56 protein-coding genes, 1 tRNA gene and 1 pseudogene (1 of these 58 running past the window's edge) are annotated in these 57,671 nt (G+C 44.3%); 19 read left to right on the top strand and 39 right to left on the bottom strand.

From position 1 onward, the window contains the following. The 3 genes from G493_RS31150 to kdsB form a co-directional block, all read right to left on the bottom strand. Positions 1 to 1,552: the 5' portion of a hybrid sensor histidine kinase/response regulator gene (locus G493_RS31150; RefSeq protein ID WP_051309895.1), read on the bottom strand. It extends 164 nt beyond the left edge of the window; 1,552 of the gene's 1,716 nt are visible here — the first part of the coding sequence; its start codon is at positions 1,550 to 1,552; the stop codon falls past the left edge of the window. A 2-nt stretch (positions 1,553 to 1,554) separates the two neighbouring features. After that, complete coding sequence (locus G493_RS31145; protein ID WP_035275862.1) at positions 1,555 to 3,906, bottom strand: gluconeogenesis factor YvcK family protein; 2,352 nt, start codon at positions 3,904 to 3,906, stop codon at positions 1,555 to 1,557. A 130-nt stretch (positions 3,907 to 4,036) separates the two neighbouring features. Next, the gene (kdsB, locus tag G493_RS0124335; RefSeq protein ID WP_028582433.1) at positions 4,037 to 4,795 is read right to left on the bottom strand and encodes a 3-deoxy-manno-octulosonate cytidylyltransferase; all 759 of its coding nucleotides are present in this window, start codon (positions 4,793 to 4,795) and stop codon (positions 4,037 to 4,039) included. 341 nt (positions 4,796 to 5,136) lie between these two features. On the opposite strand from kdsB, the gene G493_RS31140 reads away from it, so the two are divergent. Continuing rightward, complete coding sequence (locus G493_RS31140; RefSeq protein WP_051309893.1) at positions 5,137 to 5,910, top strand: class I SAM-dependent methyltransferase; 774 nt, start codon at positions 5,137 to 5,139, stop codon at positions 5,908 to 5,910. A 150-nt stretch (positions 5,911 to 6,060) separates the two neighbouring features. On the opposite strand, the gene G493_RS0124325 is transcribed toward G493_RS31140, so the two are convergent. The 3 genes from G493_RS0124325 to G493_RS0124315 all read right to left on the bottom strand — a co-directional run bounded on the left by G493_RS0124325 (position 6,061) and on the right by G493_RS0124315 (position 9,148). Beyond that, positions 6,061 to 7,260 carry a DegT/DnrJ/EryC1/StrS family aminotransferase gene (locus G493_RS0124325; RefSeq protein ID WP_028582432.1) on the bottom strand — a complete coding sequence of 400 codons (1,200 nt, stop codon included), beginning with the start codon at positions 7,258 to 7,260 and terminating at the stop codon, positions 6,061 to 6,063. A gap of 338 nt (positions 7,261 to 7,598) precedes the next feature. Continuing rightward, a complete protein-coding gene (gene panC, locus G493_RS0124320) occupies positions 7,599 to 8,453 on the bottom strand; it encodes a pantoate--beta-alanine ligase (protein WP_028582431.1) in 855 nt (284 codons plus the stop codon). After that, entirely contained in the window at positions 8,450 to 9,148 is a 699-nt protein-coding gene (locus tag G493_RS0124315; RefSeq protein WP_028582430.1) for a YfgM family protein, read from the bottom strand. Before G493_RS0124315 ends, panC begins: the two co-directional genes overlap by 4 nt. A gap of 198 nt (positions 9,149 to 9,346) precedes the next feature. On the opposite strand from G493_RS0124315, the gene xseA reads away from it, so the two are divergent. Beyond that, complete coding sequence (gene xseA, locus G493_RS0124310; RefSeq protein ID WP_084813756.1) at positions 9,347 to 10,867, top strand: exodeoxyribonuclease VII large subunit; 1,521 nt, start codon at positions 9,347 to 9,349, stop codon at positions 10,865 to 10,867. Between the two features lie 274 nt (positions 10,868 to 11,141). Here xseA and G493_RS0124305 read toward each other — a convergent pair whose 3' ends face one another. The 5 genes from G493_RS0124305 to G493_RS0124285 form a co-directional block, all read right to left on the bottom strand. Beyond that, the gene (locus G493_RS0124305; protein ID WP_028582428.1) at positions 11,142 to 11,603 is read right to left on the bottom strand and encodes a hypothetical protein; all 462 of its coding nucleotides are present in this window, start codon (positions 11,601 to 11,603) and stop codon (positions 11,142 to 11,144) included. A 98-nt stretch (positions 11,604 to 11,701) separates the two neighbouring features. After that, positions 11,702 to 12,784 (bottom strand): nicotinate-nucleotide--dimethylbenzimidazole phosphoribosyltransferase, encoded by a 1,083-nt coding sequence (gene cobT / locus G493_RS0124300; RefSeq protein ID WP_028582427.1) that lies wholly within the window; start codon positions 12,782 to 12,784, stop codon positions 11,702 to 11,704. A gap of 87 nt (positions 12,785 to 12,871) precedes the next feature. Next, a complete protein-coding gene (locus tag G493_RS0124295; protein ID WP_028582426.1) occupies positions 12,872 to 14,620 on the bottom strand; it encodes an ARMT1-like domain-containing protein in 1,749 nt (582 codons plus the stop codon). Continuing rightward, positions 14,620 to 15,156: a shikimate kinase gene (locus tag G493_RS0124290; RefSeq protein ID WP_028582425.1), complete on the bottom strand. Its 537-nt coding sequence runs from the start codon at positions 15,154 to 15,156 to the stop codon at positions 14,620 to 14,622. Before G493_RS0124290 ends, G493_RS0124295 begins: the two co-directional genes overlap by 1 nt. A 179-nt stretch (positions 15,157 to 15,335) precedes the next feature. Continuing rightward, the gene (locus G493_RS0124285; RefSeq protein WP_028582424.1) at positions 15,336 to 16,448 is read right to left on the bottom strand and encodes a tRNA-queuosine alpha-mannosyltransferase domain-containing protein; all 1,113 of its coding nucleotides are present in this window, start codon (positions 16,446 to 16,448) and stop codon (positions 15,336 to 15,338) included. A gap of 160 nt (positions 16,449 to 16,608) precedes the next feature. Here G493_RS0124285 and G493_RS0124280 point away from each other — a divergent pair, with 160 nt between their 5' ends. Next, positions 16,609 to 17,607: an AIM24 family protein gene (locus tag G493_RS0124280; RefSeq protein ID WP_028582423.1), complete on the top strand. Its 999-nt coding sequence runs from the start codon at positions 16,609 to 16,611 to the stop codon at positions 17,605 to 17,607. Between the two features lie 174 nt (positions 17,608 to 17,781). On the opposite strand, the gene G493_RS0124275 is transcribed toward G493_RS0124280, so the two are convergent. After that, entirely contained in the window at positions 17,782 to 18,510 is a 729-nt protein-coding gene (locus G493_RS0124275) for a DUF533 domain-containing protein (RefSeq protein ID WP_028582422.1), read from the bottom strand. A gap of 348 nt (positions 18,511 to 18,858) precedes the next feature. On the opposite strand from G493_RS0124275, the gene G493_RS31135 reads away from it, so the two are divergent. Further along, positions 18,859 to 19,527, top strand: a complete 669-nt coding sequence (locus G493_RS31135; RefSeq protein WP_084813765.1) for a putative metalloprotease CJM1_0395 family protein — start codon at positions 18,859 to 18,861, stop codon at positions 19,525 to 19,527. Between the two features lie 11 nt (positions 19,528 to 19,538). On the opposite strand, the gene G493_RS0124265 is transcribed toward G493_RS31135, so the two are convergent. Further along, positions 19,539 to 20,378 (bottom strand): cytidylate kinase-like family protein, encoded by an 840-nt coding sequence (locus G493_RS0124265; RefSeq protein ID WP_028582421.1) that lies wholly within the window; start codon positions 20,376 to 20,378, stop codon positions 19,539 to 19,541. Positions 20,379 to 20,637: 259 nt separating this feature from the next. On the opposite strand from G493_RS0124265, the gene G493_RS0124260 reads away from it, so the two are divergent. Then, positions 20,638 to 22,596: an SLC13 family permease gene (locus G493_RS0124260; RefSeq protein WP_232363828.1), complete on the top strand. Its 1,959-nt coding sequence runs from the start codon at positions 20,638 to 20,640 to the stop codon at positions 22,594 to 22,596. A 71-nt stretch (positions 22,597 to 22,667) separates the two neighbouring features. Here the strand turns inward: G493_RS0124260 and G493_RS0124255 are convergent, their stop codons facing one another. Both G493_RS0124255 and pepN read right to left on the bottom strand, forming a co-directional pair. Next, positions 22,668 to 23,330, bottom strand: a complete 663-nt coding sequence (locus G493_RS0124255) for an alpha/beta hydrolase (RefSeq protein WP_028582419.1) — start codon at positions 23,328 to 23,330, stop codon at positions 22,668 to 22,670. Between the two features lie 452 nt (positions 23,331 to 23,782). Beyond that, complete coding sequence (gene pepN, locus G493_RS0124250) at positions 23,783 to 26,446, bottom strand: aminopeptidase N (RefSeq protein WP_028582418.1); 2,664 nt, start codon at positions 26,444 to 26,446, stop codon at positions 23,783 to 23,785. Between the two features lie 822 nt (positions 26,447 to 27,268). On the opposite strand from pepN, the gene G493_RS0124245 reads away from it, so the two are divergent. From G493_RS0124245 to G493_RS0124210, 6 genes are all read left to right on the top strand, one after another. Further along, positions 27,269 to 28,312 (top strand): NAD(P)/FAD-dependent oxidoreductase, encoded by a 1,044-nt coding sequence (locus G493_RS0124245; RefSeq protein ID WP_028582417.1) that lies wholly within the window; start codon positions 27,269 to 27,271, stop codon positions 28,310 to 28,312. 450 nt (positions 28,313 to 28,762) lie between these two features. Next, on the top strand, positions 28,763 to 29,599 hold the full coding sequence (locus G493_RS0124230) for a pyruvate, water dikinase regulatory protein (RefSeq protein WP_028582415.1): 837 nt from the start codon (positions 28,763 to 28,765) through the stop codon (positions 29,597 to 29,599). A gap of 30 nt (positions 29,600 to 29,629) precedes the next feature. Further along, a complete protein-coding gene (locus tag G493_RS0124225; protein ID WP_028582414.1) occupies positions 29,630 to 30,376 on the top strand; it encodes a TerC family protein in 747 nt (248 codons plus the stop codon). A 571-nt stretch (positions 30,377 to 30,947) separates the two neighbouring features. Next, positions 30,948 to 31,799, top strand: coding sequence for an alpha/beta hydrolase (locus G493_RS31130; RefSeq protein WP_035275860.1), 852 nt, complete (start codon positions 30,948 to 30,950; stop codon positions 31,797 to 31,799). Beyond that, a complete protein-coding gene (locus G493_RS0124215; RefSeq protein ID WP_028582413.1) occupies positions 31,796 to 32,290 on the top strand; it encodes a deoxycytidylate deaminase in 495 nt (164 codons plus the stop codon). The genes G493_RS31130 and G493_RS0124215 overlap by 4 nt, the downstream gene beginning before the upstream one ends. Positions 32,291 to 32,317: 27 nt before the next feature. Next, positions 32,318 to 32,548 carry an RNA-binding S4 domain-containing protein gene (locus G493_RS0124210; RefSeq protein ID WP_028582412.1) on the top strand — a complete coding sequence of 77 codons (231 nt, stop codon included), beginning with the start codon at positions 32,318 to 32,320 and terminating at the stop codon, positions 32,546 to 32,548. 59 nt (positions 32,549 to 32,607) lie between these two features. Here the strand turns inward: G493_RS0124210 and G493_RS0124205 are convergent, their stop codons facing one another. After that, on the bottom strand, positions 32,608 to 33,501 hold the full coding sequence (locus G493_RS0124205; RefSeq protein ID WP_028582411.1) for a phosphoribosylaminoimidazolesuccinocarboxamide synthase: 894 nt from the start codon (positions 33,499 to 33,501) through the stop codon (positions 32,608 to 32,610). A 220-nt stretch (positions 33,502 to 33,721) separates the two neighbouring features. Here G493_RS0124205 and G493_RS0124200 point away from each other — a divergent pair, with 220 nt between their 5' ends. Both G493_RS0124200 and G493_RS0124195 read left to right on the top strand, forming a co-directional pair. Then, a complete protein-coding gene (locus G493_RS0124200) occupies positions 33,722 to 34,180 on the top strand; it encodes an Hsp20/alpha crystallin family protein (protein ID WP_028582410.1) in 459 nt (152 codons plus the stop codon). Positions 34,181 to 34,205: 25 nt separating this feature from the next. Beyond that, positions 34,206 to 34,583 carry an Hsp20/alpha crystallin family protein gene (locus tag G493_RS0124195; RefSeq protein ID WP_028582409.1) on the top strand — a complete coding sequence of 126 codons (378 nt, stop codon included), beginning with the start codon at positions 34,206 to 34,208 and terminating at the stop codon, positions 34,581 to 34,583. Positions 34,584 to 34,652: 69 nt separating this feature from the next. On the opposite strand, the gene G493_RS31125 is transcribed toward G493_RS0124195, so the two are convergent. The 9 genes from G493_RS31125 to G493_RS0124150 all read right to left on the bottom strand — a co-directional run bounded on the left by G493_RS31125 (position 34,653) and on the right by G493_RS0124150 (position 43,405). Further along, entirely contained in the window at positions 34,653 to 35,492 is an 840-nt protein-coding gene (locus tag G493_RS31125) for a DUF3108 domain-containing protein (protein WP_161629887.1), read from the bottom strand. A gap of 53 nt (positions 35,493 to 35,545) precedes the next feature. Then, positions 35,546 to 36,403, bottom strand: coding sequence for a UbiA-like polyprenyltransferase (locus G493_RS0124185; RefSeq protein WP_028582408.1), 858 nt, complete (start codon positions 36,401 to 36,403; stop codon positions 35,546 to 35,548). Continuing rightward, a complete protein-coding gene (locus G493_RS0124180; RefSeq protein WP_232363827.1) occupies positions 36,403 to 36,975 on the bottom strand; it encodes a UbiX family flavin prenyltransferase in 573 nt (190 codons plus the stop codon). Before G493_RS0124180 ends, G493_RS0124185 begins: the two co-directional genes overlap by 1 nt. Beyond that, a complete protein-coding gene (locus tag G493_RS0124175; RefSeq protein WP_028582406.1) occupies positions 36,972 to 37,694 on the bottom strand; it encodes a class I SAM-dependent methyltransferase in 723 nt (240 codons plus the stop codon). The genes G493_RS0124180 and G493_RS0124175 overlap by 4 nt, the downstream gene beginning before the upstream one ends. Positions 37,695 to 37,722: 28 nt before the next feature. Further along, entirely contained in the window at positions 37,723 to 38,547 is an 825-nt protein-coding gene (locus tag G493_RS0124170) for a menaquinone biosynthetic enzyme MqnA/MqnD family protein (RefSeq protein ID WP_035275886.1), read from the bottom strand. A gap of 2 nt (positions 38,548 to 38,549) precedes the next feature. Next, complete coding sequence (locus G493_RS0124165) at positions 38,550 to 39,788, bottom strand: amidohydrolase family protein (RefSeq protein ID WP_028582404.1); 1,239 nt, start codon at positions 39,786 to 39,788, stop codon at positions 38,550 to 38,552. A 4-nt stretch (positions 39,789 to 39,792) separates the two neighbouring features. Beyond that, positions 39,793 to 40,857, bottom strand: coding sequence for a cyclic dehypoxanthinyl futalosine synthase (gene mqnC, locus G493_RS0124160; RefSeq protein WP_028582403.1), 1,065 nt, complete (start codon positions 40,855 to 40,857; stop codon positions 39,793 to 39,795). Position 40,858: 1 nt separating this feature from the next. Further along, complete coding sequence (gene mqnE, locus G493_RS0124155; RefSeq protein ID WP_028582402.1) at positions 40,859 to 41,953, bottom strand: aminofutalosine synthase MqnE; 1,095 nt, start codon at positions 41,951 to 41,953, stop codon at positions 40,859 to 40,861. A gap of 132 nt (positions 41,954 to 42,085) precedes the next feature. Continuing rightward, positions 42,086 to 43,405 carry a sigma-70 family RNA polymerase sigma factor gene (locus tag G493_RS0124150; protein WP_028582401.1) on the bottom strand — a complete coding sequence of 440 codons (1,320 nt, stop codon included), beginning with the start codon at positions 43,403 to 43,405 and terminating at the stop codon, positions 42,086 to 42,088. 513 nt (positions 43,406 to 43,918) lie between these two features. Here G493_RS0124150 and malQ point away from each other — a divergent pair. The 3 genes from malQ (at position 43,919) to G493_RS0124130 (ending at position 46,294) form a co-directional block, all read left to right on the top strand. Further along, positions 43,919 to 45,523 (top strand): 4-alpha-glucanotransferase, encoded by a 1,605-nt coding sequence (gene malQ / locus G493_RS31120; protein WP_084813753.1) that lies wholly within the window; start codon positions 43,919 to 43,921, stop codon positions 45,521 to 45,523. Between the two features lie 5 nt (positions 45,524 to 45,528). Beyond that, positions 45,529 to 46,101, top strand: coding sequence for a flavodoxin family protein (locus G493_RS0124135; RefSeq protein WP_028582399.1), 573 nt, complete (start codon positions 45,529 to 45,531; stop codon positions 46,099 to 46,101). A 117-nt stretch (positions 46,102 to 46,218) separates the two neighbouring features. Beyond that, a tRNA-Glu gene (locus G493_RS0124130) sits at positions 46,219 to 46,294 on the top strand. 22 nt (positions 46,295 to 46,316) lie between these two features. On the opposite strand, the gene G493_RS0124125 is transcribed toward G493_RS0124130, so the two are convergent. The 6 genes from G493_RS0124125 to G493_RS0124100 all read right to left on the bottom strand — a co-directional run bounded on the left by G493_RS0124125 (position 46,317) and on the right by G493_RS0124100 (position 50,241). After that, on the bottom strand, positions 46,317 to 47,423 hold the full coding sequence (locus G493_RS0124125) for a tyrosine-type recombinase/integrase (protein ID WP_028582398.1): 1,107 nt from the start codon (positions 47,421 to 47,423) through the stop codon (positions 46,317 to 46,319). A 162-nt stretch (positions 47,424 to 47,585) separates the two neighbouring features. Beyond that, complete coding sequence (locus G493_RS0124120; RefSeq protein WP_028582397.1) at positions 47,586 to 48,167, bottom strand: DUF4417 domain-containing protein; 582 nt, start codon at positions 48,165 to 48,167, stop codon at positions 47,586 to 47,588. Next, positions 48,151 to 48,408 carry a hypothetical protein gene (locus G493_RS0124115; RefSeq protein WP_028582396.1) on the bottom strand — a complete coding sequence of 86 codons (258 nt, stop codon included), beginning with the start codon at positions 48,406 to 48,408 and terminating at the stop codon, positions 48,151 to 48,153. The genes G493_RS0124120 and G493_RS0124115 overlap by 17 nt, the downstream gene beginning before the upstream one ends. A 42-nt stretch (positions 48,409 to 48,450) precedes the next feature. Next, entirely contained in the window at positions 48,451 to 48,714 is a 264-nt protein-coding gene (locus G493_RS0124110; RefSeq protein ID WP_028582395.1) for a hypothetical protein, read from the bottom strand. A 14-nt stretch (positions 48,715 to 48,728) separates the two neighbouring features. Further along, positions 48,729 to 49,949 (bottom strand): hypothetical protein, encoded by a 1,221-nt coding sequence (locus tag G493_RS0124105; RefSeq protein ID WP_028582394.1) that lies wholly within the window; start codon positions 49,947 to 49,949, stop codon positions 48,729 to 48,731. A gap of 88 nt (positions 49,950 to 50,037) precedes the next feature. Continuing rightward, the gene (locus tag G493_RS0124100) at positions 50,038 to 50,241 is read right to left on the bottom strand and encodes a helix-turn-helix domain-containing protein (RefSeq protein WP_028582393.1); all 204 of its coding nucleotides are present in this window, start codon (positions 50,239 to 50,241) and stop codon (positions 50,038 to 50,040) included. Between the two features lie 399 nt (positions 50,242 to 50,640). Between G493_RS0124100 and G493_RS0124095 the strand changes: the two genes are divergently transcribed. Then, positions 50,641 to 50,886, top strand: coding sequence for a hypothetical protein (locus tag G493_RS0124095; RefSeq protein ID WP_028582392.1), 246 nt, complete (start codon positions 50,641 to 50,643; stop codon positions 50,884 to 50,886). On the opposite strand, the gene G493_RS0124090 is transcribed toward G493_RS0124095, so the two are convergent. The 5 genes from G493_RS0124090 to G493_RS0124050 form a co-directional block, all read right to left on the bottom strand. After that, the gene (locus tag G493_RS0124090) at positions 50,887 to 51,915 is read right to left on the bottom strand and encodes a zonular occludens toxin domain-containing protein (protein WP_028582391.1); all 1,029 of its coding nucleotides are present in this window, start codon (positions 51,913 to 51,915) and stop codon (positions 50,887 to 50,889) included. 155 nt (positions 51,916 to 52,070) lie between these two features. Next, positions 52,071 to 52,415, bottom strand: a complete 345-nt coding sequence (locus G493_RS0124080) for a hypothetical protein (protein WP_028582390.1) — start codon at positions 52,413 to 52,415, stop codon at positions 52,071 to 52,073. Positions 52,416 to 52,419: 4 nt separating this feature from the next. Then, positions 52,420 to 53,826 (bottom strand): hypothetical protein, encoded by a 1,407-nt coding sequence (locus tag G493_RS0124075; protein WP_153306665.1) that lies wholly within the window; start codon positions 53,824 to 53,826, stop codon positions 52,420 to 52,422. A 615-nt stretch (positions 53,827 to 54,441) separates the two neighbouring features. After that, positions 54,442 to 54,690: a hypothetical protein gene (locus tag G493_RS0124055; RefSeq protein WP_028582388.1), complete on the bottom strand. Its 249-nt coding sequence runs from the start codon at positions 54,688 to 54,690 to the stop codon at positions 54,442 to 54,444. 1 nt (position 54,691) lies between these two features. Next, a complete protein-coding gene (locus G493_RS0124050) occupies positions 54,692 to 54,940 on the bottom strand; it encodes a hypothetical protein (protein ID WP_028582387.1) in 249 nt (82 codons plus the stop codon). A gap of 279 nt (positions 54,941 to 55,219) precedes the next feature. Between G493_RS0124050 and G493_RS32755 the strand changes: the two genes are divergently transcribed. After that, on the top strand, positions 55,220 to 55,648 hold the full coding sequence (locus G493_RS32755; RefSeq protein WP_051309882.1) for a helix-turn-helix domain-containing protein: 429 nt from the start codon (positions 55,220 to 55,222) through the stop codon (positions 55,646 to 55,648). Between the two features lie 85 nt (positions 55,649 to 55,733). Beyond that, positions 55,734 to 56,000, top strand: coding sequence for a hypothetical protein (locus G493_RS0124040; RefSeq protein ID WP_153306664.1), 267 nt, complete (start codon positions 55,734 to 55,736; stop codon positions 55,998 to 56,000). A 415-nt stretch (positions 56,001 to 56,415) separates the two neighbouring features. Here G493_RS0124040 and G493_RS33650 read toward each other — a convergent pair whose 3' ends face one another. The 3 genes and pseudogenes from G493_RS33650 to G493_RS32745 form a co-directional block, all read right to left on the bottom strand. Further along, positions 56,416 to 56,718, bottom strand: coding sequence for a hypothetical protein (locus G493_RS33650; protein WP_153306663.1), 303 nt, complete (start codon positions 56,716 to 56,718; stop codon positions 56,416 to 56,418). Between the two features lie 311 nt (positions 56,719 to 57,029). Then, positions 57,030 to 57,308, bottom strand: a complete 279-nt coding sequence (locus G493_RS32750) for a hypothetical protein (RefSeq protein WP_153306662.1) — start codon at positions 57,306 to 57,308, stop codon at positions 57,030 to 57,032. A 57-nt stretch (positions 57,309 to 57,365) separates the two neighbouring features. Continuing rightward, positions 57,366 to 57,671 (bottom strand): annotated as a pseudogene (locus G493_RS32745) (IS701 family transposase); the annotation flags it as partial.

The following is a 57,671-nucleotide window of genomic DNA, read 5'->3' as shown; positions in this document are numbered from 1 at the left end:
GTAAACGCTTACGCACTTTTTCTGCCAGTTGCAGACCTGTCATTCTTGGCATGGTTTGATCCGTGATCAACACATTAATTTCTTCTTCGCCACGCTCAAAACAACTTATCGCTTCGTCACCACTATGTGCGGCAATTACCTTATACCCCAGATATTCCAGCATTCTGGTTCTCATAACCACAATCTCTTCTTCATCGTCTACAAAGAGAATTGTTTCTCTACCAGTAGGAAGCGAGGTCAGTACATCCTCAGCCTGACGTTCTTCATCCATGACCATGGGAAAAAATACAGTGAAAACAGAGCCGGTTCCCTGGTTGGATTGCACATCAATGCTGGCATCATGAGCAACGACAATGCCATGTATTACAGCCAACCCCATCCCACTTCCATAGCCGACTTCCTTGGTTGTAAAAAAAGGGTCAAAAATTCTGGAGACAACATCTTCAGGTATCCCCTTACCTGTATCGCGTACAGCCAACGTGATATATTTGCCAATATGCAGGTCGGGATAACGTTTCAATTCCGCTTCGCCGATATCTGTCTGGCGGAGAGAAACCTCGATGGTTCCCATGCCGTTATCCATCGCTTGCGCTGAATTATTACATAGATTCATGAGCATTTGTTGAATCTGAGTCGGGTCGGCAAGAATATTGCCGGTCTGGCTTGGGATACTACTCTTCAGCTCTATGGTAGATGGTAACGAGGCCCGCAGCAGTTTACAACATTCCTTGATGAGAGGTGCAATATCGATCAGTTTACGACGATTTGACGTCTGTCGACTGAAAGCCAGTATCTGCGTGACAAGCTCCTTGGCTCTATTACCGGCACGTTTGATGGAGAGGAGATGCTCTGTAATTTCTTCAAAAGTGATAGGCGGCAATTCAGAAGCGATATTTCTATTTCCGTCAGGCATTCTGTACAGTAACAAGTCAGCATTACCTAAAATCGCTCCAAGAATATTATTGAAATCATGTGCTATTCCACCGGCCAAGGTAGCAATGGCATCCATCTTATGCGCTTGAATGAGTTGTTTTTCAAGCTGCCGCTGATGACTGATATCCTTTGCCGAATGAATATACCCAACAACTCTTCCCTGCTGATGAATAGGAGCGCAGGATACATTGAAGACCTTCCCCAAATACTGATGTCTGATATCCTGTTGGCTGATCACGTTGTTCCTGGCTTGAGCCTTCACCGGACAAATGGAACAAGGACTGTCTTTTCCGGAAAACAGATTATAACAGTGTTTCCCCTCAAGAGATTCACCGTTATGACCGAGTAAAAGTTTTGCAGCTTTATTTCCTTTAACAATAACTAAATCCGTATCAAGAACCAGTACTGGATCAATGATGGCGTCAAAGGTCTGCTGCCAGTCAGTCAATGCCTGCTGAAGCCCTTCTGTCCCCACGAGATCGGCATCCTGGGAAAACACACTGTGTTGCACGGGCTCCATCTCGGTGTTTCTGGTAAGTTGGAGCCGACGTAAAAAATAAAGCACAGTTATTAGCGTATACAAACCCAACAACGCTGTCATAACCTGCCAGATACCCATAATCAATTCTCCTCAGGTTGGAAAAGCTGATACGGCAACTGTTGTCTGAATACCCTCTCTCTGAAAAATGTGATGATATTCTGTCTGTGTTCCTTAAGTCTTATCTGTTCAGGAATGAGATCAGAAATATCATGCTTCATTATCGACATATTATAATCAATATTCGGAGCAAACCTGTTATCCAGATACCACGCATAAAAGAGGCCAAAAAACAATCCCGGCGGGGTGAATCCTTCCTGACCATGAATCACTCTGTAATACTCTCTTTCATTATCTGGCATGGGTGTCATTTTTGAAAGCTCCAGGTAGCTGTGCAGATCTGCAGGAGACAGGAAAGCACGCAAACGCTGTGATTCACAGATTGTCAGTTGATACATACGACCAATTTCCAAACCGTTTTGTACCACCGGCAGCATGATCTTTTGATCCGCATAATTACCAAGTAAGGATTGTCCCAGTGCAATCAAAAACACGATTTCGAATCGGTTGAGATTTTCGACCTGATCCTGGCGTATTTTAATTTTTGCATCCTGTGGGTCATAGAAGGAAAAGACATTGTCCCATTCCTGGCATCTCTTCCAACATTGCGGAGCAATAAGCGTGATTCCACGAACATACTGCAAATGTTCAACGAGGATGTCCGGATGCAACCACAGGATTTCAGCCATGCGTTTAACCAGCCAGGATTGCTGAGTATTAGGCATAACCTGTGGAGAACTTGATGAAGTATTAATCAGTTCGACACTGAGATATTTTAAACGTGACCGTATTTTCTCAAAACGCAGACACGGAATGATTTTCTCAGCATGTTGATTATTTACAGAGAATGAGTTTGTGGTGAGGTCACAATTTTGCTTTGATTTTTCCAGTAGGTTGCTCTGTTGTAGGATCCACAGTGTTTTTATCGCCATTGCCAGGGCATCTGAATCATGTTGAATTATGCCACGTCTCAATAACAGTTGTTCAGAATAAAGCCGAGCTTCTACGGTGCGTAGCCCGAGCTGCCGTATTTTCTTACGATCCAGGTAAATCGGCTGTTTTTCCTCAAGGGCATACCTTTGCAATGTCGAACCGGGAATCTCCTTCATTTTCATTCCAAGAATATGGGAGAACAGTCCCTTGATACCATCAGGAATATTACGCTGATAGGCGTGAATCAAATCCGAAACATGGAATTTTCTATCCGGGGTGTCTTTAGATAAATCAGTCTCTCCTCTCTGAACCCAGATATTCGCGACAAGAAGCTTGAGGGCATTGGTATTTCTCCGTATAGCCTCTGCCATTCCAGGAATCTGCAAGATAGGAATAATTGATGTATAGAGACTGCCTGGTGCAAAAACAATGATATCAGCTTTGTTGATTAACTGGACGACTTCAGGCAGCAGATAGGGTTTATTGCTGAAATCTACCAAGACCCTGTCCACGGCATAGCCCCGTTGTGCCTTGCTCGACTTATCTTCGCTGGTTACCAATACTCCATTATCGTAAAGCATTTGAATCTGCGATAGTGTCGTGGTGCATGGAAGCACGCTATCCCTGCCAGCTCCAATTGCCAGGGAAAAGGCTTGTAAACCTCGAATAGTGGCTGTACGAACAAGCTGATGGGAAGCTATTAATTCGGTATTGGAGATGTGCGGCTGAAATTCATCATAAATTGCAGCTGCAAGAAGCAAATTGCCCAAACACTGAGTTCTATACAATGTTGGTTGCAGGCGAATATCAGTAAAAAGTCTCTTGGTCAGGTGCTCTATATACTTCCTCAGAGCAGGTGGCAGATCAGCAAGTATAGCACAGGTATCTACAAGTAACTGATCTGAAGAAACAGGATGTGAAATGAAACGATAGTTCATCACGGCAAAAAGAGCTTCAACAGCCCTGCTCACCACATGTTCATCTATTCCGTAACGTTTAATAAGGTTCTCTTTACGAACAGACGAAAGCAAAACATGACGGAGGTCCCCTAGTGCAATAAGGGGAAGATCCTTTAACAACTCGCCGGTTGAGCCACCATCATCTGTTACACAGACTACAGCATGGAGATGTGGGAAGACTTCCTTCATCCCTGAAAAAGGATGTTGCCTCCAATATTGCTGGCGAGAGTCACCACCGACGAGATTGGACAACCCGGTTCCACCGCCAAGAACCACAACACAGAGCTCGCTCACATCTGCGTCTCGAATTTGCTCTACAAACGCTGCATAATGAGAGAGAAGCGCCTCATTTCCAAGAGAGTTTCCGTTTTCGAGGAGCAGGGATGTCACCTTCTCAGCGCAGTTATTTCCTGGCAGAAAATCGAGTGCAGAAAACAACGGGGAGGTCAGTTCTTGCATCTGCAAATTGATATGATTCTCCATGCTCTGAAAGTATCCCTATTTCTTAAAACCGCCTGAAATCCGATTTGCCCAAGTTGCTGGTTACAGGGTTGCAAGTATTCAGAATACGATGTGATCAATTTTCAGGCATTTATACACATTCCCTCAATGGTTAATGCCGGGTGAGGAATTCCTCAACACGCATGATATCCTCTGGTGTGTCGACTTCTATAGAATCATGCTTTGTAAGAACAACCCTGATGGTATAGCCGAATTCAAGGGCACGAAGCTGTTCCAGTTTTTCAAACCGTTCCCATTCACCCTCAGGCAACCCCACAAAGGTAACAAGGAATCCTTTGCGATAGGCATAAAAACCAAGGTGTTTATAATATGTCGGTTTCTGCAATTCGTCAGGATTTCGCTGAAAAGGGATCGGAGACCTAGAAAAATACAGTGCGTTCATATGACAGTCAAAAACCGTTTTCACGTGATTGGGATCGTGTATTTCTTCAGGACGGACTATTTTGTAGATTAGAGTGGACATAGGCAAAGCAGGGTCCTCCACCAGGGGACGCGCTACCTGATCAACAATTTCTTCAGGAAACAGAGGTTGATCACCCTGAATATTAACAATAACATCATGTTCTTCTATATCCAGGAGTTCAGCAGCTTCAGCAAGTCTATCCGTACCTGTGGAATGATCCTTTCTGGTCATGACAACTTCACTACCAAAATCCCGCGCAACGGAGGCAATACGTTCGTCGTCGGTTGCAACAACAACCCTGTCAAGCATTTCAACCTGACTGGCACGTTCGACTACATGCTGGATCATTGGTTTACCTGCAATCAAAGCAAGGGGTTTTCCCTGAAACCGGTTGGAATCATATCGGGCAGGTATTATGGCAATTACTTTAGGATTTTTTTCACTCATTACATGACCTTTTGACTGCTGAATCTGACTAACTTATTCTTAAATTATGATACATTGCGCCTCTGGAAAAGGCAATTAACATTCCCAATCAGGATTTATCACAAGTGCAATTTGTTACATCGCCAAGGTGTTCTCGCACCTGTGCACGATAAAACTTCTCTGAAAACGTGCGGTGACAATGCAAGAAACAAAATCCGTCTAACGCTGTCATGGCTTCGGGCTGTACAACCAGTGAAATTTCTTCTCTATCTCTTACACAGTATGCTATATACACACTGTTCATAGGTTTGGTAAAGATATCATAGAAGACATACTCAGCCCCCAAGGAGAGACGACGAAAAGTGCCCAAACCGGTTTTTTTTTACAACCCATCTGCTGATACCGAGACCCAGCGTAAAATCGTACATTCCCTGGGCCTACTTGAGGTGGAAGACTGTAGCCATCATCGACTGTTTATGCATCTGGCCGATAACATGCTGACATTGTCATACAATGACCTGCCATCGCAAGCAGAGCTCTCAATAGCCGTTGACTTCAGTCATTCAAGACGTGACCTAAAAGCAAAAAAACAGGGTCAGGAGTTATTGCTGCGAGCAATTAAAACAAGGGGGGGTCAGCCTTTAACCATATTGGATGCTACCGGAGGATTGGGTAGAGATGCGTTTCTTATTGCACAGGCAGGTTATAACGTCACTGTCCTGGAACGTGATGACATCGTCTCAGCCCTACTGGCCGATGGCATGAAAAGAGGATTGCAGAATACCGATACACGTGAAACGTGTCAGCGTATGACCCTCCACCACACAGAGGCAGTGAAATACATGCTGGAGCTACATCAGCAGTTCGAAGTCATCTACCTTGATCCTATGTTTCCGGACCGTGGCAAGACAGGAAAAGCAAAACAGGAACTTCAGGTTCTGCAGCACCTTCTTCCTGATCACGATGATCCATGCACTCTACTCCCTGCCGCCTGGAACACACTGCCCAAAAAAATAGTAGTAAAACGACCGGTTAAAGGTCCTCAATTATGTGATCTTGCCCCGGAGTATTCCTTACGGGGCAAGACCATTCGCTATGATGTTTATTTACCAGGCTCAACAAAAAACCCATTTTAACCCACATTTCTCGAACTTCTTCAAACAACCCTGCTAACCATATGAAATGATTTTTCTTTAAAATACCTAAAATAGGTTATTTTATAAAAAAATCAATAAGATTGCCCTGCGACGCAATCAGAATCCCGGGCAACAAAACATCTCTACCTGTTACAGTTGAGCAGCCTTATGAAGAGCCTCAGCCATGGTATTTCTGTTTTCATCGGATAATTTTACGGGAACCTGGTAACAAAGGGTCCGTTCCATGAGTGCTGCAGAGATTGGAAACGCATCAGGATCATAGATATATCGTCGTTTACCATGTGCAGAAAAAGGCCAACCGTTCTGAGCCGGTGTTTTTCCTCCGAGTAAATGTTCCCACTGGGGGTAGAAATGCCAGCTGTTTTCACTCCAGTTAATCGCGCCCGCACCGTTTTCTCGCAGCACACTGTTCACTGCTGCCGCTTTTTCCTTACTGGGCAACATGAATGCAAGAAAGGTGGCGGAATCCCCTGAAGGATCGAGGATATCTCTGAAGGTGACGCCTGGAATTGTTGCTACAGCTTCCCTGATTACAGCCTTGTTCTTTCGCTGAGACTCCACCATGTTGTCCAGTTTTGCCAACTGTGCCAGCCCAATAGCCCCCTGAAGCTCCATCATCCGATAGTTAAATCCGATAAAAGAGCGCCCCTCTCCTCCGCGACCACCGGGATTAACTGCATGATCATGCCCGTGATCATGATATTCGGACATCGCCCGCCAAAGTGCTTCGTTATTGGTTATACACATCCCACCTTCACCGGTGGTCATGGTTTTAACCGAATCAAAAGAAAAGGTGCCAATGTCTCCAAAGGTACCCATATGCTTTCCATTAAGGCGACATCCCGCAGATTGAGCTGTATCTTCGATAAGTGGGAGATTGTGAGCATCAGCGATGGCCTTGATCTGCTCAATGCGAGCCGGCGCACCCAACATATGTACTGCAATGATGGCTTTAGTTTTATCAGTGATCTTCTTTTCGAGATCTGAAGGATCCATATTCAGAGTGGTGTCGATTTCTGTAAAAACAGGAATTGCCCCCACATCCAAGATTGCCTCCCAAGTGGCAACAAAAGTAAAAGATTGGGTTATTACCTCATCGCCGGCACCAACACCAAGAGCAGCAAGCGCAACTTTGACGGCAGCTGTTCCAGAACTGACAGCCTGGGCATGGTCGGCCCCGGTATATGCTGCAAATGCCTGTTCAAATTCACGAACTTTATAGACATCGTTCCTTTGTGCTCCAAACTCATAACGAAAGAGCACCCCTGTGTCGAAAACATCCATCACCTGCTGTTTTTCTTCTTCACCAAAGACTTCAAAGCCAGGCATGATAACTCCTTTCAGTATATAGTTGACTCGTAGTTGTCCAGAAATATGTAATATTGATCAGCGTCAGGACCATGGACAATTTTTTTTGAGGATACGTTGAAATTTTGACCAAAAGACTATTTCCAGAACACACTTATTACAGGGCATCCTGTGAGGATTGTCTATTTGCAAGGAATCTATCGGAGAAGTTTCTTTTTCACCGTAGTTGTGTTATTTTCAGAAAATCAATGCTCGCAATATCAATTATGTCTGCAGTAAAATGCATTGTGTGCCTCAGAGACTACGTTTGCCAAAACTTGAGCAAAAATCTGCAGTCATGGACAGACACTTGCCAGCTTCTAATTGGAAAGCTCAAGTCGACCGTTATCTATGAGACGGACTTTGTCTCCTATGTGAACGGCCAGGGCAAGAACAGTCTGTGCATCGGCCTCTGTGACATCTTGCAAAGTATCACAATGAACAAAGCTGATATAATCAATTCTGGTTTCCTTCTGCGCAAGAACATGTTCCTGAACCTGTTGCTTGAGGGCAGCAGTGCTGCGCACTCCCTGTGCGTACAACTGCCTAGCAAGATTCAGTCCGCTGGACAGGCTCAAGGCAGCCTTTCTATGTTCAGGGAGCAAATTGGCATTACGGCTGCTCATGGCTAAACCGTCTTGTTCTCTAACAATTGGATGCCCGATAATACGAACAGGGATGTTCAGATCCTTTACCATCTGACGAATGACAGCCAGCTGCTGAAAATCTTTTTCTCCAAATACCGCTAATTCCGGCTGTACGATATTGAAAAGTTTTGTCACTACAGTTGTAACCCCGGCAAAATGACCCGGCCTGTGCGCTCCACAAAGGTTTTCAGTAAGTGAGTGAACACTCACTTCTGTCAGGTTGTCACCAGGATACATCCTTTCGGAATTCGGTGTAAATAAAATATCCACCCCTGCGGCCTCTGCCTTAGCCACATCGCCAGCCAAATCTCGGGGATAGTGATCCAGGTCTTCGTTGGGACCAAATTGAATAGGGTTAACAAACAGGCTGGTCACTACCTTATCAGAATGTTGCTTTGCAGTACGCATCAGGCTCAAATGCCCTTCATGAAAAAAACCCATGGTTGGGACCAGGCCTATAACCTTGCCCTGTCCGATCATTTTCCGGGACCAGTCATACATCTCCCGGGGTGTTTCAATAATTTTCATGATTGCCGTAATTGCCTCAATTTGGACTCAACCACCATTCTCGTAGGATCCTGTTGACCATTCATTCCGCTCAGCTGCGATAATTGCAGGTACTCAGCATACTGGCCTATGGCCTTGTCTTTGTTGCCCATGGACTCGTTAATTCTAGCCATGGCTAAATGCGCCTCCGGCTCAAAACCCTTAATTTCTGAAAGTAAGGTGTACATGCCAAGAGCCTTTTCGTTTTGATCTGTCATTTCATAAACAGCAGCAATCTTGGAAATAATCAAAGGTTTGAATACTGAATCATCATCAAATTGTTCATTCATACCTGAAAGAAGCTCTAATTCCTTATCAAATTCACCTTTTTCATTATATCGCCTGATAAGTTCCACCTTTGCCCAGGTACCTGCCGGAAGAGAGCCATAGTCTTTTATAACAGCTCTCAACAGCTCTTCGCTGCCATCGGTAGCCTGTATGGCCACATCCAATGCTGAAGCCGATTTATTCAGACGATGAGCGCGATAGGAGTCATACAGGGAAACAGTAACAACAACGAGGATAACGGCTATCGATACACCCCAAAACATGGTCTTATGTGCCCGGATGAAGTGTATTGTTTTAGGTGGCAAACCTAGCTGTTCAAGCAGCCCGTCGGCTTTGTCCACATTATGCAATAATTCAGCATCTTTATAAGATTTAGTAGGTTCAGACATGAAAATCTCTGTGTGTTGGTTGGAAAATATCTTCTCCCTCTCTTCGCCCCCTGTGTTAGCCCCAAAAAAACACAATAACTCAGAATATCAAAGAGATGAAGGCTGAAAGTCATAATAACCGAAACTGGAATCAATGATGAATCAAAACCTGGGTCTGATGATCTTCTGGCAATCTCCCAAGTAAAAGTTCAATCAGTTATGGTTCCAACTAATTCGGCAAGAGTATCGAAACGTAATCGCAACAGGTATGCACAGCTTGATAATGCGCACAACTCCAGATGCGATTATACCGCAGGAGTAGAAAAATGCATCACTCAATCCATCCTTTACAGGATAAAGTTGCTCCTTGATGAGAATATGCGTATATTCCCGGTCATGGAAACCACATCTCACATTTTCACAGTCTCAGAACTAAACGCCACCATACGTCAAATGCTGGAAGGAACATTTCCTTTCATCAGCGTCCAGGGTGAAATATCCAACCTGCGCACTCCCTATTCAGGGCATTCTTATTTTACCCTCAAGGATGACAAGGCTCAGATAAAATCTGTGCTTTTCAAGCTCCAGAAAAGATATCTCAGCGAGCCACTTTCAGATGGCAAGCAGGTTCTATGCAGGGGGCGGCTCTCGGTATATGAGCCTCGGGGGGACTACCAACTGATAGTTGACAGTCTTACCTTTCAGGGTGAAGGAAATCTTCAACTCACCTTTGAACGATTGAAAAAAAGACTCTCAGAGGAAGGGCTTTTTGCTGCCTCCTGTAAAAAACCTATCCCAAAATCACCAGAACATATCACTCTGATTACATCTCCAAAAGGAGCAGCGGTGCACGATTTTATCAACATCGCAACGAGAAGGTCACCAGCAATACACCTGCTGGTGTTTCCAGTGAGCGTTCAGGGAACCCAGGCCCCGGGTGAAATCATTGAGGCTATCCGCACTGTTAACAAAGAGATCACTACAGATGTCATTGTACTCTGCAGAGGAGGAGGATCCATTGAAGATTTATGGGCATTCAACAACGAACAGCTTGCCAGGGCAATACGGGAATCCAACATACCGGTTGTTAATGCGGTAGGCCATGAAATTGACTTTACCATTGCTGATTTCGCTGCTGACATGAGAGCCCCTACCCCAAGTGGAGCAGCAGAATTATTGATTCCTGATGGGAACGCACAAAAACGTCAATTAGATGATATCAGGAAAAGAATTGAGCAAAACATGCTCAGCAGGTTGAGTGAATACAGCTACAGGCTCCGTCATTGTGAACAGCAATTGGGAAAAATGACCTACCCTCTTGAAAGCCACCTCCTGCGCCTCGGCCATATCACCATGCAGCTGGAAAGGGGACTGGCAAACCTGATACAGAACAAAGAACAGCTACTCAGCCGTATACTAGGACGCATCAACGCCCGCAATCCACAGACACTGCTTGCGTTGCATCAACAGCAGATTTTAAACAACAGACAACGACTGCAACAAGCGATACAGACAATTCTGCAGCAGAAAGAACAGGCAATGGCACGAACAACCAGCCTGCTTGATGGCGTGAGCCCCCTTGCGACCCTTGCTCGGGGTTATGCGATAGTACGAAAGCATGATCCCCCACACTCAATAATAACTGATGCACAACACGTTTCATACGGTGAAGACCTTGATATTCACCTGCACAAGGGAGTCATTCGGGCAAGCGTACTTTCCCAAACTGAAAAGGATTAAACTGACTATTTTCGGAAAATCAATGCGAGGTTACACCGCCAGTAAGCTGTACTTGATCTCCCGAAAACGACACAGCAATGGAGAAAAAAGCTGAACACTGCTGGCCTGCCAGTTCGCGCCTTTCCATAAATGAGAATCTTCGTTCGAGGGCAGGCAAACAAAAACTCCGAGGCATCTTCAAAATTTTACCACAGGTATACGGCTGACATTCCGAGGATAAAATCTTAAAAAGAATACAGCTATCGGGGAAAAAAGAGTTATCTCTGACAGACTCTTAGTTCAATAATGAATCCAGTTCGCTATTGATATCCAAAAGAACAACATCCAAATTTTCAGGATTTTTTTTTGCTGTATCTTTAAGTTTATTCCCCCACTCTTTCAACATGGAGGTGTCAACTTTACGGATCTCGTTGTCCTTGCACCACTCCAGGCCTATTTTATATCCTAAGGCCTGCAACAACTCCTCTTGGGCAGCTTTTTCCGTTACTGGAGTCTTTTCTATAATTCCGGCAGCTATATCCTGCCAGCCGTCAACGAGCAGGCCTCCTTCCTGGAACTTCACATACCATTTCAACTCCTCTGGGGTCAATTCCGGAGGTATGCTGTAACTTTTCTCCTGCATTTCGTGCTGTTCGGTGGGTCTCTGGTCTATCTGATCTGCTACCGACTGCAACGGAGCATATACCGTAACAAGACCCATTAACACCAAGGCGGAAAGATATCTGGCATAAGGCATAACTTTTCCATCGTACATAATAATAGATATTCTTGCTCAAGAATAGCATTGCCAGTGAACAGTGTCAACGATTAGTACAATTTTTTATACTCTCCGTGCTACTTTTCCTTTGTACTCACCCCTGCTTCACTAAAAGTAGACACTTCTGTCAATAACCGCACAGCAGCATCCACTGCATTCATAGCAAAAGCGGCACCAGTACCCTCTCCCAGACGCATATTCAAAGAAAACAGAGGCTCCAGTTGAAGTTTTTCAAGCATATAGCGATGACCCGGCTCAACGCTTTTATGGGCACAAATCAGGTAATCTCGAACAAAAGGTTCTATGGTATAAGCTATCAAAGCGCCTGCTGTTGAAATAAAGCCATCAACAACCACAGCCTTCTGATTAGCCGCAGCACCGAGTATCAAACCTGCAATCCCACCTATTTCAAACCCTCCAACCTTTGCCAACACATCTATCCCATCTTTTGGATCAGGCTTATTCGCCGACAAAGCCCTCTCAATCACAGCAATTTTCGCCTTCTTCTGCTCTTCATCAAGTCCTGTTCCATTACCGGTCAATTCTGCCACAGGTTTCCCTGTCAATACTGCGGCAATGGCAGTTGAAGGGGTGGTATTGCCGATACCCATATCTCCTGTTCCAAAAAGATCAACCTGCTCACTGAACTTGTTGGCAAGCTCTACGCCAGCCTGAATGGCCATGACTGCGTGAGATCTGGACATTGCAGGTCCACGTGCAATATTTGCCGTACCTGTCGAAATTTTGCGGCTTATGAAACCACTTTTATCTTGCAAGGAGGTGAAAGCATCACAGGCCCCCATATCGACCACGCACACATCCGCACCAGCTTGCCTGGACATTGCATTGATGGCAGCTCCACCATCTATAATATTGTGCACCATCTGTGTGGTAACGTCAGGTGGGTAACATGAAACGCCTTCTTCTGTAACACCATGATCGCCGACCATGACAACTATGCGTTTCCTGCTTATCGAGGGGGTAATGGTACGATATACGCCTGCCAGATTGACGGCAAGATCCATAAAATCGCCCATGGCCCAATAAGGCATGGTCAACTGTTCCAGACGCTCTATCGCACGATCGCGCCAACTGAGATCCTGCGGATAAATCTTGCGAAGAGTTGCCTGGAGAAAACTGTCTGCTTGTTCACTAATCATAACTTTCCATATCGAAACAATATCTAATTTAACGAGGTGTAATCTTCAGCATATGGTCAGAAGAGCTGAATCAGCATCAATCCTTCCTTATTTTACCTCTGAAAGGGTCCTGTCATACAACTGACCTACACCATACTCCCGTCGGCGTTGAAACTTTTCCAGTGGAGGGCCTATCAACTGCATTTCAGGATACAGGTTCACCATCTCCCTTGCAATATCCATCTCTTTGGTGCAGCCTGTAGAATATGTTGAATCCTTGCCGATCCATTCCGGTGGAACTTTCTTATTCATCAGGCTGAACGTCATTTCGATATCTGAAACGCTTTGAAAACGCCAGATATCTATCTGCCCTGATCGTTGAAAAATTTCCCACATATACATTACGTCATCAGCGTCCATCCCTTCCTCAAAATGTTCAGCAGGATTGATTACAACCACATCATGCAGCGAAGAACGCAGATAATTGACGAAAACGTCCAGTATTTCTTTGGCTGTCTGTAATTGACCGGGAATAGAGCCAACTATGGCGGAATAGAACATTATGCGTTTTCCATTCTCCTTTTCTTCCCGCATTGTATCAACCAACTGTTCTGCTTTTTTGCGCAAGACCGATTTGGGAAACCTGATTACGGCAGGATGATGCTCCTTGACCACAAAATCCAATACCCCGTCGTCTTTGGGGATAATTGAAATCATATCCCGGGTAAATTGGAAATGATTAGTTATAGTTTCCCGGCACCCTGGACTTCTACTGACGACCAGGTCGGCTTCTTTAAAAGACCTTGCAAAGGTAACCGAAGATAGCAAGGGATTAAACGGTTCCCTGGTTCCATCGGATATCACTAATAACTGATCATCTCTCCCAAGGCGTCGCAGCAACTCATTTTTGGAAATTTGAGCATCACCGACAAGATCAGCGCCGGAAAGAAGCGTATCAAGTGTCGTATCTTCCAGTAAATCAATAAAAGAAATCCGATGGTAATAAAAGCTTTGCTTTACAGCCAAAATCACTTTAATTCCCAGCTTCATCAACAAGTTGATGATTGCAAGATCAAAAACGATTTCACCCGACCTGCCGGCTAGCCAGAGAATGGTAGGCTTCCGTTTTCCCGCCACCACATCACGCAACCAGGAGCATAACCAAAGCCACTCATCGCTATGCAATTCCTGATTCATTATTTCTCGCAGATAGGCTTGATCCGGCAGATGGTCATCTTTCCATATGGTACGGACGGATGACAGGATCAATAAACGACGGAGCCGGAGAATCTGTAGTTGAAAATCAATCTCTGTTAAAGTGGAATTCTCTCCTATTTCAAGCCCTTCCAGGGAATCAAAGCATTCCTTAAACAGCTCTGACCTAAGAAAATCTGCGACCCGTTTGTTTTCGCTTTCCTTAACTCGGGCAAGAGGGCGATCAATTTCACTGATGGTTGTAAATATACCCAGCAATCGCTTTTCAAGACGCCCTGGAAGATGTACTTTATGTGTTATATCATGGTTATACTTAATGGAAAGCAGACTCATCAGGTACTGTCTTTTATATGGATCAGTTACCACCTCTGCCACCAGACGTTCAAGCCTGCTCCAGATATGAATGTAGGCAGAAGTCAGCAAGGTATCTGCCCGTTTTTCAATAACGGCGTGAAAAAGAGCATCTGAGCAGGGATAATAGATCTGATCAGGTTGAAGATAAACCATGAAATTCAACTGTTCAGGGGATGCAACCATATCCGGAAAAGCTTCATAAGCCAGATGATTTTCCGTAAAAAAATTCGTAACCCAGGCGTCTTTGTCTGGATCAAGGCCTCGTTGATAATTCATCAGTTCAGTCATTAGTCTCGTTTCTGAATTCCCAATTGTAAACAAATTTCCTCAGCTACTGCCTCAGCACTTTTTCCCTGAACATCAATCTCAAGATGAGCACAACTTCGATATAAGGGGAGTCTTTTGGCAAAAAGCTCTTTTGCTTTTTCCAAATCAGCGAGCAATGGTCGTTTTTTAATTTTTTTCGCTCCATCAGGGTGTTGCTGAATGGTTGCAAGAATAGACTCAACTTCAGCGTGCAAATAAACGACCTTCCCTATTTTTCTGATTTTTGGAACAGCAAAAAAACCACCCCCTGTGGAGATGACTGTTTCCTGGACATTTTCGACCAACCACCCTGCCACAGTTCTTTCCAGTTTACGAAAAGCAGGTTCTCCCTGCTCAGCGAAAAGGCTGCGTATCTTCATTTTTATGCGAGATTCAATCAGGTCATCGGTATCTATGGCAAATCGTCCTGTCAACTCCGCAAGTGCCCGTGCTGTACGGCCCTTACCAACTCCCATAAAACCTATGAGAACAATATTCTGTTTCTTTTTTTTCTGCATGAAAGTAATGCCTTGTGCGTATCAATGTAGTTACTCAAATGAATAAACAGCTTACTCCTGTGCCGGTAATTGTTTTCTTGATTTGCGTGCCCTACCATTACCCTGCATATAAAAAAATGAAAATCAAATTCGGGCCTTTCATTCATATCCATGGATGCATGAGTAGTGAAAAGTTTTTTTCAAGGAACTGGCTGTTTGCTTGCAATCCACTCCTGAAACCATTGCCGATATTCACCGGCAACATTATTCCATAAATACGGTTCAGTGAGAGCCCGTGAACATTCCTGGCTCAGCCTTATATTACGGCGTAGTACATGCTCAAGTTCATTTTCAAAACGACCTGATCCATATCGAAATTCGCCAGGGAATAATTCAGGATAAGCCAGCCTGTCGGGGACGAGTGGACGGCAACCGGCACGAACCGCTTCTAGAACCGAATAACCAAAGAATTCATGGCGCGCTGTTGAAACGACAACACTCCCCTGCTGCAGTAAAGCCAGGTACTGCTGCCTGGAAGAAACAAAACCAAAGTGCAGCATCCTGCTTCCCAAGACTTCTCTGGCCTGATCAAAGATAGCTGGTATATTGCGAAAGGATTGCCCCAACACTATAAGATGAAATGGTACTTGACGTTCTGCGAGGGAAAAAAGGGCCGTAAAAAATTGTTCAGGATTTTTGTCGTGCTCCCAACGATGATTCCAGACAATTACTGGCGTCCTGTTACATTTTTTCTCTGAACCGTGACTGGGCTCAAAAGCCATCCCCGGATGAAGTATGACGCTCGAAGCATATAGTTGCTCGACCCGTTGAGCCAGATTAAACTCTTTGTTTTTCCGCAGATAGCCTTTTACACCTTGAAAAAAAGTATCTCTATTGTGCTTGCTGTTGAAAGCAATGGCATCGGCACACAAGGCGGAAAGAAAATTAATTGCAGCGTAGCTGTACTGAGCGCCAGCATCTCTCTGGGACGGGTAAGCGAATTGATTTTCATGAAAATACAAGCCAATAGGAAGCAATATTCCTGCCTGCGCAAGCAACGAACGTAGCACTGCCACATCAAGAAAGCTGGAAGTAAACAGGCCTGCATATCGTTTACCTCCTGCATAGAGGTCTATAATCTGGCCAGCCATATGTGGCGCTGCAAGGTGCATCCGTGTTTTCCATTTTTTTGCAGGCAAAGTCAACAGCGTGCAAGGCCTATCCAGAACAAACTGTAACCCGGCAAGAAAACTTTTGTGTGACCCTCCGTAATATGGTTCGATAATGAGAATACTCTCAGCTTTATGAGTCATGCTTTTTTGAAAAAAGTAATGAGATACAAACTTGAGTTGCACCCTGTAACGTATTTTGGTGTAATATAAGCACTATGGAAATTTTGACACACTGCGCAAAACAATTCTGTAATATTTGTAACAACTTTTATCTGTACTTTATTTACCCACGAGGTCTTCAATGACAAACTGGTATATCGCGATTAATGGTAAATCTCAAGGCCCCTTCAGCAGAGAACAGGTTATCGGTGAACTCTCTTCCGGTCGCTATGATGCCAACACCCTCGTATGGAGGGATGGTTTTTCAGACTGGGTGCCAGCGACAAGTGTTCAGGAATTACAGCAAAACGCCAGCCCTGCGACTGCTCCACCTCCACCGGCTGCCATGCTTACCCATGAAATTGATTACGAAATCTTTGGTCAGGAAATGCAATTTGTTGAAATCGAACTCGATACCAATGAAAGTGTCGTTTCCGAGGCTGGGGCTATGATGTACATGCACGACCAAATCCAAATGGAAACCGTGTTTGGAGACGGGTCTCAATCATCCCAATCCGGCAGTTTTTTTGATAAAATGCTGGGTGCTGGCAAGCGCCTGATAACTGGCGAAGGCCTGTTTATCACCATGTTTACCTATACAGGCCCAGGCAAAGGAAAGGTTGCCTTTGCAGCGCCCTATCCCGGAAAAATCATCCCCTTGGATCTCTCTTCGTACGGTAACCGCATAATCTGCCAAAAAGATGCTTTTCTCTGTGCAGCCAAGGGAGTGGCCATAGGAATCGCTTTTCAAAAGAAAATCGGCACTGCACTTTTTGGTGGCGAGGGTTTTATCATGCAACAGCTGGATGGCGATGGCCTGGCATTTGTCCATGCAGGGGGAACCATCGTGGAAAAAGAACTTGCCGCTGGTGAAACAATGCGTGTGGATACCGGCTGCCTGGTAGCTTTAACTCAAAACGTGCATTACGACATTGAATTTGTAGGCAATGTCAAATCAGCAGTTTTCGGCGGGGAAGGATTCTTTTTTGCAACACTCCAGGGACCTGGTCATGTCTGGCTGCAGTCGCTGCCTTTCTCACGTCTCGCAGGACGCATATGGGATGCTGCTCCTCAAACACCGGGAGGCTCCCAGGGTGAGGGGTCTGTCCTTGGCGGATTGGCAAACATGTTTGAACGATAACCAACAGCCATCACAACAACAGGACTCCATTCCTTCTTTTTTTGGGGCCCTGTTGTTGTTCTATCTACATGCTGCAGTAAAACTCTTTCTGAACAAAGTATTCGCGGGCGCTCAACGTCGTCTGCCGACTCAGCGGCCGCATACACGCCTTAAAGGGAAAACAGGCAAATAAATCTATACCTGCTGTTCTAGGAAAGACTGCATTCCTTTGCTGAGCCCCAAGGCTTCTGCCAGCTGATCAAGCCAGGCCCGTTCTTCCTCTGTATCGATTTCAATGGCAGCAGCAGCGAGCATATACATGCTCTTTCCCATTCTCGGAACATCTATTCCCGAAATCAGCTGAGCAATGCTTTTTGGGTTATGCAACTCTTCCAGCAAAAATATGGTTTCCTCACTTGTCAGGTCTGCCCCCTGTAATTTATCCAATATTTTCTGTTCTTCTGCTTCATCCAGAGTCCCGTCAGCGTGTGCCGCCGCAACCATAACCTGGATCATGCGCAGGGAAAGCTCCTGTTTATGCTGCTCCGAAACTTCGTTATCGATCGAGCCATGAGGAGGAGTGACGTTTGAGGAAGAAGGCCCTGACACCTGAGGTGAAGACGGAATCGGTGGAGGGGGAGGTGGAACGTTACCGGATGAAGGCAGTGCAGGAGGCACCTGGTAGCCTGGAGACGGGTTTCCACCGGGAATTGCAGGCTGTTGCTGCCCTTGTTGTTGACGATAAATCTCATATGCCCCTACTCCAAGGCCAATAATCGTCATCAGCCCTTTACCGGAAGTCAACTGGTCAGCTACTGCGTCAAATCCTGATTTCTGTTTCTTACCCTTTTTACTTTTTTTTCCATATCCGGAGCCTGTAATCTCACCAAGTACTTTGCCAAGCAGTTTTTCTGTATTTATCATATGCGAATGTTGGGTTACAGCCCATGGTATTTTTTGATACATCATGGCCTTTTTAACAAATCATTTCTCCTGTTGCGACAGTCAGAAATATTCAATTCAATAGCCTTACACTATGGATTTCTCTTCCACAACTGTCAAGCACGCAGCTGTCCTCAATCATTATTATTTCACTGGATTCACCCCTTAGACAGAAATGAAAAAATTATCCCAAAATCAGCAGTATGACTTGCATTGAAAACCAATGATCGTGTATGATTATACTGATACCAAATCAATAAAATGCAAACAATGCAGATCAGCCAAAATATACCATCACATATTGCTGTTTCAATGGGCATGCAGGCCTATATGCAGCAATCGCTCAGCTCCGAACCGGTCCGACAGGTATATATCCCTGTATCGGTTTCCCAGGATAATGATGATCCCACGGAACAAAACCCAATAGCTGACAAAGTTACTTTATCTCCAGAGGCGCAGGAAGCTTCCCGAAGAACCGACGAACAACCACCTCAAGCAGACTCGAAAAATTCAACCAGCCAGGCTGAAGAATACGGCCTAAGCCCTGAAGAACAGCAAGCTGTAGAGAAACTAAAAACGAGAGACAGAGAAGTTCGGGCTCATGAGCAGGCCCATCTTTCCCAGGCTGGAAAATACGCCGCTGGCGGGATGAGTTTCACATATCAAAAAGGTCCTGACGGTAAACGCTATGCTGTAGGGGGAGAAGTCCCAATCAGTCTGAGCGAAGAGTCCACACCTGAAGAAACCATCACAAAAATGGAAACCGTTCGAAATGCAGCCATGGCACCTGCCAATCCGTCGGCAGCTGATAGACAAATCGCGGCTCAAGCTTCTGCAAAAGCTAACCAGGCCAGGAGCGAATTGCAACAGGAGAGAGCCGAAGCTCTACCCCCCTCAAATGATGATAATACCGGTAATGTCAGCGAAGAGACGTCTCCCTCTGAATCCCCCCCTTCATCCAGACAGGACTCTTACCAACCTCTTGATATTGTCGCCTAAAAGAGGACAATTTATCGACCTATATTATAAAACGGATTAACATGATCGTATTTTTCAGTGATTTCGTCCAAAAATTTAACCTGCTCGATACCATCAATAGCTAAAATGATCTTTTCTATGCGAGACCTGATAACCTCATCATATTTAAGCACTTCGCCGATATTTGAAAGACAGGCTGTTTTATTCTCGACCTTGACTTCAACCATCAACGAATAGTCTATTAATAAAGCATGAATTTTCGCTGCCAAGGTAAGATCTTCTATTTTACGCTGAGATTCAGGAGTAGCTTGAAAAGCTGGAGTATCCACCACAGAAGAAATAAGGTTAACAGCGTCATCTACTGTGATTTTGTGAATATTAATTACAAGATCGTATAAACTGCTATCTTTTGTGTCTATCCCATACAGCTGCAAACTCCACTTTCGTCGCTCCTTATCATCTTTTTTAATGATAGATATAGCTTTATTCCGTGAAACATGGTCATGCTTCATAACTTGTTCAATACGATCTTCAAAATCTGCCTGAACTCGTATTTTAAAAACATGAGGTATATCTTTAAGTATATATTGACCAGCTAAACCATGATAAACGATATTATTATTCACTACATGGTTTAAGAGAGCATACTTATAATAGCTTATATATCTTAATTTACCATGGCTGAATCTTTCAAGAACGGATGCAGAATCATGCATAGCGCTCTTAAGACGAATCTCAGGAATATTGAATTCTTCAGAAGCCTCCAGTAATATTTCTCTGGATACACATTCATAACCAAGCTTTTCTGCCAGTTTCTCAGCAACTTCTTTGCCCCTACTAAAAGATCCCCTAGAAATAGTTATAATTGACATTCCTCACCTCGCATGTCTGAATCAATATATATACTCATTACTTTTATCATAATTAAGTAGTTCATTTCAGTCAAATCAATTATGTGCAACTATGACCTGAGTTACCACGTCAATACAATGAATAGGTATTCACCTTTCAAGTAATTTGATAAATTTAATTTATAAAACTGCATAGAATTGGTGGGAAACCCATGATATTTTTTAGTACAATATAGGCAGGACGGTTACTATTTCTTCAAATTAGCCAAATGGAGTTTACATGTCACAATCCCAGGTATTCAGAATGATATTCTATACTTTAGGTATATTTTTTCTTGGATTCGAGGCATTACAGGCAGCTGAGTTGCCAAACCAGGGAGCACCAACCTTTACCTTTGAAATGGGTATTGTATTTTCGGTTCTGATCCTAGTCATACTCCTGTTCGTCTTTGAATGGGTAAGAGTCGATGTTGTTGGCATACTCATGATGGTCGCACTTCCAATGCTTAACCTTGTGACACCCCAGGAAGCAATCAGCGGTCTATCAAGTAATGCCGTGGTTGCTATCATAGGTGTAATTATTATCGGTGCAGGATTGGATAAAACAGGGTGCATGAACTTACTTGCACGTTACATATTGAAAATATCCGGTAAATCTGAAAAAAGTATTGTTGTATCTATATCTGTAACTGTGGCATTTATATCGAGTTTTATGCAAAATATTGGAGCTGCAGCGTTATTTCTTCCTGCAGTTCGAAGGATTGGCAGGCAGACTGGTATTTCTCCTTCAAAAATACTTCTTCCCATGGCGTATTGTGCAATCATTGGAGGAACAATAACTCTTGTGGGAGCAAGTCCCACCATTCTTCTTAACGACCTTATCTACCAGGCAAATGAACTCAATACATTGGGAACAAAAGTTGAACCGTTGGGCATGTTTACGCAAACCCCCATTGGCATAGCACTGGTTCTTGCGGCGATTTGCTATTTTATGTTTTTGGGTCGAATGGTAATGCCCAATAAAAAAGATAACCAGGAAGACAGTGCGCTCATGCCAGCCTCTCTGGCTGACACCTACCAGGAGATAGCAGGCGTTTTTGAGGTCGATATACCTGATGACTTTGGTTCCTTTACCCTGGAAGAACTCCATGTCCGTGACAAGTACCACGTAAGTATTGCCGGTGTCTATTCCCATGATACCAAACAAAAAAACTATGCACCCACCCGTTATGAACTCATCCATTCCGGCGAAACCCTGGCCATGGTTGGCAATGAAGAACACGTCAGGCAATGTGCAGAGGACCTCGGCTGGATTTTTAAAGGTGACCTCGATACATTTGCAGAGGACTTCTCGCCCAATAACGCTGGGATGGTTGAGGGGATCATAACTCCTCGCTCAGAGTTAGTCGGAACCAACATGAGAGAACGTCGCTTTCGTAAACGAAACGGTATAGTTCCCGTTGTTTTATGCCGAGATGGCATATGCCAATTTAATCAGATTACCAAAGAAACATTCAAAACCGGCGATGCCCTGCTGATGTTTGGCAGGTGGGAAAAATTTCGTGAGCTCAGCAAAAAAGAATGTTTTGCGTTTACCACTGAAATTAAAGGAGAGGTTGTCAGAGAAGAAAAAGCAAAAGTTGCATTTGGATGGCTCCTGATCACCTTGGCCATGATACTCTGGCTGAAACCAGTTGCTGCATTCTTGGGGTTTCAGATGAACATATCACTCTCTATATGCCTGTTGACAGGGGCACTGGGTATGGTCTTATTCAAGGTGCTTTCAATAGACGAAGCCTACCGCTCAATTGACTGGATGACTATATTTCTTCTGGCTGGTCTTATACCACTGGGACTCGCTTTTCAAAAATCCGGAGCTGCTGAATGGATGGCAACAACCATCATGGGAGTCTTGGGAGTTGTCCCCGAAGGACTATTTTTACTGATCATTGGTGTCCTCACCTCCTTTTTCACCCTTGTTGTCTCAAACGTAGGTGCCACTGTACTACTGGTACCACTTGCCATGGATATGGCCACAGAAACAGGAGTTGATCCAAGGCTTGCAGCAATGGTTGTTGCACTGGCAGCCTCTAACACCTTTGTCTTACCTACACATCAGGTAAATGCCTTGGTGATGAGACCTGGAGGATATCAAACCATGGACTATATCAAAACCGGTACAGGCATGACGCTGCTTTTCCTCATTGTCTTGACGACAATGCTCATGCTATTTTACTAAAAAATATGTATTAAGGAGTACATGGAAAAAACCCATGTACTCCAGCTAAACTAAACCATATAAATGACGGTTTACATACCCAACCTTTCAACAAACCATTCACTTATATGATCTATCTGCTGCGGGCAGACACTATGCTCCATGGGATAGTTCTGGTATCTCACAACATATCCCCACTCACTAAGCGTTGCAGCAGCTTTTTGGCCAAGATTTTCTGGAACCACAGGGTCAAAGGTACCATGCTGGATAGCTATTGGTAATGCCTTGTTTGCATCAGAAACTTCTATAATATCACTGGTCGCAAAATAGGTAGACATGGCAAGTAATCCTCCCAGTGGTTTATCATAAGTGAGGCTCAGGTGATATGCTACGGCGCCTCCTTGGGAAAACCCTGCAAGAAGTATCCGCTTGCTGTTTATGCCTCGCTCAATCTCTCTATCGATAAACAGGCGAATTTTCTCCGCCGAACTGACTAATTGCCGGGAGTCAACTTTACGGTCAATCTCCATTTCCAAAATGTCAAACCAGGCCGGCATGACATAACCGCCGTTCACCGTGACAGGAATAGACGGGGCGTGTGGGAAGAGAAAACGAACCTGTGCATTCTTTGGAAGCTGCAATTCAGGAACAATTGGGGCAAAATCATTTCCATCAGCACCAAGACCATGCAACCAGATAACAGTTGCATCGGGGATGGATCCTGTAGTCAATTCAACTGCTGGCAGTAACGTCATGGTACTCCTCCAGATTTTACTCTGAATATTCCGTAACTGATCACGGAGTTAACAACACTGATATTTCAATTGGGTCTAAGTCGTAACGGGTCACAGGCGCTTCAAATTTGTGCAAGCGCGGTTTTTCGCAGGTATGTGAAGACTCCTGTAGGTCTATGCGGGACACCGCGATCGTGCAAAGAGGTAAGCGATCATCGGGAGACTCCGTGGAGTACCTGTGGTCAGTTACGAATATCCCTTTTCCATAATAACAAACATCAAGACAAGGACGAAACATTGACTGTTCCGCCCTTCTCATGGTCTTGCATATATATATGCGACCGACAATGAGTAACTACTCATAGGGAAAGTAACTACGCTTGACAACTCCCTTCTAGCTGGGGTTACAGTACACCTGAGGTCTTCGCAAGCAGGATGGGCGCGAAATGATCAGGTGCACTGTGCAGTTACACTCATTCAAGACTGCGCTCAACGATCTCCCTCACATCGCTACTGAGTCCTCCGTGATTTTTCAGGCGAACCAACTGTTGCTCCATCAGGTTTTTACGCTTGCTTTCATAGCGTCTCCATTGAGTCAACGGTGTCAGCATCCGAGCTGCTATTTGTGGATTCATGTCATCAAGGATAAATATGGTGTCAACCAAAAAAGTATATCCTGCTCCGTTCGCAGCATGAAACTGGGCATGGTTTGTACTACAAAACGCGCCGATGAGAGAACGTACTTTGTTTGGATTTTTCAATGAAAAATCAGGATGTTCAGTTAAGCTCTTTACTCGTTCAAGTGTGCCGGGCAAAGGATTGGAAGCCTGCAGCATAAGCCATTTATCAATGAGCAACGGGTCATGTCCCCAGGTCGCATGAAACTCTTTCAGCAAACGGTCTCCCAGGTCCAGATCTCCATGCACAACACCGTTTAAGGCAGCCATACGGTCAGTCATGTTATCAGCAGTCCGATACTGCTGTTCGCCAAGTTGCAACTGTTTTTCTGCTACTCCTTCTTTAAGATCTGCCACAAGCAGATAACCCAAACAACAGTTACGAAGCGCCCTTCTTCCTGTTTCCTCTGGAGAGTAGATATATGCTTTATCAGAGGCCAGTTCCTGATACCTGGCCAAAAAGAGGTCGCGAAGACGTTCACTGATACTATGACGCAGCTGATGACGAACACGGAAAAGTTTCACAGGATCAATGGCTTGCAACTGCTGCCCAAGCCAATTTTCCGAAGGCAATATCAAGGCATTGGCAATCAGGGCAGGATCACTCTCCCGATCTTCGAGTAATGTCTCTATTCCCTTGAGCAGAACCGGAGGAGCCTGCACAGAAGCTTGATCACTCTCTATTTCCAACTGTTCCAGAATAGCATTGGCCATGAGTTGTTGGCTGGCGTCCCAACGATTAAATGAATCCGGGTCATGGGCCATGAGTAACCCGAGTTCTTCACTGCTTCGTTCAATTTTTACTTTTACAGGAGCGGAAAAATTCCTCAAAAAAGACAACACAGGCTCTTCTTTAACGCCATTAAAGACAAAGCTCTGCTCTGCATCCTGCATGATATGAACCACAGTTCCGGATTTTTTATCAGCCAGGATACCATCCAAGGTCGAAGGAAACAGCACCTCTCCGTGCCGATCAAGTATACCCATTGCCAATGGCATGTAAAAAGGATCTTTTTGATCCATTTCCCTGGTTGGGGGACACGATTGTTTCACATGAACGGTATATTCCTGTTTATCTGGATCAAAACTGGTTGAAACTTGTAACTCAGGAGTACCTGCTTGACTGTACCACCGTCTGAATTTACGCAGATCCACGCCACATGCGTCTTCCATTGACTGGACAAAATCATCGCAGGTTACTGCCTGCCCATCATGGCGCTGGAAATAGAGATCCATCCCCTTACGGAACTGTTCTGCGCCAAGCAAGGTGTATATCATCCGGATAACCTCTGCCCCTTTATTATAGACTGTCAACGTGTAAAAATTGTTGATTTCTACAAAAGAAGGTGGCCTGACTGGATGCGCCATGGGACCAGAATCTTCCCTAAACTGAAATGATCGAATTATATTCGCGTCCTGAATACGTTTAACAGCATGGGAAGTCATATCCGCTGAGAACTGCTGATCCCTGAACACCGTCAACCCTTCTTTCAGACTCAGTTGGAACCAGTCCCTGCAAGTTATCCGGTTACCCGTCCAATTGTGGAAATACTCATGGCCGATGACCCCTTCTATTCCAGCGAAATCAGCATCAGTAGCAGTTTCGGGCAAGGCCAGCACATATTTGGAATTAAAGACATTCAGTCCTTTGTTTTCCATGGCACCCATATTGAAATCATCAACAGCTACAATCATAAAGAGGTCCAGATCATATTCTCGACCAAAAACCTCTTCATCCCAGCGCATGGACTTCTTTAAAGAGGTCATGGCATGTCCGCACTTCTCTTTATTACGCTCTTCAACATATATATGCAGATCAACTGTTCGCCCGGTCATGGTCGTAAAAGTATCTTGTATACAGACCAGTTTTCCTGCTACCAGCGCAAAAAGATAGCTTGGTTTTTTAAAGGGATCCTGCCACAGGGTAAATTTTCTTCCATCCGCCAACATTCCCTCTTCAATCAAGTTACCATTCGACAGGAGAACTGGACATTGTTCGGGATCTGCAATAATGCGGGTTGTAAACACCGCCATCACATCAGGCCTGTCAGGATAATAGGTAATTCGACGGAATCCTTCTGCTTCGCACTGCGTGCAGTAATTACCTGAACTAAGATACAACCCCTCAAGGGCTGTATTATTTTCAGGATTAATCACCGTCACGATTTCAAGTGCAAAAGGGGAATCCGGAACATTTTCAAGGCAAAGAGTTTCATCGGTTTGGATGTATTGCCCTGGGGCAAGTACCGTGTCGTTGATCTTAACAGATTTGAGCTGGAGCTTTTCCCCATCGAGTTCCAGGGGAAGAGATTCAGAAACCAGATTGTTTTTTCTCACCATTAACCGAGAGGTAACCACGGTTGCCTGTTGATCCAATTCAAAGGTCAAATCAACCGTATCAATACAATAGGCTGGTGGGGAATAATCTTTGAGAAAAATCTCTTTCTTCGTTGAGGTCATGGATATGCTTCCTTTATATGGTATGCAATGTCGCGTTAAAGAAGAGAAAACGAGGAAAACTGCTGTCTGATAAAATCCGTACCCATCTACGGATGTTAAGAATTCCAAGATAGTACCACAGTCGTGACTGAATACCCTGTTTTTTTTCATTTACACCTGAAATCCTTTGGAAAGACAATATCTACAACACTTGACTATATATCCATCAGTTATCTGTTTACGCAACCTCAAGGCAACCGTTTTTCCAATACTTCAGGTTCAGTCAAGCAAGTTTGCCAGGAGTTAGCCCTAGAATAGGATTTATAGAAAAATACAGTCCTTTATATCATGTTACGACTATATTTTCTCAGATTAAACAGAGCTGATGGGACAAGAACGTAAATGGTGTCTGTTCATGAATGATGGGTGCTGAATAACGGATACAGAACATGGATATAGCGGGCAGACATGATATTTTTACCTTAAAAAAACGAGACGATTATTTGCTCTGGACTTGCTCTTCTCAAGCAGCTGACGTATCTTAGGAGTCTGTCGGCGAAGGCTCTTTTTTCCCATATTTATGTTATTTTCAGAAAAACAATACTCGAAATATCAACTATATGGATGTGCTGAATTTCCTGAAATTGCCTTAATCTGAGAAAAATAGCAATTCTCCGACAAACTCCCTAGGCCCGTAGAAATTTACCAGAAAACTGGAACGGTCTGTTTACCGTCGACCAAAGGCGTCTGCATAAACCTGCCTCCCATATCAATACCGTTGTAATGGGTGCGATTGCATCAGTGACAAACCATTTGAAAACTCGCGAAAATATTTTCCCGTTTATGTCTCCCATACAAGAACATGTAGATATACTCATCATTGGAGGCGGGCCAGCAGGCCTTTCCTGCGCCTATGAGCTTGCCCTCCAAAACAAACAGGTACTGCTTCTTGAAAGAAAAGAAACCATTGGAGAAAAAGTGTGCGCCGGTGGAATCACCTGGAGTGGTCTATTACAGCACGTTCCGGAAAATCTTGTAGAGCAATCTTTTCCTGAGCAAACAATTGTCACAACTCTTCAGCAGTGCAAGATCCGCGAAACGAATCCAATTATTGCCACCGTGAATCGAGTCCGTTTAGGCCAGTGGATGGCTAAAAAGGCTCTCAACTCAGGGGCTCATATTGCTTCAGGAGTCAAGGTACTCTCTATTTCTGATAAACACGTAACACTGTTGAACAGGGAGCAACAGGTCAAGACCATCCGATTTAACCATTTGATTGGTGCAGATGGCGCGAATTCACTTGTAAGGCGCTTTCTCAAGCTTCCAAATGAAAAAATGGGCCTTGGGCTCAACGCCGACCTCGCCATTCATCGCCAGCAGATGCAATGGCATTTCAATCCCAGACTGTTTGCCAATGGGTATGCCTGGATCTTTCCACACAAGGAAACCTGCTCTGTTGGAGCCTATGTACAGTCAGGTAGTATCCCGGCCAGAGAACTGAAGAAACATCTGATAAAATGGACCGGTGCACAGCAACTCCATATCCCATCCAACATGATCAAGGCAGGATTGGTCAATTATGATTACCGGGGGCATTGTTTTGGTCGATTCTGGCTTATTGGTGAAGCAGCTGGCCTGGCATCAGGATTAACAGGCGAAGGTATTTATCCTGCAATTGTCTCTGGCTGTGAAGTTGCCAGGGCCATTGCAGACCCAACATATAAAACAGCACGTATAGATCTGATGGTCAACAAGCAAAGACGCCATAATAAGATGCTGAAATATAGCAGTAAATACCCTTGGAGTTGCCAACTCATGATAAACTTTATTGTTTTGTGTATGCGTATGAAACTTATCCCATTTCAAGAATTGGAAATGGCTGACTGATGCTTACCTATACATAATGGCCGCAGAAATATTGGATGGTTATCATATGCAGCGCCCCTTGGGATTTTTGCTCAAATTCAGGAAAGTGCAGGCCCTGAAAAAAACATTTACAGGCAGGATCCCTCTAATTTTCAATATGCTATTAAACAGTTAGACGCACGACACCCACCTTACTCAATGAAAAATAAAAAAAAGCAATACCTTTTTAACAGTCTTTTCCTTCTCGTATGCCTTGGAATCTTTCTCTTTCTTTACAAGGCCCCTGCTGAAACAACGCCCCATTATCCACGGGATGATACCCATGTCCAATATTGGAATATGAAAAAAAAGGAAGCTGAAAGACATTGCGCCCAATGCCACAGTGAACAAGGAACAGCTCCCCTGGCAAAAGACCACCCACCACCAAATCGCTGTTTATTTTGCCACAAACGAGAATAGACAGGTGCTTTTATGCAAATGAAAAATGTGTATTATATATCTGGTTCGACAGCCATACTTGCCGAAGATATGGGCAGGGCATTACTTGCTCAATTCAGCGGCTTTCGTTTTAAAGAAGAAAAAATTCCGTTTATTCATACAGTTGCAGAAGCTGAAGAAGCTCTTAATCGTATCCTTGACCAGTGTAAAGAAGAAAAGCCTCTTCTTTTTTGCACCATCATGGATCAGCACACCAGGGATGTTTTCAATCACCCGGATGTCCTCTTTTTCGATATCTTTCTAGAAACCCTGGAAAAAGTAGAAACCAGTCTTGGTGTATGTGCCCTCCGTGAACCGGGATATTCGCGCCATTTTACCATGTCTAAAATGACTAAACGGGTTGATGCCATTCATTATTCCCTTGAGCATGACGATGGTACCAAACCCAAGGATTACGATATCGCAGATCTCATCCTGGTTGGCGTTTCCAGGACCGGCAAAACTCCAGTATCCATTTATTTGGCAACACATATGGAACTCAAAGCGGCAAATTTCCCTCTTACAGCAGATCATCTAGGCAAACATGAATTGCCAAAGGAAATTGTGAAAAACAAATCAAGGGCTATCGGACTGACCGCCAGCCCTCGCTATCTCCATGAAATACGAGAAAAAAGATACCACGGATCAACCTATGCCAGCCTGGATACCTGCACGCGAGAGCTACAGCAGGCGCGTCAACTCTACCGGCGTTATGATCTGAAAACCCTTAATGTGGAAGGGCGCTCCATTGAAGAACTGGCTGTCCAGGCTGTGCAACTCGTGGGAAAAGGTAAAACAAGAAGGGGTAAATATCTGGCCAAACTCAGATGATATCGATTTTTAGAACTTGGAGCATCCTCTATGACACCTTGGATTTCCAGTCCCGAAACCTGGATAGCCCTGCTCACATTAGCAGCTCTGGAAATTGTTCTGGGTATTGACAATATCATTTTCATTTCTATTCTGGTTAACAAGCTACCCAAAAGTCAACGATCAATTGGTCGTAAGGTTGGACTGGGGCTAGCCATGCTGGTCCGATTACTGCTACTGTTTTCCATTGCCTGGGTTATGGGGTTAACAGAACCATGGTTTTCAATACTTGGCCAGGAAATATCAGGCAGAGACATAATTCTTGTGGGCGGAGGTCTTTTCCTTCTTGCAAAATCCACCCATGAAATTCACGGAAACCTGGAAGGAGAGTCTGAAGCTCTGCGTACTCCACCAGTTGCCGGTCTGGGTGGCGTGCTGATCCAGATAGCTCTTCTGGACGTAGTGTTTAGCCTTGATTCAGTAATAACTGCAGTGGGCCTTGTGGATCATATTTCCATCATGGCCATAGCTATTATCATTGCTGTGACCGTGATGCTGTTTGCGGCTAAAGCCATAGGTGATTTTGTAGAACAACATCCCACGATAAAAATGCTTGCTCTCTCTTTTCTAATATTGGTCGGTGTCACCCTGATTGTAGAGGGATTTGATGTCCACGTCCCCAAAGGCTATATTTACTTTGCCATGACCTTTTCCATAGGGGTGGAAATGCTCAACATCAAAGTTCGTAAGCGTCAGACCCGACCTGTAAAATTACGAAGAAAATTACAGGAAAAATAGAAATGTGAATGTGCCAACAGTCGTTGCACAAAAATCATTTAAGGGGCGCCGATAATAACAACTATAAACAAATTACACCGGATTATATGTGGAGAGACCAACAGAGCAGAGTAATATTTTACTGCGATCTTTCCACCCCTTCTCAGGTTTAAACATAGACCTAGTCCAGGATACGGTTTAACAGGGGGCAACCAACAAAACCTATATTTCAGCCAATGAAACGTTTATCCAACTACGTGGTGAGAAAAGTGGGCTAGACCTCCAGCACGTTATCCTGTATGATGCCGGACAAAATACAACTTACTTCATGCCACACTGATCACTCGATGGTTTATGCTTTTCATGCGGGCATCTTCGAACATCGGTATGGTATAAATTGTCTGGCTATGATCAAATAATGAAAGGCTGATTTTTTACCCATGGATCTTTTCCAGTGATAACGTCCTTTCAAATATACAACAAACACCACTCACAACCTTTGGTATACCACCACAGGACGGAGTATCATCTATCTGTTTCCTGCATCTGAAATATTCAGTGCAGGAAACATTCTGTAACAACGGAGAACACCGTGGTCAACACAACTGAAATTGCTGACAACCCTCAGATATTACAAGTTATCTTTAGTCCAAGAAAGGCTGTGCAAACTTCCCCTCCGCCCCATGCACAGGATCTCGATATTACACTGGAGGATGGTATAAAAACTGCCTGCCGCATTTTCACCGCAGAGAAACAGGCACCAACCATCATATTTTTCCATGGCAATGGTGAAATCATAGAAGATTACGACGATATTGCACCCATGTACCTGGAACAGGGCCTCAATTTTGCTGTTGTTGAATATCGGGGGTATGGTTGGAGTGGTGGAACCCCCCTGCTCAGCAGCTTTCTGGCTGACAGCAATACCTCTTTTTGTACGGTAAAAAAATGGCTTCAGGAAAAGGAATATAGTGATGCTATCTTTGTAATGGGTCGCTCACTTGGCAGCGCCTGTGCTATAGATGTGGCTATTCAGCAGAAAGAAAATATTCAGGGCCTGATTATTGAATCAGGATTTGCAGAGACCCTGCCTCTAGCTAAAGTTCTCGGCCTCGATCTAGAATCTATGGGACTCAAGGAAGGCGAGACATTTAACAATGGTGGGAAAATCGAACAGTTCGACAAGCCAACTTTTATTCTTCACGGCCAATATGACCAGCTCATCCCCATGTGGCAGGCAGAACGGCTGCACGCTGCCTGCGGTGCACGAGCCAAAGAATTACAAATAGTCCCTGGCGCTGATCATAATTCTCTTATTTTAAATGGAGGAGTTATTTACTTCCAGGTAATCAAACAGTTCATAGATAAAACCATAGGTGCCACCCTGGACTGGCGAGCAAAACGTAAAGCATATAAACAAGCTCAGAAAACATCAGGACAATGACAGGTAAACGAACAGACTATCTCTCTTGGGATGAATATTTCATGGCTGTAGCCCTGCTTTCAGGGCTGCGGTCTAAAGACCCTTCAACCCAGGTGGGAGCCTGCGTTGCCAATCCGCAAAACAAAATTGTTGGCGTTGGTTACAACGGATTTCCCTGGGGCTGCTCAGATGATGATCTCCCTTGGGAACGTGAGGGGGCCTTTCTGGACACCAAGTATCCCTACGTATGCCATGCAGAACTGAATGCTGTTCTCAATGCCATTACCACTGATCTGCGGGATTGTCGCATATATGTAGCTCTTTTTCCGTGCAACGAATGCACTAAAGTCATTATTCAGTCAGGTATACGGGAAATCATATATCTGTCTGATAAATATAAGCATACAGAATCTGTGCAGGCCTCCAAACTGATGCTGAAAAAATCAAATACAGTATATCGACAGTTTATTCCGGAAAGATCTTCCATTCTCTTGAACTTTCTTACCGAATAGCTACTTCCCTTACAGTTCCCGCATAGTATGACAGAACAACATAAAGTTACCCTTTTCACCGAATATATTGAACTTTTTAAACTTTTGAAGCGAGAGAATATCTCTGCAAGTGGAGGTGAGGCTAAATATCTTGTCAGCGAAGGATATGTTTCTGTCAATGGTACACCAGAGACCCGTAAAAGAAGAAAAATAAGGCCTGGCGATGTGGTGGAATGTTTTGACGTGCAACTGGTTGTTGTTAAGAATGCAGATGAATAAAACATCTGTTATATCCCCTGTCCAATGAGCCAATTGGACAGGGGAACAAAAAATCAACATCACCCAACAGTCAGGCGAGTTCGAGCTTCTTCATAGCGTATAGCTGTTTTCTCCAGTATCTCTTTTGGCAATGCTGGTGCTGGGGGCTGTTTATTCCAATCCAGCGAGGAGAGATAATCGCGTAAAAACTGCTTGTCGAAACTTGGTTGCCCTTTACCGGGTTGGTATTCATCCAAAGGCCAGAACCTTGAAGAGTCTGGCGTGAGCACCTCATCTATTAAAATAAGTTCGTCTCCATCCAATCCAAGTTCAAACTTGGTGTCTGCAATGATAATCCCCTTACCGCGTGCATAATCTGCAGCTTTCTCATACAAACGGATGCTTGCATCGGCCATTTTGTCAGCCAACTCTTTGCCAATCAGTTCCTGCATCCGGGCTAGAGAGATATTCTCATCATGTTCTCCCTGCTCAGCCTTTGTTGATGGAGTAAACAGTGTCTGGGGAAATTTATCAGACTCCAGCATGCCCTCCGGTAAAGCAAAGCCGCAGACAGTGGTATTTTTTTGGTAAGCAGCCCAGAACGAACCGGAAATATAGCCTCGGACTATACATTCTATAGGTACGACCTTGGTCTTTTTAACCAACATGGAACGATCAATAAGCTGCTCCCTGTATTGTCTGCAGACTTCGGGAAATTCATTCACATCTGCAGTCAGCAGATGATTGGGCATGATATCTCCAAGTAAAGAAAACCAAAAAAGGGAAATTTCAGTGAGAACTTTGCCCTTACCTGGTATAGGGTCAGCCATCACCACATCATAGGCTGAAATTCTGTCTGTAGCGACCATGAGTAATTTATCAGGCTCGCCGGGGATTTCGTACATATCACGTACTTTTCCCCTGTGGAGCAGTTTCAGGTCAGGACATTCAGTAGCAACGATTGCATTGCTCATATAAAAACTCCTAAAATTTTATCCATTACAATTCTATCTGCGACGCTAGGTGCAGGGGTGCACCTGGAAGACGGTTACACCACATTAAAATAGTTTGAATCAGCTGTCTTTCCCCGCCGTAAGCGTATCTTGACAACCGACCAGAGCACCTTATTTTACCTTACAAGTAATACTGTATTTTACTGTTGGGGTAAACAATCTTACAAGGGAGGAAGACATCATGCCATTCATTCGTTTCACCGAACGACCAGTTCTGCGTAACCCATGGGCAGAATTCGAACGTATACGCAAAGGACTGGATGAACTCTCACGCGGATACGGAGACCGTTCAAACTGGTATAACCAGACCAATGTTTATCCTGCATTAAACATTTACGAACAGGGGGATCGTCTCTTAGTCACGGCCGAACTCCCGGGTATTGCGGCAACTGATTTGAATATTTCCCTTGAATCTGACACATTAAGCATTCAGGGGAAGCGTGACAACATGCAAACAGAAGAACACGTCTCATATCACAGGCGAGAAATCGAAGCAGGATCTTTCAGCCGCTCACTTGCCTTGCCTGTAAAAATCAATCCAGACAACGTTACGGCTAGCCTGCAAAACGGTATCCTCACAATTACCTTGATGAAAGCTACAGAGGGAAAACCACGCAAGATTGACATAGTTGCAGAATAATCAGCTCACAACAAGGAGAATACCAATGCAAAATACTGAAAAACCAGTCGTATCAGGAGAAAATACAAAAGGAGAGACCTATTATTCTCCGATGGTTGATATTTATGAGACCCCACAGGCTGTCACAGTTGTCGCAGATATTCCTGGAGTAACAAGAGATGGGCTCGATATCAGTCTCGAAGATGATATCCTCACCATCCATGGTAAAATGACCTGCGAAATCCCAGAGGGTAGAGTTCTGTTGCAGGAGTATGAAGCAGGACATTTTATGCGTCGTTTTACTATTGCTGAAACTATTGACCAATCCAGCATTTCGGCCAACCTTGACAAGGGAGTCCTAAAAATCGTACTGCCTAAATCAGCTCCAGCTAAACCTCGTAAAATTGAAGTACAAATGACCTGATTTCTAAGCAGCTTTTCTGTAATTCCTGGATGCTACTTTACGAGAGAATACGGGAAGCTTACCCGAGATTCATTCCGTCTGAACAAAACTATATTGCGGACAGGCTGGGTTGGAATATTCCAACAGGTCTGCCCGCAATGCACCTACAGCGATTTTCGACTTAATCAGCACAGGTACACGACAGTTATCTTCCGTTAGCCAGATGACAGTATCTCCTTGCTTCTCATACAACCCCTTAAAAGGCAGTAAAGGCGTAACCTGCATTGCAGGCACCTTGCCATAGATAGTGTCTATCTTTTTACGCTGTACTACCTTCACCTCAACCTCATGCCGTTTTTTGTCTGCAAAAGTAGGTATTGTATAGGGGGGCGGACCGGCAAAATCCAATACTCTGGTTATGAAAAAAGAAGCGAATTCGTTGTATACTGGTCCGCTTACATGAAATTCCTCTTCAGGCTGATCGTTTTTTTTATAGGTAATTTTAAAATTTTTCTGATCATACCTATACTCCCTAAATGTTTCTTTACCGCGTCCTTCCCTCTGGTGCACTGAATACGATAGGGGAAGTTTATCCTTTCCGCTGACCTGCGTAATAAACGTGTCGTTAACTGGATAAAAAAGACGAAAAACTCCGTAATCTTTCACTGCAGCCTGTATGGTATGGTATGTTTTATCTGGTTCCTTTATTACCTGTATATAAAGATCTCCAATCTTCACACCACGGTTCCAGGTTATGGAGTAGTGGAGCCTTTCACCTCCGGTAAAAATATTGGAGACAGATGCCGCATTCCAGGGAAGAGTTGCATGCGCGGGACAAACAACGACCAAAAGGAGGATTGTCAGTTGCAATGGCATTATCTGCGTCAATAGTACTGCAGACCAACTCCCTGCCGATTTCGCTTGAATCATGATTTGCTCCATGGGATTATAGCAGAATCAGACACCAATCAGGACTACGCACGTCAGCCAGAAGTGGCCAAGGCAAGCCAAGTGGCAATAAATAAAGTCAGGGCAATCAGACCGTTCATGGAAAAAAATGACATCTGTATCCGGGAAAGATCTTTGGGACTGATAATAAAGTGTTGATAAAATAACGCGCCTGCAGTCAACACAATACCAATATAATAGATTATATTTAAATCAGTTTGAAACCCAGTAAGGGTGAACAGGATAAATGCGAGCAGATGAAAACCTACAGCTAACCTGAAAGCATTGGTTGGACCGAGTCTCGCCGGGAGAGAATGCAGTCCGGCATTGCGATCAAAGTCAGCATCCAGACAGGCATAAATTGTATCAAATCCTGCAACCCAGAAAAGTACTCCGATCGAAAGTACAACAGGATATCCGGCCGCAGAACCTGTAACCGCAATCCAACCACCAAAAGGAGCAAGACAGAGGGCGACTCCTAACACCACGTGACACAATGAGGTGAAACGCTTGGTCAGCGAGTAAAAAAAAGTTAACCCCAGGGCAAACGGTGAAATCAATAAAGTCAAAGAATTCAGCATCGCACAGGCAAAAAAGAAAATAGCAGTTGCAACAGCAACCATCCCCCAGGATTCAACCAGAGTTACATCACCCGCAGGGATCGCCCGCCCGACTGTACGTGGATTTTTAGCATCAAAATGACGGTCAGCGATACGATTAAACCCCATTGCCGCTGTACGTGCTCCGAACATAGCCACGATTACCCAGAAAAGAACAGGAAGAGGAGGAAATCCTCGAGAAGCAAGAAAAGCTCCCATTAATGCAAACGGTAAAGCGAAAACCGTATGCTTGAATTTAATCATTTCAAGTAGAATTTTAACTTTATTCACCATCAGAGACTTCCCTCCCAACGCTTTACTCCCAAATTTTCAATTCCCATAAGATCACAAATACGGCCTGCGTAATTACGCGCCATCTCTGCAAAATCAGCTGGTCTGTTGTAAAAGGTCGGCAATGGTGGACAGATAATTGCTCCGGCATCATGAAGTTGAAGCATATTTTGTAAATGAATACGATTTAAGGGTGTTTCCCGCACTGCAAGAAGCAAAGTGCGCCGTTCTTTGAGGCATACATCAGCTGCGCGATGAATGAGATTGTAACTGACTCCACCGGCAATGGCTCCCAGGGTACCCACAGTGCAGGGAAGGACTACCATACCATCAAAACGCGCGCTCCCAGATGCTGGTGCAGCTGTAAAATCATTGCATGCGTACCAATGATTGACCCCCTCTAACTCTTCAGCATGTTTATCCAGCTCAAACTGCAGCACTTTTTTTCCGGCCTCTGAGATAATACCATGAACCTCTACCTGGTTTTCAGCAGCCAACTTGAGAAACGATGGCACATACAGCATACCGGTCGCCCCGGTGACAGCGAGAAGAATTCTTTTTTTGGCTGTAATCAATCCTCTTTAACTCCGATATAAATTGAAACAATACCAAAGGTGAGCGGTTTACGTTCCACACTGCTGAATCCAGCCTGCCGCATCATGGAGAGAAGTTCTTCCGGTTCATAAAAAGCGGCAATGGAGGAAGCCAGATACTGATATGCTTCTTTATCTCCTGAAACCATGCCAGCCACAGCAGGTAATACGGTATTCAGATAAAACGTATACACCGGCTTTACCAGGGGGTTGGTTGGTCGCGAAAATTCAAGTATCAAGAGTTTTCCAGTTGGCCGAAGAACACGATACATCTCTTCAAGCCCTTTTTGTGTACGAGAAAGATTTCTCACTCCAAATGCAACAGTACATCCCCATACAGTGTTGTCAGGCACAGGAATTTCTTCACCGTCACCGCACACAGGATGCAGACGGTTGCGACGTTCGTCTTCGGGCAGTGATCCCTTCCCTGCCCGTAACATGTCCTCGCAGAAATCAACAGACAGGACTGTTCTTGCTTTGGCTTGCCTGGCCAGTTCAAGAGACAAAGGCAATGTTCCCGCACACAGATCCAGCACCGGACCGGTGGGAAACTCTTTTAACAGCCTGGTAGTTCGCCAGCGCCAGTAGCGATCAATCTGAAACGAGAGGAGGGAATTGAGAAGATCGTATTTTCCACTGATGGAGGCAAATTTTTCTCTGACAAATTTTTTCTTTACTTCTGGCTGCTTCAGGTCTTGCATGAACAATTCTCTTTATCTCTTTAATAAATCATTCAAATATTTTCAACGGTAGGGTTTCCGCATCTGCTTCATTTCGTTGGATCAGGATTTGATAAAATCGTTCCAGACCTGCAATTTTTGCAGGGGACAGATTATGCTCAATACCATGCAGGTACCTTGAACACATCTCGCAGTCCATGGGAATTCTACGTGCAACCCGATCACAGATCTCAGGCATTCTTTCTGCTCCCACTTTTCTGCAATCAACAAAGGCCTGCCGGATAGCGCGCGCATCATCCGGATGTGTATCAATAAACTCCTGCCTGATGGCACAGACGGAAAAGACAAAAGGCAAACCGGTTTCTTCATACCAATGTTGTGAAAGATCTAGCCGATAGGGGTAACGATTTTCAATGGTCATACGCAACGCGTCGTCACCTATGGCAAGAACAGCAGCCACATCTTCATGCTCCTGCTGGGCGGTATAGGCATTGCCGGTAATGTATGCCGGCTGGATTCCAAAAAACTCTTCAAGTATAATACGGACCAGACATACGGAAGTTCCTGATTGACCTGTGAGCAATACCAGTTTCCCCCCCAGTTCCTGCGGAGGAATCGAAGAAAGAAGCAGTACACTGTCTACAGGGCCAGTTGCACTGATAGAAAGGCCTGCAAGGATTTGGTAACGTTTGGGGTCCAGGGAATAAGCGTAGGAGGATACAAAGCCTAAATCAATTTCATTACCTGCAAGCATTTCGTTCAGCGCACTCGGCTGACCTTCAATGATTTTCCACGAATCAGGATAAACTCGTTCCTTCCAAATTTCATAAATCGGCGCAGTGTTAATGTAATTAACCATACCTATACGGGCCATAATCATAAACCTCTTTCAGACATGTGTTCAAGGTGAATATCCCCTTGAGCATGTACTAAATATTGATAAAGCTCCTCATCCGAGTTCACAGAACCGGGCAATTCCACATACAATTGATGTGCTTTTTGCCCGTTGGCAATACAACCATATTCGTGTCCAAGTCCAAGGGCCTGCGCGCCTCCTAATGTTGCCATGGCAAATATGGTTGATGCTGGTATGAGCGGATGCTCTGCTGCAAGCAAAGCCATTTCTCGCCACAGAGAAATTTCGGGATTACTTGCCAGGCTGTCGGTACCAAGGGCCGGTAATATACCAGCCTGGAGAATTTTTTCCACAGGTGCCTGTCCAACCTCTAAAAACTGATTACTGCCAGGGCAAAGACACACCTGCGCTCCAGCTCGAGCAAGCAGTATAATATCGTCATCATCAAGCTGAACGCAGTGTACACAAAGAGTGCCCGGGTCCAACACTCCATTGGCTGCCAGGAAAGCTACTGGACTTTGTATACCTTTGACTCTTGATAAAAAACTATCGTCCCAAAATCCACGTTGTTGAAGAAATGCAACCATCTCTCCGTTCCCTTCACGGAACATATCAAGTTCTGCTTTCGATTCAGCACAGTGTATTGGAAACACATGACCCAGTATATTTGCTCTGTTTTTTAAAGCCAGGACAAGATCAATGTGCGTTGAATAGAGTGCATGGGCGGAACAGTATGTTTGAACTGCCTGTTTAGAGAGATATTCAAGATTCTTCTGTAACCTGGATGCGGTGAACCCAAGATGTTCACGATAGGGTAGCAGATGAACTTCTGATTCGCCAGCAAGCTTCTGAGCGATTTCGGTGTTGCCAATATCCAGTAGAACAGCAATACCATCTTTGTACTGATCATGCAGAGTCTCAAGAGCTGCTTTTCTGGCCTCATGAGTTTCTGCTCCCAACCTGTCACGTAACTGAATCAACTGCAATATCCACCCGGGAAACGAGCCTATAAAAGGATGTTTTGCCAGTTCCTCCAGATGGGAAAGCTCCAAGTGTATGTGCGCATTGACCAGACCTGGCAGCAAAGCACCGGAGCCATGATCAATAATCTGAGCCTGAGGAAAGTCTCTACCAAGCTCTGCAAATGGTCCGCAGGCTAAGACCTTATCGCACTTTACAACCACTGCTCCATTGGGAATTACAGGTTGATTAACCGGTACAACGTACCCGGCTCGATGAATGCTAGTATTTGGGTTCACTTTTCTACGCTACCAAAGTGTAATCCATAAGCCTCTGCTTTGGAATAAAGCCTGCGTCTTTTACCAGGTGTTGTATCTCCTGTTCTGACAACCTGAATCGCACGCCTGCAGCTGCAACCACATTTTCTTCTATCATGGTAGAGCCAAAATCATTGGCTCCAAAAAACAATGATAGTTGGGCGATTTTTGGTCCCTGAGTAACCCAGGACGCCTGTACATTTGCAAAGTTATCCAGATAGATCCGGCTTAGCGCCAACATACGCAAATATGTAAAAGCAGATGTCTTTTCAATGTTTCTGGATTTGGCGATGGGGGTATTGTCAGGTTGAAACGGCCAAAGTATAAAGGCTGTAAATCCCCCTGTTTTGTCCTGAAGCTCACGTAAACGCCGAAGGTGTTCGAGACGCTCTTCAATGGTTTCTATATGCCCAAACATCATGGTGGCTGTTGTGCGTAGCCCCTGATGATGCGCCTCTTCCATGATAGCTAGCCACTGATCAGCACTGCACTTGTTGGGAGCCATTTCATTACGCACCCGGTCAGTGAGAATCTCTGCACCGCCACCAGGAATCGAATCGAGCCCGGCAGCAATCAATCGAGTGATCACTTCTGCTTCTGTCACCGCAGAAACATTAGCGAAGTGATGTATCTCAGGAGGGGAGAACCCATGAATATGGATGCCTGTCTGCTTTATGAAACGCAGCATGTCTTCATAGAATTCAAGAGGCTTGTCTGGATGCAACCCCCCCTGAAGCAAGATCTGAGTTCCCCCAAGAGCCTGGGTTTCATCTATTTTCTGCTTTAATTCTTCACGAGTAAGAACTGAACCTCCCTCGTCATCGGGAGAACAGTAAAAGGCGCAGAATTTACAGGCTGAAATGCAAATATCTGTATAATTTATATTGCGATCCACTACATATGTCACTACGGGATCTGGATGCAGTCGTTTCCTTATTGTATCTGCCAACACGCCTAGATCATATAACTCTGCGTGTTGCTCAAGCCACAGAAAGTCTTCATCGGAAATACGTTCACCCTGCTCTACTTTACGTGATATCCGGCTCAGCATTTTAAAATGTTTCCAATACGTTATACAGAGTGTCTCGCTCTACAGGTGTTCGTCCTGCTTCCTTGATCAACCTGATAAGGGTTTTATGGCCAAGAGCCTGGGCTGTTTCAGCACCAGCCATGTGAGTGATGACTTCTTCTTTGACAGTGCCATCCATATCATCTGCACCAAATGAAAGTGCAACCTGGGCTAATTTTTCGCCAATCATAACCCAATATGCTTTGATATGAGGAAAATTGTCCAGCATGAGACGGCTGACAGCAATATTTTTCAAATCATTGATCCCGGTGGTGCCTTTATGTTCTGACATGGCAGTATTTTTGGGATGAAATGCCAAGGGGATAAATGCCAGAAAGCCATTTGTTTCATCCTGCAGCGTGCGCAGGGCATCAAGATGTTCCAATCGCTCATCTATGGTCTCAATGTGGCCATAGAGCATGGTGGCATTGGTTTTCAAACCGTGTTGGTGTGCAATTCTGGCAACTTCCAACCAACCTTCTCCAGAAAGTTTCTCCGGACAGGTGAGTTCACGTATTCGTGGATTAAAAACCTCTGCCCCACCACCTGGAATTGAACCAAGGCCGGCATCTTTCAGAACTTCAAGAGTATCACCCACAGGTTTACCGGCCAATTGCGCCAGATGATAAATCTCTACACAGGTAAAAGCCTGGATATGAACTTCGGGTCTTACATCTTTTATGGCCTGTAGGATATCAATATAATATTGGAACGGAAGGTCAGGATGTATCCCACCAACCATATGAATTTCAGTAATAGGTTCACTCAACCGCTCCCGGACTTTTTCTTTGACATCTGCCACAGTCATCTCATAGGCCAGGTCGTCTTCTTTCTTACGGCCAAATGCGCAGAACTTACAAAGATTCGTACAAATATTTGAATAATTGATGTGCTGATTATAGATAAAGAAGGCATCATTGCCATTCTTGCGCTCACGCACCAGGTTTGCCAGGTACCCAAGAGCAAGAATGTCAGAGCACTGGTATAATTTTCGTCCATCAGCGATGGTCAAGCGTTCTTGATTTTGGACCTTGGCAAGCAGGTCACCAAGTCCAGACTGTTCAATGTAACGTTCCATAGGAAGGTACCTTTAGAATAAGCCGCGTTATTGTGAATATGCTTGAAAAAAAGAAGCCCCTTGTATGCAGTGCCTTTTCTGTTTACGAAAAAGGCACTTCCAAGGGGCTAAAACGTAGTATAAAGTCGCGTATCAGTCCAGAAAATATCGGAGTTTTTCTCTCCGACTTGAATGGCGAAGCCGATTGAGCGCTTTCTTTTCTATCTGACGAATACGTTCCCGGGAAACATTAAACCGTTTGCCGATTTCCTCCAAAGTATACTCTGCCTTTTCACCAATTCCGAAACGCAAACGGATTATTTTCTCCTCACGTTCAGTCAAAGTTGAGAGTACCTCCGTCACCCGATTAGCCAACTCCCTATTTTGCACAGCATCATAGGGGGATTCAGACTCCTGATTTTCCAAAAAATCGCCTAAAGTGGAGTCGTCATCACCAACAGGTGTCTCTAGAGAAATTGGCTCCCGAGAGGCTTCCAGAATGGCCAGAATCTTGTCCATGGGCAGATCCGTCATTTTGGAAATCTCAACTGGAGTGGGTTCACGCCCCAATTCCTTTAGCAGAGAATAAAACGCTTTAAAAAACTGGCTGCGCAATTCGAGAAAATGCACAGGTAAACGTATGGTTCGTGTTTTATCCAGGATGGCGCGGGTGATGGCTTGACGAATCCACCAGGATGCGTACGTGGAAAATTTGTTCCCTTTTTTATAATCAAAACGGAACACGGCACGCATCAACCCCAGGTTCCCTTCCTGGATGAGATCTGCCAAAGTCAAACCCTGGTGCATGTATCGCTTGGCAATAGATACAACTAACCGCAGGTTTGCCCGAATCATACAATCTTTGGCAGTCTCTATAGAACGATTGTATGCTTCAATAACTGTGTTCAACTCAAACAGTTCACGCGTATCAACATGCTTCTGACTGGCCATGTTTACACAGCGCCGCATATAATTGAGTTGTTGTTTTTTAGGCTTCAAAGTCGGGTCACGCCGCTGCCAGAGGTCAATGCGTTCCACGAGCAGTTCGATTTCCCTGGCCGTATGCTCATTTTCCCTGATAGCTGCGATGATGGCGTCAAAGCCCTCGCGAATGGTTTTGGAATACTTTGCCTCCTCCTCTGGGGTCAACAGATCGAACTGCCCCATCTCTCGGAGGTAGGTGGTGGTCGTTTCTTCGGATTCGTGCTCCTCAGCATCCGGAAGTGAATCGGCCGCGCTTTCATCATCACTTTCTTTTTTTCCGGTCCATTCTTCACCGGAAAGGGTTTTTTTCTTCCCAGACTCTTCCTGAGTGACAATTTCGATGTTATTTTCACCGAGGAAATCAAAAAGTTCCTCAATGGCACCGGGGTCTTTTATCTGATCTGGAAGAAGCTCGTTAAGATGCTGAAAAGTTATGCAGCCTTCATCCTTTCCAGCTTCAAGAAGGTCATTTTTGATACCAGCAAGCACCTGCCTTCTCCCTCCACTTCTATAGTTTGAGACGGTATATTTAAAAAAGCACAAGAAGTTTTTTAAATTAATACAAATGAATCAGAAAATCAATAGTTTAATTTCACCTCCCGAATTTGATCACATTTAATCAATAATTACATGGTGTTGGTGCGTTTTACAGACATCTTAATAACCAAACAATATCCTTCTCCTTCGACAAACTATGGGCTATATTTGTATACAACATGCCAGGAGGCTTCTGAGAACGCTCTTTTCCTCAGCTCGTTATTATTTCGGAAAAATGCTGCTCGCAACATGATGTATATTGCTGTGCTTATTCTTCTGAAACACATTGACCTGAAAAAGACGCCCTCACGGGAGGTTCAAAAAACACACTAACATCTGCGACTCTGTTGCATTCAAGCATAAAACAGAAACATCTACCCAACTTAGGTCAAGACAGGCATCTTTCCAGCCGTAAAAACCTTAACAGTTTTGCGCGTTCCATCTTCTACTCAGCATAGGAACTATATGAATGACTTAAAATTAGTCAATGGACTGCACACAAGAGCATGCGGAATACTTTTACCGGTTTTCTCTCTTCCAGGCCCATATGGCATAGGCTGCCTGGGAAAAAGTGCTTACGCTTTTCTCGATTTTCTCCATGATGCGGGTCAACAATTCTGGCAAATTCTTCCTCTCGCTCCAACCAGCGAAGCATCGTATTACTCACCATACATGAGCCCTTCCGCCTTTGCGGGGAACCATCTTTATATCGACATTGAAGCCCTTGTGGAAAAAGGTTTGATAAACAGAGAGGACCTCTCTGGTATATCCTTTTCAGAATATCACGTTGATTACCAGGAAGTCCAGGCCACAAAAAATAAACTTCTGCGTCTTGCATGGCAGGCCTTTAAGGACTCTCGAGAAGCCTCCCTGTTGTCACAATTTAGCAACAATCATTCCTGGGTTTTACCATTCAGTGTATTCATTGCTCTCAAATACAAAAATGACAATGCTCCATGGTATGCCTGGCCAACTGAAGAAAAAACGTGTTCCGCACAATCACTGGAAAACTTCCACCAAAAGCATCAGGATGCTGTTGACTACGAAATCTTTAAGCAATATTTATTCCATTCTCAATGGGAATTGCTACACACATATGCTAACCAACTTGGCATTCAGATCATAGGCGACTTACCTATTTACGTAGCTTTGGACAGCGCAGACGTATGGGAACATCAATGTATATTTCAATTGGACACCGCGACTTCACGCCCCACCCATGTGGCTGGAGTTCCGCCTGATTATTTCAGCAAAACCGGGCAACTTTGGGGCAATCCGCTATACAAATGGCAAGACAAAAAGCCTGCAACACAAAACAAGTTGTATCAATGGTGGGAAAAACGACTACGACACAATTTATCACTGACAGACATCGTCCGCATTGATCATTTTCGCGGTTTTGAATCCTATTGGTCAGTACCAGCCGAGGAAACTACAGCGATTAACGGTACGTGGATCCCGGGCCCGGGAAAGACCTTTTTCAAAGAAATGGAGCAACGGATTGGCACCTTACCTATTCTGGCAGAGGATCTTGGAATAATCACGCCTGAGGTAGAGCAGCTCCGGGACGAACTCGGTTACCCAGGCATGAAAATACTACTCTTCGCCTTCGATGGCGACCCAGGGAACAGCTACCTGCCTCATAACTGCACAAAAGATGCTGTCATTTACACCGGCACCCACGACAACGACACAGCTGTTGGCTGGTTTCTCAGCCCTGAGGTAATCGCTGACGACAAATTCAGAGCAAAGCGCTATGCCAGGAGATTCGATCATGAGGCGGGAAATTTTCATGAAGATCTAATCTACCTGGCACTGTCTTCGGTCTGCAATCTTGCCATATTGCCCATGCAGGATATCCTCGGTTTTGGCAACGACTGCCGTACAAACACACCAGGTACAGTAATAAATAACTGGCAATGGCGCTGCGCTGAGAGATTTCTCAATAACCAGACATCATCCTGGTTGCGGGACCAAGTGGCTTTTTTTGGCAGATCACCTACAAAACCAAAGCCTGATCCCACCCCAAAGATGACACAGGACCAATCAATCCTTTCTTCATGGAAATAGAACCTATGAACGTACTGATATTCAACGGTAGCCCTCGAAAAGATGGAAACACCGAAGTCTTGCTCCAGCATGTGGCAGAGGGAATAAAAAAAGGTGGCCGCAAGCCTGAAATTATACACCTTGCTCGTTTACATATTCATCCCTGCACAGGGTGCGGAAACTGCGAAACCACAGGTGAATGTATCTGGGACGATGATATGCAACCATTCTATATTAAAATCCCAGTGGCTACCAGAATTGTTATAGGTTCCCCCATATACTTTTACGGTGTCACCGCTCAAACCAAGGCTTTTATTGACCGTTGCCAGGTTTTTTGGAGTAGAAAATACCTTCTTGGCGAAACCAATCCCAACCGGGAAGCACGAAAAGGTTTCCTGGTCTGTGTAGCAGCTACCAGCGGAGCAAAAATTTTTGATAGCGCCGCCCTAACCGCTCGCTATGTTTACGATGCCATGGATGTCACCTACAGCGGAGATCTATTCGCACAGGGTATAGATGAAAAAGGCTCTATTTTCACCAACAAAGAAAAGCTGAAACAAGCAGTTACCTTCGGCAGGGAACTCTGCGAAGGGCCTTGATCCAGTAGCTTCACATTAAGATGATTAAAAAAATGAACACAGAAAACATTTGCATGCATTATCTCGCTTGACAAAAGCGATCAGATATTCTAAAAAGCCCTCACTTCACGCCACGAAGGCCCCATCGTCTAGTGGCCTAGGACACCGGCCTCTCACGCCGGGAACAGGGGTTCGAGTCCCCTTGGGGTCACCATATATATCAGGCAGTTAGCGAATCAGCTAACTGCCTTTTGTTTTTCAGGTGGACTTTTAGTGGACTTTTCTGTCCGAGTATCAAAATCAGGTAAAGCTGAGAGCACTTCCCTATTCTCTTTTTTCAAACGATGAATGTAACGCTGAGTAGTCGTTAAACTCTTATGGCGTAACATATACTGAATTTCAACGAGAGGTTTATTATCTGCAGCCAGTAGAGAAGCAAACAAGTGCCTGATTCCATGAAAACCAAACACTTCCACCCCTGCCCTTCTACAAAGTCGTTTAAGCCAATGTTGTCGATATAAATACGGAACCCAATTTGCTGGATCAGGATCTCCATTCATATTTAGAAAGACATACTTCTGCAACCCTGTCACCTTCTGGTATCCCTTCAATAAACGCAAAAAAGTTTCACGAACCGGAAGCCAGGCCTCTTCCCATTGTCCTTTTTGGTTTTTCTTCCACCTTAATCGGACTTGTTTTTTCTTAAAGTCAACATCGCGCCATTGAAGCCTAAATAATTCATCCCTTCTAGCTCCGGTTTCCAGATACATACGAAGCATAAGCTTATCTTGCTCTGTGTCACAAATATCATACACCTTCCAAAATTCTTCCAGCGTCGGTACTCGTCTCTCAGATCGAGATTCAGCAAATTTTTCTATTACTGAAAAAGGGTTACTTTCCGGTAAGTTGAGATACTTCACCCCCCACTGCCAGGCAACTCGCAGATTCTTTCTCTGTTTATTAGCAGCATTTCCAGAACGAATCTTTGCCTGTTTTTGCAAGTGCCTAAGAACCACTAAGGATGATAATTTTTCTACCGGATCATAAGGGTTCACTTCTTTAAACAATAGCCGAAAAGCAAGTTGCTTTTCTTCTACAGTCTTTTTTGCAAAGCCACCGGCACCACTGGCGTATTCCAGGTAGGCGGTCCCCCATTCAAGTAACGAGGTTAAAGGGATCTCTTGTTGAGTTAATTCTGATTTCTGCTCCTTTACAGATACTTCCCATTGAAGCGCAGCTTTTTTGGTCTTGAACAATCTCCTTTTTCGCTTGCCGTTCAAGATTACCTGCCCCATCCATGGATACTTGTCTTTGTTGTTCTTGTTGTAGTTTGGATATGCCATCAATCAATCTCCTTTCGAAAAATATGATGCGGCGATCCCCAATACGTACACCTCCAAGATCAAGGTAACATTTCCTCACCACATTGACACTTATCCCAAGTACCTGGGCAACATCTTTTGCTTTGAGAATGCGTCCAAATTCTCTTTCAAGTAACTCCAGATTCATTTTGTGGTCCTCAAGGGAAAGTAGAGAACATTATCCCAACAATCCATCTTCCGACCAAAATGCAAAACCAGCGAGGGTTTAATCATTCTCAGCATATACAAAGCAGCTCTTAACCACTCACCTTCCGTCCCTTTTTGAGGGCCACGTACAGCAACGACAGAACCTTGTTGGATATGGCGCCCGCAGAGATGCCACGTTGAAGCAGCTCCCCACTGCAACACCGGGATAGTGATAATCCCATTGTCTTGCCAATACCTACAAAGCATAAGTGAACGCCATACCTGGTATTGTGCAAGAGGATGAGGAAAATCTAAATCAATGGTAAAATCAGGACTCGTAACAGCTTCACAACACATCATTTTCATTAGGCCCTGTTCCTTTCGCCGCCACAAGTGTTCAAGCCGCCAGTCATCGACAAAACAATGTCTGGATGTTGCTTTGCCTCCAGATCCGAAGCGATCCCACTGTAATTTTTCCCAATCACAGCTTTCAGGATCACAATAAACTTCAGGATATCCAGTCCGATTTACGTCCAATTTTGGAAAAGAACGAACATTATATCTATACTGTTGTGCCATTACGCCTACCTACGCTATTGTTCAAGGCCGGACCATCAGTGTACCAGGAGGGGGCTGAACCATTGCGCCGGTAATATTCGATTGCCAACTCATAGTTAAATGCTCCCTTCCTGATATCATCATCACCCTGGTTGATATGCTGCCGAGTCATCAGGCCATATTGTTGCAGTCTGTAATCGGAGAGTTCTTTCACAAAATCCCACCGATCTTCCTGTTGTACTTTTCTTGATCTTCCACCCATTTCCGTCCCTCAATGTGTACAGCCAATCACTTGCTGAGCCTTTCAGCCATTAACAAGCCTTTTTGAAGTCGCAGAGAACTCATACATGACCTTTACAATCCGTGAGGGAATCACCGTTTTAGCTTGAAAACGTTGCAAAACTTCAAAAGAGGCTGGCTTGATCTCAATGCCCTTTAACTTTTGTAGGCGGCCAATTTCCCGCTGAGTTCCTGCACAATCTTCCAGGCAAGCGATTACCTTTCCATCAACGACAACCATGAACCATTCTTTAGGTTCCGGAGATTTCCAGTAGATACGTTTTCTCATTGTTTCACCTTTGCTTAAAAGCCAACAAAGACCTCGTTGCGCCGTACCTTGAACAGCTTTTCAAACTTCTCCTGGTTCTTGACCATGTAGTTGTCAAATTCTTCTTGTATGGCTTGCTGCACAGTGGCCATGATGCCGAAATAATCATCAACAACATGACCAGCTGCAGCCGCGATATTGAGCAGGCAACCACGGGCCTGTTCACGCAGAGCGGTCAGGTTTTTATGGAGAGTTTTTTTTTCGCGCTTTGCAGCAGGAATTGGCCGATGAAAAATAGCAAGCTGGAGATTTTTCCAGAACTTGCAGGACGGAATACGGGATTGATTGTTTTGCAGTCGCTCAAGATTCACCGAACGACTTGTCAAGCGCGCCCAATCTTGCGTGCAATATTGCCAGATGGCATCAAGGTTTACCTCGACCTGTTCAACTGTATCCAGATCAATATCGAATTCTTTGAGCGCAGGACGACGAAGCTGAAATTCAACACGGGTTACCGGTGGCGGGTCCTCTTTCTGTTCTTCCGTAAAATTCCAAAGATCAAAAAAGAAATCGCGCTTGATAGCATCCTTACGTAGTTCCTTGATCTTGTCATATACGCGAAGGACAACATCGCCTTTACCAATCTGTATGCTTTCCAGGTCATTGCCGTCATAATAGGTAAAAAATTTGCGGCCACGTCGAACCCACCTATACAGGCAGGAACAACCAAGGCCGTCAATGTGTTGATTAATGGTATCCACACACAGGTCAATGCGAGAGACTATGTTGCTCTTGTGTTTGAAACCATAGACCTTGAGCCACATCAGAACCTTGCGGTAGATACCAAAGGCATCCTCCTGGCAGGAGACAGAGCCTATCTCGATTTTGGCATTGGGGATTTGCGAATCACCATCGCGGGTAGACAACAAAAGGCAGACATCACCGGACTTCAGAACGTAAGGGTAGAGCTTGGTCCCACTTCGTTGCAGATTCCATCGAAAATATTCTTCCTGGCCGAAGTTCACGGCAACCGATGGGGCCATGGTGCCCTGGACTGACTTTTTGAGATTTCGAAAACGTTCCAAAGCCCCGTAATCTTCCACATCTAGGGAGAGACTTATTTCCAACGTATCCACACCACTGACGATTAGAGGGGAGCATGGTATACGGGTTTGCTCCCCTGGGGGAACAGCCGACCGAGTACTTCCAAGTCGGTTTTGGTTGGCATCCGAATGACGGACTGGTAGAGTAGACATAGAACCTCCTGTAGGTTCGGGTCGACCCCCTTTTGCTGATAGTTTGGCGACTTGGCAGCGAGAGGGGGTTTTTCTGTTGGTTAGGTGGTTATCTCTTTTTTCCTGTTAAAATCCAATCAGTTGAAAGGTTGTGTTTTTGAGCTATTCTAAACGCCCATTCTGGCGGAAAGATTCCCTTTTGTTTTGCCTTGGTAATATTAGACGGGACAGTTTGTGCTATCTCGGCTAATTCTCTTTGGTATCGAATTGGCGTAGCGGTTTTTATTCGCTGCCAGCAATCTTCAAAATGCATATCTTCCCCGTGACAATATATAAATTGACTGCGTAAAGGTTGTTAGCGCCCTTCCGGCGGACTCTGCCGAGGGCTGACTTTTTTTATAAAAAAGTAACAAAAAAGCTGATTGGTGGAATTGCTGGTTTCTATACATTTGCTGTACGCTCTCGTTGTATATCTACAAATTGTCGATTTTTTCGTGTCAGAAACAGATCGACTCTCCAGAGTAAAGAAAAAAAAGATTGTTTCAAATATGCTCAAAAAAATATGAGTAAGAAGTATATGTAATCACAATGCAGTGGAACTTTTTTTTCTTGACTCTTCCGTTTACGATCCGTTGAACCTGTAGGTGAAGGTTTTTTCCAAAAAAAATCTTTATAAGATTTTATTCTGTAAACTCAATTCAGAGGAAAAAACATGAACCATCAGCATCTCACCAGCAAAGCAAAAGCATTGATTGAAACAATTATCAGAATGCACAATACCGAAAGCCAAGAAACTGAGTTAGATATAAAAAGCATGGCGGACGGCGTGTTAATGTTGTGGGAATCAATGACAGAGGAACATAAATCCGAACCCTGGCGAAAAGAGGCCCACAAAGATTTACTCATTGCTCGATATGGCGAAAAAGAAGCAGCGTTTTTCCTGAGCATACAATATTAATTACATGGCGACCCCTCGGCGCTCCTCACTCTGCTCAAGTCGCTCCGTTCGATCGCTTGAGTGGTCGCTTTCTTCAGCTTCAACCGGCACCATTGCATACAGATGTGTTCCCCGTAGAGTTATTTCGTATGGGAACATATCTGCAGGGAACAGTACGCCCTTGAAAGGAATGTAAATCACCACCTCACCGTTAGGCATTTCAGTCACCACCTTGGACAACTCAACCCAGTGCAGTTGGGGCTGTCGCGGATCCGGAGCTTGCGGCCCTGCATATTTCGGTGTGAAAGATGAGCTGGCAGAACCAGCATGCTTTGCAGATGCAGTGGAGGAAGGCTTATCGCTTCCGAATCGTTGCCGAAGGATGTAGGTTGCACTGCCAATGAGAAGGAATACACCGATCATGACCAGGGCCACGGTCCGCATCACAGGATTTTTAATCTTCTCGGATTCCTTGGAATCCATGGATTTGTAGAGATTAAAGATTGCCTGGGACGGGCGAACCGTTTCAATCTTCAGCCGTTCACCATCAGAGTGCCATTTGTATTTGAATTCCCCGGCAAGGCTTCGTACACGGGGTGTGGCACTGATGATGTATTCAACCAGTGTGGTGATATCCGGGGGCAGCTTCTTCACGTTCTGGGTGATGAGGTAGATATCATGGCCGAAGTGGCGATGATATTCCATGTAGCTGAATACCTCGTTAAGCTGCCGATCGTTCTTCCTGAAAAGCTTCTGGGCTTCATCAATCAGATAAATGATGTTCCGGCCTTTGTTGGCCTCGGTAAATTCACGCTGGTAATCTTCAGAGAAAAAATGTCGATGATCGCCACCACTCTCCTGGATGCATTCTTTGAGCGATTTATGCTCGGGTTTAAAACCGTCAATATTGGTGATGATCAGGATAGGTTTCTCTGGGTTTGGGTAATATTCCCCGTCCGTATCCTTGATGAAATAATGTTTTGCCAGATGCCGGACAGCGTAGAAAGATTTCCCACCGCCTGGAACACCATCAATCACACGAATAGCCATAACTAATCACAGACTACGATAAGGAATCTAACAAGTTCTCTTAATGAGATAAAACCAGCAAAGAAAACAAGGTTGGTTTTGATAATTAATAGCAAATCGATTAGGTCTAATTCGTGCTGATCGTAAAAATCATAAACAGTCTTCTTTTCCATGGCTTATCCTATAAATGGGATGAGTTTCAAAACCATCTTAAACGCCATTGCCGCAGCCAGAATAGAGAGGCAATCGGGAATCATCATCTGTTCACACAACCAGCCAAGCAGACCAGTTAACTGAAAGGATACGTCCTGCAGATGATAGGTAGGCATATTGGCTGAGATCACATCAAAGATGGTTTTGAAAAACCAATTGATGATATTCTTCAGCACAACCGGCAGCGTTACCGTGATGATGGTAAAGGCCAGCAACTTATACGCTGCAAACTTTAACAGACTGTCAGTAACGAAACGGCCTGCAACCGAGCCGATCCAGGCAACAAGTGGTCCGAGTAAAAGAGGCATATCATTAGGCCGTAATAATTCTGAAGGAAATAAAACCGGATATGGCGAGCAGCAGCGTACCAATCAAATTGAGAATGGTCTTCCATTCTGCAAAATCTATGGAAATACTGTCACCGTAAATGCTTACGTCTATGGAGCTACTGCCGGAAGCGGTGGCGCTGAAATTCTTGATAACAGACAAGCCGGGAATACCATCCTGGATGTAATCGGCAAATTGTTCAGCAAGCGGGTCTATCTCTTCCACCTCTTCCAGATCATCACCCACATATTCAGCCTCGGGTAGATCGCCTGGATTGCCGATATCTGCTTCTAATCCATCCTTCATCATATCTTTGATATCTCCGATATCGTCTCCGATGCCGCTCATTTTTCCATCAATATCATAGAGCAACTGATTGCCATCAATGACTTTTCTTATCAAATCACCAATTTGACCGGATAAATGGGTTCCTTGCGATACTAAAACGCCGGTGTCACCTTTAATAGCCTTCAACCATTTATCAGTTTGATCATTACCTTGACCATCATCATCGGGATCAGGTGTAGGCGTTTCAGTCGAAGGCTCAGTGTCTGGGGTATTATCAGGTGCAGGGTCAGGATGAGGCGTAGGATTAGAGGTATTATCATCTACACACGTACACGTTCCATTCGTGTAAATATATCCTCCTGGCAAACATTGTGGACAGTGATGTTGATCATTCGATGGATCATCAGGAGGAGAAGGTGGTTGACCATCCTCAATAGGTGGATCATCATGGTGTGGATTATTTGGATCATAAATAAAAGGACCATCGTCACCATTAGGATGCCAGGGAATGTCACCAATAGCGTCTGGATAAATAGGAGTTCCTTCCTCCCCTGGTTCAATATCTTCTAATGGTTTAGCGGGTGTATTTCCGTCATGTTCATTTAAATACATACCTGTAGGAATACCATTCCAGACAGATGGATCATAACCATCAGCATAATAGGCATAGGTAGCTGTTGGATCGCTGCATAGATGTCCAATTTGTGCAATCAAGGGATCATCGGCCATGGGATCTTCAATTGACATATCTGGGCATAATTCTGGCCGAGATGATTCAGGTATACAAGTTGTTGGGGTTAAAAAATAAGTATATTGATTATAAGAGCCGCAATATTGCTGATAGGTAGGTCTCCACGTTGGGTCACTAGTCCATTCATATTCTGTATAATAACTACACGTACTATCTAGACCTGCATCGTCAGGAATAGAAGGAGAACCACCATCAGTACCACAAACAAAAAAACTTTTAGTTGATATATATGTGACAACACCAGTACCACAAGTGTCGTTTCCACCGACACAAGATCCTTCACTATATGATTCGGCAGAAGCTGAACAAATAAATACAAACGATATTATTGTGAAAAATGCATATATTTTCATGACTTAAAAAGGCGAATAACTTTAGGCAACACCCAGTAAGCAGCATAAGTAAGCGCCACATTGAGCACCACCGGATACAAGGCAACCAGATTGACATGGACATTGCTAAACATTATTCGCCCCTTCGAGTTGGATTGAGAGTGTTAATGCAGAAATGAGGATTTTGGTTCGAGAGTAAGGCATGTGAAAAACACTATCACAGGCATATACAGGATATTCCGAAGATAATTTTTTTCGCATAACGCAGCCATCGTGCCAAAATCCCATTTCTGAACTGACACTCAGCTACGGAACAGGCTGATTACCCGCTTCGCGCCCCAGATGGAAGCATAAGCGCTTACAACGGTAACAGCACCAGCAAGGTAGGTTGCGGTGTCAAGGGTGACAGCAGAAAGGTCCATAATTCCTCCTAAAGAGAGAGTTAAAAGTCAGCCCTGCATAAAGGGCCAGGCCACAAGATGACCGGAGACAATTCCGGCCAAACCAAACAGATAAAAGAGGGTGTCAGCTTCTATCATAATTTGAATATCCTAGAGAATAATAGCGCCCACAGACCGAGATGACCGGAGACAATTCCGGCAAAAACAAACAGATAAAAGAAGGTGTCCGCTTCTATCATAATTTAAATATCCTAAAGAGTAGTCGCGCCCACAGGCCGAACAGGCCCCAAAAACAACTGAGCGTGAAAAAGTAGTTGTATACCTCTACATAGGATGCATAGGCGGCATCATCAGCCACTAAAACCTGCATGGGTGTGATATTGAAATCCGTATCAATACCGATACTTGCAGCATGTGCCCGTATTGGTCCGAAGAGCAAAAGCAGTGCTGCAAATATACAGATTCTGGAAGCTGAACGATGCACGTTACACCTGCTGAAAACCAGAGAGACGACCCTGATAAAATCGTGGAGTAACTGCCATTTTCACAGTCTCCATGAGTTTGTACTGACCGGGATCAACACCAGCTTTGGGGTTTACCTGCAAGCAGGAGGAAGCACCGGGAACGAGGATAAGTAGTTGTCTGATAACCTGTCCCGTATTCTTGTTGGTGTACTCGTTCACACCATTGAATTGTCCGACGATGACCATGCCTGTTTTTGTTTCTTCAGCCATTTTTTAAGCTCCTGTTTTCATTTGTTAGTAAAATATGGTTTAACTATGGTAGAATTGGTGGTTGGAGGTATACGATACACAGGAATGTTCCTGAAACATTCAGGACAGATAAGAAAGCTCTCAACACCTGTGTTGGTCTCGTACTCACCGTGCTCGTATCGACAACCGCAGGTTGAGCAATTTGGTATTTTGGGTTCATGTTTTGGCTCTTGGTTCATAGATAGACGATAGAGTAAAAGTAATAGTTAACTATAGTGAAAATATACAACTAAAGATGATATGTCAAGCGAGAAAACAACTATAGATAAAAATTTTAACGATAGATTAAAAATACTAATTAAGCAAAAGCTAAATATCACGCAAAAGGAATTTGCGAATAATATTGGAATATCAAGTGGATACTTGTCAATGGTGACCACGGGTAAAAGAGGGCCATCGGCAGAAATGATGATAGGTATCTATGTTAACTATAGAGAATATTTCGACTGGCTTATAGGACATAAACCAAAAAATACCATTCAAAACATGAAGCCAATAATACAGGAAATTAACGAATGGTATACAGAATTGATATCAAAAAATACCAAAAGAATTGATTGGTTTGAATTGGAATTTGAAGATACTTTCCCTATGTATAAACAATGGAAGATAGGAAAGGACTATGAAAAGTCCAAAGATTCTGAAATTCAAGCCTCAAAAATAGCATAAAAATGGTAAAATTATGATAAAAAATATAATTATATTATTTCTGATAATTACAAATAGCGTAAGTGTCTATTATATAAAAGAACATATGAAACCAACTCAAAAAATATCGACTACAACAAAAACAATAGAAAAAGAACCATCATATTTTTATCGGATAAAATTTATTGACGGAGGAGTGGCAGAAGGAACAGGAGTAATAAAAAAAGAAGATACAATCCATCTTATGAATAAAGGTAATTTGTCAATGACAATTCCAAACAATAAAATTGAATCCGTTGAAAAAGTCTATTATAAAGCTGGAAGCTCAAAAATCGTCGTAACAAAAAGTATATTAGACAAAAAATATAATTAAAATGAACGATCATCTTATTAAAGCTATTGTCGAGATATTAGGGACATCTGGTAGTATTATTCTTGTAATAATAGGTGTTGTTTTCAGTATTATGTCATTTTGTATCCCCTTCTTTGTCTTCCAAATAATGCGAGACGTAAGGGAATTAAAAAATTCAATTAACGAAATTAAAAATAGAAATAAATGAAAAATACTTGGCTAATGTCTGTTAAACAAAGAAAACATCCAAATAAAAAATTCAACGTTATGAATTCAAAGAATAAGAAATGGAAATGGTATCATAAAGTTTTGATCAGACTTGTGGCCGGCAACGGGATTGATACCAGAAAGAGAATAGGGAAGGCCTGCGCCGCGCGGATCTCACCCCACTGTGAATGGCCGGTGATATCAAACCGGGCAAGATCGGTTATACGGTTTACAGATCACCACACCCTAGAGGACAACACTCTGGCGGCAAACCATGACAACACAATCCATCCTCAATCTGCTCCTCGCGCATACGTTCCAAATCCTCTGCAGTAGCATAATCTCCATTCTCCACTGCTTCCTCCAATATTGTCCTACAATCAGGATACCGACTAATCAGGTCATCTACGTATCGACTGTAATTAAGAACATACATATATTCAGAACAACCCGACCGATCTACAGCTTTTTTAGCTATTAAATCCAAAAGCTCTCGGCACTCTTGTCTATTTGGGCTACCCTTAATAGGCATGCTCTCGTCCTCTCAGGTGTGAACGCGCATGATCGCGCGCCAGTGAACTTAACATTGATACAAACGATTAATTAAGATGTTTTTCTTAAAAGCTTACCATTGATTGAATGGTGGACTTTTAGGTGGACTTTTTAACAAAGCTTAATGATTTTGCTCCCTATACTTATCCTCTAACGTATAATATTTACTCTAAAAATCGGAGATGTAGCGTATTCGTCGGCCTCTCACGCCGGGAACAGGGGTTCGAGTCCCCTTGGGGTCACCATATATATCAGGCAGTTAGCGAATTCAGCTAACTGCCTTTTGTTTTTTTAATGGGCCTTTCCCTCTCCCCCTCTCTGTAAATCTGGAAGAGCGTTCAATACTTCTTCATTATCTTCCCCCAGTTGTGCATCCCAATACGGCTTCCCCCCTGTGTTAGGGGTAGTTGTCATCACAGTGCAACATATGGTGTTTTTTTGTAAACCCAGACAACGCGCACAGGACACTTCAGGCTTTTTAACATGACGAGGCGCGAATACGCCTGCACCTCTCTCGTCTGTCCGTAAAGAAAAACGGTATAACTCGTTGCCATCTCGCTGCACAGTCATCAGCACTACCAAGACGGTTACCATAGATTCTGGGACGACCTTTTCCTTTTTTACCTGTTACAACAGGTGAAAATCCCACAACGCTATATTCGTGCGCATTCGAGGCAGCAAGTGATACTTGCCGTCAGCCCCTTGTTTCAAAGGTGCCCAGAGGCCATTATTGTCGAACCAGCTGTCAGTGACTACCAGTACAGTTTTTTGATAATAAGCCTGCACATCTTTTATCATATCGGCAGCTTGTTCCATTTTGCTTTTAAAGGATACGGCCTTTCCTTTGCGTTTCACATTGACGGATTTTGCCAAGATATCCTTCTTCATGATATAAAATCGGAAATCAAGCGGTAGGCACGCCCAGCGTGACTG

Origin of the sequence: Desulfogranum japonicum DSM 18378 (assembly GCF_000429945.1) — a bacterium.
Classification (GTDB): Bacteria; Desulfobacterota; Desulfobulbia; order Desulfobulbales; family Desulfobulbaceae; genus Desulfogranum; species Desulfogranum japonicum.
This window is presented reverse-complemented; position numbering and strand designations above follow the sequence as displayed.

Coding starts and splice junctions, on each gene's coding strand:
- G493_RS0124265 (WP_028582421.1), bottom strand. CDS start 20,378: ATGTCAATTATAACTATTTCTAGGGGATCTTTTAGTAGGGGCAAAGAA.
- G493_RS0124125 (WP_028582398.1), bottom strand. CDS start 47,423: ATGGCATATCCAAACTACAACAAGAACAACAAAGACAAGTATCCATGG.
- G493_RS0124095 (WP_028582392.1), top strand. CDS start 50,641: ATGAACCATCAGCATCTCACCAGCAAAGCAAAAGCATTGATTGAAACA.
- G493_RS32750 (WP_153306662.1), bottom strand. CDS start 57,308: ATGACTGTGCAGCGAGATGGCAACGAGTTATACCGTTTTTCTTTACGG.
- G493_RS33650 (WP_153306663.1), bottom strand. CDS start 56,718: ATGCCTATTAAGGGTAGCCCAAATAGACAAGAGTGCCGAGAGCTTTTG.
- malQ (WP_084813753.1), top strand. CDS start 43,919: ATGAATGACTTAAAATTAGTCAATGGACTGCACACAAGAGCATGCGGA.
- G493_RS0124185 (WP_028582408.1), bottom strand. CDS start 36,403: ATGGTGAATAAAGTTAAAATTCTACTTGAAATGATTAAATTCAAGCAT.
- G493_RS0124105 (WP_028582394.1), bottom strand. CDS start 49,949: ATGTCTACTCTACCAGTCCGTCATTCGGATGCCAACCAAAACCGACTT.
- G493_RS0124325 (WP_028582432.1), bottom strand. CDS start 7,260: ATGCCTGGCTTTGAAGTCTTTGGTGAAGAAGAAAAACAGCAGGTGATG.
- G493_RS0124170 (WP_035275886.1), bottom strand. CDS start 38,547: ATGGCCCGTATAGGTATGGTTAATTACATTAACACTGCGCCGATTTAT.
- G493_RS0124175 (WP_028582406.1), bottom strand. CDS start 37,694: ATGCAAGACCTGAAGCAGCCAGAAGTAAAGAAAAAATTTGTCAGAGAA.
- G493_RS0124225 (WP_028582414.1), top strand. CDS start 29,630: ATGACACCTTGGATTTCCAGTCCCGAAACCTGGATAGCCCTGCTCACA.
- G493_RS31135 (WP_084813765.1), top strand. CDS start 18,859: ATGCAGCAATCGCTCAGCTCCGAACCGGTCCGACAGGTATATATCCCT.
- G493_RS0124050 (WP_028582387.1), bottom strand. CDS start 54,940: ATGGCTGAAGAAACAAAAACAGGCATGGTCATCGTCGGACAATTCAAT.
- cobT (WP_028582427.1), bottom strand. CDS start 12,784: ATGATTAGTGAACAAGCAGACAGTTTTCTCCAGGCAACTCTTCGCAAG.
- G493_RS0124195 (WP_028582409.1), top strand. CDS start 34,206: ATGCAAAATACTGAAAAACCAGTCGTATCAGGAGAAAATACAAAAGGA.
- G493_RS0124135 (WP_028582399.1), top strand. CDS start 45,529: ATGAACGTACTGATATTCAACGGTAGCCCTCGAAAAGATGGAAACACC.
- G493_RS0124315 (WP_028582430.1), bottom strand. CDS start 9,148: ATGTCTGAACCTACTAAATCTTATAAAGATGCTGAATTATTGCATAAT.
- G493_RS0124110 (WP_028582395.1), bottom strand. CDS start 48,714: ATGAGAAAACGTATCTACTGGAAATCTCCGGAACCTAAAGAATGGTTC.
- G493_RS0124210 (WP_028582412.1), top strand. CDS start 32,318: ATGACAGAACAACATAAAGTTACCCTTTTCACCGAATATATTGAACTT.
- G493_RS0124115 (WP_028582396.1), bottom strand. CDS start 48,408: ATGGGTGGAAGATCAAGAAAAGTACAACAGGAAGATCGGTGGGATTTT.
- G493_RS32755 (WP_051309882.1), top strand. CDS start 55,220: ATGTCAAGCGAGAAAACAACTATAGATAAAAATTTTAACGATAGATTA.
- G493_RS0124245 (WP_028582417.1), top strand. CDS start 27,269: ATGTCTCCCATACAAGAACATGTAGATATACTCATCATTGGAGGCGGG.
- xseA (WP_084813756.1), top strand. CDS start 9,347: ATGGTTCCAACTAATTCGGCAAGAGTATCGAAACGTAATCGCAACAGG.
- G493_RS0124040 (WP_153306664.1), top strand. CDS start 55,734: ATGAAACCAACTCAAAAAATATCGACTACAACAAAAACAATAGAAAAA.
- pepN (WP_028582418.1), bottom strand. CDS start 26,446: ATGACCTCAACGAAGAAAGAGATTTTTCTCAAAGATTATTCCCCACCA.
- panC (WP_028582431.1), bottom strand. CDS start 8,453: ATGAAAATTATTGAAACACCCCGGGAGATGTATGACTGGTCCCGGAAA.
- G493_RS0124090 (WP_028582391.1), bottom strand. CDS start 51,915: ATGGCTATTCGTGTGATTGATGGTGTTCCAGGCGGTGGGAAATCTTTC.
- G493_RS0124215 (WP_028582413.1), top strand. CDS start 31,796: ATGACAGGTAAACGAACAGACTATCTCTCTTGGGATGAATATTTCATG.
- G493_RS31145 (WP_035275862.1), bottom strand. CDS start 3,906: ATGGAGAATCATATCAATTTGCAGATGCAAGAACTGACCTCCCCGTTG.
- G493_RS0124280 (WP_028582423.1), top strand. CDS start 16,609: ATGACAAACTGGTATATCGCGATTAATGGTAAATCTCAAGGCCCCTTC.
- G493_RS0124100 (WP_028582393.1), bottom strand. CDS start 50,241: ATGCATTTTGAAGATTGCTGGCAGCGAATAAAAACCGCTACGCCAATT.
- kdsB (WP_028582433.1), bottom strand. CDS start 4,795: ATGAGTGAAAAAAATCCTAAAGTAATTGCCATAATACCTGCCCGATAT.
- G493_RS0124305 (WP_028582428.1), bottom strand. CDS start 11,603: ATGCCTTATGCCAGATATCTTTCCGCCTTGGTGTTAATGGGTCTTGTT.
- G493_RS0124290 (WP_028582425.1), bottom strand. CDS start 15,156: ATGCAGAAAAAAAAGAAACAGAATATTGTTCTCATAGGTTTTATGGGA.
- G493_RS0124260 (WP_232363828.1), top strand. CDS start 20,638: ATGTCACAATCCCAGGTATTCAGAATGATATTCTATACTTTAGGTATA.
- G493_RS0124080 (WP_028582390.1), bottom strand. CDS start 52,415: ATGCCTCTTTTACTCGGACCACTTGTTGCCTGGATCGGCTCGGTTGCA.
- G493_RS0124200 (WP_028582410.1), top strand. CDS start 33,722: ATGCCATTCATTCGTTTCACCGAACGACCAGTTCTGCGTAACCCATGG.
- G493_RS0124075 (WP_153306665.1), bottom strand. CDS start 53,826: ATGAAAATATATGCATTTTTCACAATAATATCGTTTGTATTTATTTGT.
- G493_RS31125 (WP_161629887.1), bottom strand. CDS start 35,492: ATGATTCAAGCGAAATCGGCAGGGAGTTGGTCTGCAGTACTATTGACG.
- mqnE (WP_028582402.1), bottom strand. CDS start 41,953: ATGGAACGTTACATTGAACAGTCTGGACTTGGTGACCTGCTTGCCAAG.
- mqnC (WP_028582403.1), bottom strand. CDS start 40,857: ATGCTGAGCCGGATATCACGTAAAGTAGAGCAGGGTGAACGTATTTCC.
- G493_RS0124285 (WP_028582424.1), bottom strand. CDS start 16,448: ATGACTCATAAAGCTGAGAGTATTCTCATTATCGAACCATATTACGGA.
- G493_RS0124255 (WP_028582419.1), bottom strand. CDS start 23,330: ATGACGTTACTGCCAGCAGTTGAATTGACTACAGGATCCATCCCCGAT.
- G493_RS0124295 (WP_028582426.1), bottom strand. CDS start 14,620: ATGACTGAACTGATGAATTATCAACGAGGCCTTGATCCAGACAAAGAC.
- G493_RS0124230 (WP_028582415.1), top strand. CDS start 28,763: ATGCAAATGAAAAATGTGTATTATATATCTGGTTCGACAGCCATACTT.
- G493_RS0124275 (WP_028582422.1), bottom strand. CDS start 18,510: ATGATAAATACAGAAAAACTGCTTGGCAAAGTACTTGGTGAGATTACA.
- G493_RS0124205 (WP_028582411.1), bottom strand. CDS start 33,501: ATGAGCAATGCAATCGTTGCTACTGAATGTCCTGACCTGAAACTGCTC.
- G493_RS0124120 (WP_028582397.1), bottom strand. CDS start 48,167: ATGGCACAACAGTATAGATATAATGTTCGTTCTTTTCCAAAATTGGAC.